General features: G+C 63.3%; 59 protein-coding genes and 1 pseudogene (1 of these 60 cut by a window edge). 33 read left to right on the top strand and 27 right to left on the bottom strand.

What is annotated here, in order from left to right; genetic code table 11:
• Positions 1 to 354: 354 nt before the first annotated feature.
• Together P9273_RS18020 and P9273_RS18015 are read left to right on the top strand one after the other, a co-directional pair.
• Positions 355 to 1,200 carry a hypothetical protein gene (locus P9273_RS18020; RefSeq protein ID WP_278050117.1) on the top strand — a complete coding sequence of 282 codons (846 nt, stop codon included), beginning with the start codon at positions 355 to 357 and terminating at the stop codon, positions 1,198 to 1,200.
• A 49-nt stretch (positions 1,201 to 1,249) separates the two neighbouring features.
• Positions 1,250 to 2,014 (top strand): hypothetical protein, encoded by a 765-nt coding sequence (locus P9273_RS18015; protein WP_278050116.1) that lies wholly within the window; start codon positions 1,250 to 1,252, stop codon positions 2,012 to 2,014.
• A gap of 66 nt (positions 2,015 to 2,080) precedes the next feature.
• On the opposite strand, the gene P9273_RS18010 is transcribed toward P9273_RS18015, so the two are convergent.
• Both P9273_RS18010 and P9273_RS18005 read right to left on the bottom strand, forming a co-directional pair.
• On the bottom strand, positions 2,081 to 3,061 hold the full coding sequence (locus tag P9273_RS18010) for a GlxA family transcriptional regulator (RefSeq protein ID WP_278050115.1): 981 nt from the start codon (positions 3,059 to 3,061) through the stop codon (positions 2,081 to 2,083).
• 216 nt (positions 3,062 to 3,277) lie between these two features.
• A complete protein-coding gene (locus P9273_RS18005; protein ID WP_278050114.1) occupies positions 3,278 to 3,625 on the bottom strand; it encodes a VanZ family protein in 348 nt (115 codons plus the stop codon).
• Between the two features lie 204 nt (positions 3,626 to 3,829).
• On the opposite strand from P9273_RS18005, the gene P9273_RS18000 reads away from it, so the two are divergent.
• The 5 genes from P9273_RS18000 to P9273_RS17980 all read left to right on the top strand — a co-directional run bounded on the left by P9273_RS18000 (position 3,830) and on the right by P9273_RS17980 (position 8,703).
• Positions 3,830 to 4,366, top strand: a complete 537-nt coding sequence (locus P9273_RS18000) for an imm11 family protein (protein WP_278050113.1) — start codon at positions 3,830 to 3,832, stop codon at positions 4,364 to 4,366.
• Positions 4,367 to 4,617: 251 nt separating this feature from the next.
• Complete coding sequence (locus P9273_RS17995) at positions 4,618 to 5,478, top strand: FAD binding domain-containing protein (protein WP_278050112.1); 861 nt, start codon at positions 4,618 to 4,620, stop codon at positions 5,476 to 5,478.
• Complete coding sequence (locus P9273_RS17990) at positions 5,478 to 5,954, top strand: (2Fe-2S)-binding protein (RefSeq protein WP_041001557.1); 477 nt, start codon at positions 5,478 to 5,480, stop codon at positions 5,952 to 5,954. The genes P9273_RS17995 and P9273_RS17990 overlap by 1 nt, the downstream gene beginning before the upstream one ends.
• 3 nt (positions 5,955 to 5,957) lie before the next feature.
• Positions 5,958 to 8,222, top strand: coding sequence for a xanthine dehydrogenase family protein molybdopterin-binding subunit (locus P9273_RS17985; RefSeq protein ID WP_278050111.1), 2,265 nt, complete (start codon positions 5,958 to 5,960; stop codon positions 8,220 to 8,222).
• Positions 8,223 to 8,457: 235 nt separating this feature from the next.
• Entirely contained in the window at positions 8,458 to 8,703 is a 246-nt protein-coding gene (locus P9273_RS17980; protein WP_041001561.1) for a MoaD/ThiS family protein, read from the top strand.
• A gap of 444 nt (positions 8,704 to 9,147) precedes the next feature.
• On the opposite strand, the gene P9273_RS17975 is transcribed toward P9273_RS17980, so the two are convergent.
• Together P9273_RS17975 and P9273_RS17970 are read right to left on the bottom strand one after the other, a co-directional pair.
• On the bottom strand, positions 9,148 to 9,372 hold the full coding sequence (locus tag P9273_RS17975) for a DUF768 domain-containing protein (protein WP_041001563.1): 225 nt from the start codon (positions 9,370 to 9,372) through the stop codon (positions 9,148 to 9,150).
• Positions 9,369 to 9,740 (bottom strand): DUF768 domain-containing protein, encoded by a 372-nt coding sequence (locus tag P9273_RS17970; protein WP_442920235.1) that lies wholly within the window; start codon positions 9,738 to 9,740, stop codon positions 9,369 to 9,371. The genes P9273_RS17975 and P9273_RS17970 overlap by 4 nt, the downstream gene beginning before the upstream one ends.
• 224 nt (positions 9,741 to 9,964) lie before the next feature.
• On the opposite strand from P9273_RS17970, the gene P9273_RS17965 reads away from it, so the two are divergent.
• Complete coding sequence (locus P9273_RS17965; RefSeq protein WP_278050109.1) at positions 9,965 to 10,168, top strand: hypothetical protein; 204 nt, start codon at positions 9,965 to 9,967, stop codon at positions 10,166 to 10,168.
• A 3-nt stretch (positions 10,169 to 10,171) separates the two neighbouring features.
• Positions 10,172 to 10,537, top strand: coding sequence for a hypothetical protein (locus P9273_RS17960; protein WP_278050108.1), 366 nt, complete (start codon positions 10,172 to 10,174; stop codon positions 10,535 to 10,537).
• 219 nt (positions 10,538 to 10,756) lie between these two features.
• Here the strand turns inward: P9273_RS17960 and P9273_RS17955 are convergent, their stop codons facing one another.
• On the bottom strand, positions 10,757 to 14,191 hold the full coding sequence (locus P9273_RS17955; protein WP_278050107.1) for a type ISP restriction/modification enzyme: 3,435 nt from the start codon (positions 14,189 to 14,191) through the stop codon (positions 10,757 to 10,759).
• A 127-nt stretch (positions 14,192 to 14,318) separates the two neighbouring features.
• On the opposite strand from P9273_RS17955, the gene P9273_RS17950 reads away from it, so the two are divergent.
• A complete protein-coding gene (locus P9273_RS17950) occupies positions 14,319 to 15,146 on the top strand; it encodes a DUF7946 domain-containing protein (protein WP_278050106.1) in 828 nt (275 codons plus the stop codon).
• A 160-nt stretch (positions 15,147 to 15,306) separates the two neighbouring features.
• Here P9273_RS17950 and P9273_RS17945 read toward each other — a convergent pair whose 3' ends face one another.
• The 5 genes from P9273_RS17945 to P9273_RS17925 all read right to left on the bottom strand — a co-directional run bounded on the left by P9273_RS17945 (position 15,307) and on the right by P9273_RS17925 (position 20,224).
• Positions 15,307 to 15,636, bottom strand: a complete 330-nt coding sequence (locus P9273_RS17945) for a DOPA 4,5-dioxygenase family protein (protein WP_278050105.1) — start codon at positions 15,634 to 15,636, stop codon at positions 15,307 to 15,309.
• A gap of 97 nt (positions 15,637 to 15,733) precedes the next feature.
• Complete coding sequence (locus P9273_RS17940) at positions 15,734 to 16,285, bottom strand: hypothetical protein (protein WP_278050104.1); 552 nt, start codon at positions 16,283 to 16,285, stop codon at positions 15,734 to 15,736.
• Positions 16,286 to 16,319: 34 nt separating this feature from the next.
• Complete coding sequence (locus P9273_RS17935; protein ID WP_278050103.1) at positions 16,320 to 18,359, bottom strand: hypothetical protein; 2,040 nt, start codon at positions 18,357 to 18,359, stop codon at positions 16,320 to 16,322.
• Between the two features lie 333 nt (positions 18,360 to 18,692).
• Positions 18,693 to 19,124 carry a DOPA 4,5-dioxygenase family protein gene (locus P9273_RS17930; protein WP_278050102.1) on the bottom strand — a complete coding sequence of 144 codons (432 nt, stop codon included), beginning with the start codon at positions 19,122 to 19,124 and terminating at the stop codon, positions 18,693 to 18,695.
• A 143-nt stretch (positions 19,125 to 19,267) separates the two neighbouring features.
• Entirely contained in the window at positions 19,268 to 20,224 is a 957-nt protein-coding gene (locus tag P9273_RS17925; RefSeq protein ID WP_278050101.1) for a homocysteine S-methyltransferase family protein, read from the bottom strand.
• Positions 20,225 to 20,449: 225 nt separating this feature from the next.
• Here P9273_RS17925 and P9273_RS17920 point away from each other — a divergent pair, with 225 nt between their 5' ends.
• Positions 20,450 to 21,118, top strand: coding sequence for a TetR/AcrR family transcriptional regulator (locus P9273_RS17920; RefSeq protein WP_278050100.1), 669 nt, complete (start codon positions 20,450 to 20,452; stop codon positions 21,116 to 21,118).
• Between the two features lie 88 nt (positions 21,119 to 21,206).
• On the opposite strand, the gene P9273_RS17915 is transcribed toward P9273_RS17920, so the two are convergent.
• Both P9273_RS17915 and P9273_RS17910 read right to left on the bottom strand, forming a co-directional pair.
• Positions 21,207 to 23,279, bottom strand: a complete 2,073-nt coding sequence (locus P9273_RS17915; RefSeq protein ID WP_278050099.1) for an ABC transporter ATP-binding protein/permease — start codon at positions 23,277 to 23,279, stop codon at positions 21,207 to 21,209.
• A gap of 185 nt (positions 23,280 to 23,464) precedes the next feature.
• Positions 23,465 to 25,438 (bottom strand): putative bifunctional diguanylate cyclase/phosphodiesterase, encoded by a 1,974-nt coding sequence (locus P9273_RS17910; protein WP_278050098.1) that lies wholly within the window; start codon positions 25,436 to 25,438, stop codon positions 23,465 to 23,467.
• Between the two features lie 369 nt (positions 25,439 to 25,807).
• On the opposite strand from P9273_RS17910, the gene P9273_RS17905 reads away from it, so the two are divergent.
• Both P9273_RS17905 and P9273_RS17900 read left to right on the top strand, forming a co-directional pair.
• Positions 25,808 to 26,956, top strand: a complete 1,149-nt coding sequence (locus P9273_RS17905) for an amidohydrolase (RefSeq protein WP_278050097.1) — start codon at positions 25,808 to 25,810, stop codon at positions 26,954 to 26,956.
• 41 nt (positions 26,957 to 26,997) lie between these two features.
• Entirely contained in the window at positions 26,998 to 27,555 is a 558-nt protein-coding gene (locus tag P9273_RS17900) for a DNA-3-methyladenine glycosylase (protein WP_052458897.1), read from the top strand.
• Between the two features lie 22 nt (positions 27,556 to 27,577).
• Here P9273_RS17900 and P9273_RS17895 read toward each other — a convergent pair whose 3' ends face one another.
• Positions 27,578 to 27,868: a DUF982 domain-containing protein gene (locus tag P9273_RS17895; RefSeq protein WP_278050096.1), complete on the bottom strand. Its 291-nt coding sequence runs from the start codon at positions 27,866 to 27,868 to the stop codon at positions 27,578 to 27,580.
• A 161-nt stretch (positions 27,869 to 28,029) separates the two neighbouring features.
• Here P9273_RS17895 and P9273_RS17890 point away from each other — a divergent pair, with 161 nt between their 5' ends.
• The gene (locus tag P9273_RS17890) at positions 28,030 to 28,377 is read left to right on the top strand and encodes a hypothetical protein (protein ID WP_278050095.1); all 348 of its coding nucleotides are present in this window, start codon (positions 28,030 to 28,032) and stop codon (positions 28,375 to 28,377) included.
• Positions 28,378 to 28,423: 46 nt separating this feature from the next.
• On the opposite strand, the gene P9273_RS17885 is transcribed toward P9273_RS17890, so the two are convergent.
• Positions 28,424 to 28,939, bottom strand: coding sequence for a cupin domain-containing protein (locus tag P9273_RS17885; protein WP_278050094.1), 516 nt, complete (start codon positions 28,937 to 28,939; stop codon positions 28,424 to 28,426).
• Here P9273_RS17885 and P9273_RS17880 point away from each other — a divergent pair.
• The gene (locus P9273_RS17880) at positions 28,883 to 29,770 is read left to right on the top strand and encodes a hypothetical protein (protein WP_278050093.1); all 888 of its coding nucleotides are present in this window, start codon (positions 28,883 to 28,885) and stop codon (positions 29,768 to 29,770) included. The two genes, P9273_RS17885 and P9273_RS17880, sit on opposite strands and share 57 nt — an antisense overlap.
• Here the strand turns inward: P9273_RS17880 and P9273_RS32295 are convergent.
• The 5 genes and pseudogenes from P9273_RS32295 to P9273_RS17855 form a co-directional block, all read right to left on the bottom strand.
• A complete protein-coding gene (locus P9273_RS32295; protein WP_336619393.1) occupies positions 29,668 to 30,387 on the bottom strand; it encodes an MFS transporter in 720 nt (239 codons plus the stop codon). The two genes, P9273_RS17880 and P9273_RS32295, sit on opposite strands and share 103 nt — an antisense overlap.
• Before the next feature lie 18 nt (positions 30,388 to 30,405).
• Positions 30,406 to 31,422: a zinc-dependent alcohol dehydrogenase family protein gene (locus P9273_RS17870; protein ID WP_278050092.1), complete on the bottom strand. Its 1,017-nt coding sequence runs from the start codon at positions 31,420 to 31,422 to the stop codon at positions 30,406 to 30,408.
• A gap of 26 nt (positions 31,423 to 31,448) precedes the next feature.
• On the bottom strand, positions 31,449 to 31,844 hold the full coding sequence (locus P9273_RS17865) for a (R)-mandelonitrile lyase (protein WP_278050091.1): 396 nt from the start codon (positions 31,842 to 31,844) through the stop codon (positions 31,449 to 31,451).
• Between the two features lie 66 nt (positions 31,845 to 31,910).
• Positions 31,911 to 32,066, bottom strand: coding sequence for a hypothetical protein (locus P9273_RS17860; protein WP_278050090.1), 156 nt, complete (start codon positions 32,064 to 32,066; stop codon positions 31,911 to 31,913).
• Positions 32,063 to 33,263: pseudogene (locus P9273_RS17855) on the bottom strand (MFS transporter). Before P9273_RS17855 ends, P9273_RS17860 begins: the two are co-directional and overlap by 4 nt.
• 166 nt (positions 33,264 to 33,429) lie before the next feature.
• Between P9273_RS17855 and P9273_RS17850 the strand changes: the two are divergent.
• The 4 genes from P9273_RS17850 to P9273_RS17835 all read left to right on the top strand — a co-directional run bounded on the left by P9273_RS17850 (position 33,430) and on the right by P9273_RS17835 (position 37,623).
• Positions 33,430 to 34,323 (top strand): LysR family transcriptional regulator, encoded by an 894-nt coding sequence (locus P9273_RS17850; protein ID WP_278050089.1) that lies wholly within the window; start codon positions 33,430 to 33,432, stop codon positions 34,321 to 34,323.
• Between the two features lie 150 nt (positions 34,324 to 34,473).
• Positions 34,474 to 35,301 (top strand): transporter substrate-binding domain-containing protein, encoded by an 828-nt coding sequence (locus P9273_RS17845; protein ID WP_278050088.1) that lies wholly within the window; start codon positions 34,474 to 34,476, stop codon positions 35,299 to 35,301.
• Positions 35,302 to 35,352: 51 nt separating this feature from the next.
• Positions 35,353 to 36,633, top strand: a complete 1,281-nt coding sequence (locus P9273_RS17840) for an NAD(P)/FAD-dependent oxidoreductase (RefSeq protein ID WP_278050087.1) — start codon at positions 35,353 to 35,355, stop codon at positions 36,631 to 36,633.
• An 18-nt stretch (positions 36,634 to 36,651) separates the two neighbouring features.
• Positions 36,652 to 37,623, top strand: coding sequence for an amino acid ABC transporter permease (locus tag P9273_RS17835; protein ID WP_278050086.1), 972 nt, complete (start codon positions 36,652 to 36,654; stop codon positions 37,621 to 37,623).
• Positions 37,624 to 37,626: 3 nt separating this feature from the next.
• Here P9273_RS17835 and P9273_RS17830 read toward each other — a convergent pair whose 3' ends face one another.
• A complete protein-coding gene (locus P9273_RS17830; RefSeq protein WP_278050085.1) occupies positions 37,627 to 38,439 on the bottom strand; it encodes a PfkB family carbohydrate kinase in 813 nt (270 codons plus the stop codon).
• 42 nt (positions 38,440 to 38,481) lie between these two features.
• Entirely contained in the window at positions 38,482 to 39,495 is a 1,014-nt protein-coding gene (locus P9273_RS17825; protein WP_278050084.1) for an SIS domain-containing protein, read from the bottom strand.
• A gap of 185 nt (positions 39,496 to 39,680) precedes the next feature.
• On the opposite strand from P9273_RS17825, the gene P9273_RS17820 reads away from it, so the two are divergent.
• Entirely contained in the window at positions 39,681 to 40,412 is a 732-nt protein-coding gene (locus tag P9273_RS17820) for a GntR family transcriptional regulator (RefSeq protein WP_336619394.1), read from the top strand.
• 247 nt (positions 40,413 to 40,659) lie between these two features.
• Complete coding sequence (locus P9273_RS17815) at positions 40,660 to 41,382, top strand: sulfotransferase family protein (protein WP_278050082.1); 723 nt, start codon at positions 40,660 to 40,662, stop codon at positions 41,380 to 41,382.
• A 64-nt stretch (positions 41,383 to 41,446) separates the two neighbouring features.
• Here the strand turns inward: P9273_RS17815 and P9273_RS17810 are convergent, their stop codons facing one another.
• The 3 genes from P9273_RS17810 to P9273_RS17800 form a co-directional block, all read right to left on the bottom strand.
• Complete coding sequence (locus tag P9273_RS17810) at positions 41,447 to 41,776, bottom strand: hypothetical protein (protein ID WP_278050081.1); 330 nt, start codon at positions 41,774 to 41,776, stop codon at positions 41,447 to 41,449.
• A gap of 161 nt (positions 41,777 to 41,937) precedes the next feature.
• Positions 41,938 to 42,669 (bottom strand): SDR family oxidoreductase, encoded by a 732-nt coding sequence (locus P9273_RS17805; protein ID WP_278050080.1) that lies wholly within the window; start codon positions 42,667 to 42,669, stop codon positions 41,938 to 41,940.
• Between the two features lie 33 nt (positions 42,670 to 42,702).
• A complete protein-coding gene (locus P9273_RS17800; protein WP_278050079.1) occupies positions 42,703 to 43,188 on the bottom strand; it encodes a VOC family protein in 486 nt (161 codons plus the stop codon).
• A 125-nt stretch (positions 43,189 to 43,313) separates the two neighbouring features.
• On the opposite strand from P9273_RS17800, the gene P9273_RS17795 reads away from it, so the two are divergent.
• On the top strand, positions 43,314 to 44,201 hold the full coding sequence (locus tag P9273_RS17795) for a transcriptional regulator GcvA (protein ID WP_278050078.1): 888 nt from the start codon (positions 43,314 to 43,316) through the stop codon (positions 44,199 to 44,201).
• A gap of 142 nt (positions 44,202 to 44,343) precedes the next feature.
• Complete coding sequence (locus P9273_RS17790; RefSeq protein WP_278050077.1) at positions 44,344 to 44,466, top strand: hypothetical protein; 123 nt, start codon at positions 44,344 to 44,346, stop codon at positions 44,464 to 44,466.
• Between the two features lie 68 nt (positions 44,467 to 44,534).
• On the opposite strand, the gene P9273_RS17785 is transcribed toward P9273_RS17790, so the two are convergent.
• Positions 44,535 to 44,819 carry a DUF6894 family protein gene (locus P9273_RS17785; RefSeq protein ID WP_278050076.1) on the bottom strand — a complete coding sequence of 95 codons (285 nt, stop codon included), beginning with the start codon at positions 44,817 to 44,819 and terminating at the stop codon, positions 44,535 to 44,537.
• The gene (locus P9273_RS17780; RefSeq protein WP_278050075.1) at positions 44,800 to 45,219 is read right to left on the bottom strand and encodes a hypothetical protein; all 420 of its coding nucleotides are present in this window, start codon (positions 45,217 to 45,219) and stop codon (positions 44,800 to 44,802) included. The genes P9273_RS17785 and P9273_RS17780 overlap by 20 nt, the downstream gene beginning before the upstream one ends.
• A gap of 131 nt (positions 45,220 to 45,350) precedes the next feature.
• Here P9273_RS17780 and P9273_RS17775 point away from each other — a divergent pair, with 131 nt between their 5' ends.
• The 10 genes from P9273_RS17775 to P9273_RS17730 all read left to right on the top strand — a co-directional run bounded on the left by P9273_RS17775 (position 45,351) and on the right by P9273_RS17730 (position 54,042).
• A complete protein-coding gene (locus P9273_RS17775) occupies positions 45,351 to 46,694 on the top strand; it encodes a phospholipase D-like domain-containing protein (protein WP_278050074.1) in 1,344 nt (447 codons plus the stop codon).
• A 158-nt stretch (positions 46,695 to 46,852) separates the two neighbouring features.
• Complete coding sequence (locus tag P9273_RS17770) at positions 46,853 to 47,056, top strand: hypothetical protein (protein WP_278050073.1); 204 nt, start codon at positions 46,853 to 46,855, stop codon at positions 47,054 to 47,056.
• Positions 47,057 to 47,144: 88 nt separating this feature from the next.
• Positions 47,145 to 47,345, top strand: a complete 201-nt coding sequence (locus P9273_RS17765) for a hypothetical protein (RefSeq protein WP_278050072.1) — start codon at positions 47,145 to 47,147, stop codon at positions 47,343 to 47,345.
• Positions 47,346 to 47,456: 111 nt separating this feature from the next.
• Entirely contained in the window at positions 47,457 to 47,720 is a 264-nt protein-coding gene (locus P9273_RS17760; protein ID WP_278050071.1) for a hypothetical protein, read from the top strand.
• A 201-nt stretch (positions 47,721 to 47,921) separates the two neighbouring features.
• Entirely contained in the window at positions 47,922 to 48,224 is a 303-nt protein-coding gene (locus tag P9273_RS17755) for a DUF982 domain-containing protein (RefSeq protein ID WP_278050070.1), read from the top strand.
• Positions 48,225 to 48,251: 27 nt separating this feature from the next.
• On the top strand, positions 48,252 to 48,524 hold the full coding sequence (locus P9273_RS17750) for a DUF982 domain-containing protein (RefSeq protein ID WP_278050069.1): 273 nt from the start codon (positions 48,252 to 48,254) through the stop codon (positions 48,522 to 48,524).
• A gap of 338 nt (positions 48,525 to 48,862) precedes the next feature.
• The gene (locus P9273_RS17745) at positions 48,863 to 49,861 is read left to right on the top strand and encodes a L,D-transpeptidase family protein (protein ID WP_278050068.1); all 999 of its coding nucleotides are present in this window, start codon (positions 48,863 to 48,865) and stop codon (positions 49,859 to 49,861) included.
• Between the two features lie 145 nt (positions 49,862 to 50,006).
• On the top strand, positions 50,007 to 52,445 hold the full coding sequence (locus P9273_RS17740; RefSeq protein ID WP_278050067.1) for a GcvT family protein: 2,439 nt from the start codon (positions 50,007 to 50,009) through the stop codon (positions 52,443 to 52,445).
• A gap of 53 nt (positions 52,446 to 52,498) precedes the next feature.
• The gene (locus P9273_RS17735; RefSeq protein ID WP_278050066.1) at positions 52,499 to 53,608 is read left to right on the top strand and encodes a mandelate racemase/muconate lactonizing enzyme family protein; all 1,110 of its coding nucleotides are present in this window, start codon (positions 52,499 to 52,501) and stop codon (positions 53,606 to 53,608) included.
• Between the two features lie 110 nt (positions 53,609 to 53,718).
• On the top strand, positions 53,719 to 54,042 hold the full coding sequence (locus P9273_RS17730; protein ID WP_278050065.1) for a DUF2934 domain-containing protein: 324 nt from the start codon (positions 53,719 to 53,721) through the stop codon (positions 54,040 to 54,042).
• 15 nt (positions 54,043 to 54,057) lie between these two features.
• Here P9273_RS17730 and P9273_RS17725 read toward each other — a convergent pair whose 3' ends face one another.
• A protein-coding gene (locus tag P9273_RS17725) for a phosphodiester glycosidase family protein (protein WP_278050064.1) crosses the window boundary here: on the bottom strand, positions 54,058 to 54,873 show its 3' portion. Its footprint extends 165 nt past the window's final position; the window shows 816 of its 981 coding nt (coding positions 166–981); the start codon falls outside the window, past its right edge; it ends in the stop codon at positions 54,058 to 54,060.

Raw genomic sequence — 54,873 nt, 5'->3', positions numbered from 1 at the left:
GATGATGCTTCCTACGCCTGAAGGCCTATCTTGTATGAGAGGTCAGAGAAATTCTGAAAAGATATAATTAGTCAGGGTTATTGGTTGACTTCAACATGGAGCTAACTACCACGGCGGACAAATCTTAATGCGCGCACGCAAAGCCGCTATGGCATATTTCTTGAGAATCGCGAGGAATGACCGGTAGACGGAGGACCGTTGCCAGTGACATTCACACATGGGTCTTACGACGAGTTCGAGGACGTGCCGCGTCCGGCATGGGTTCGCTTCAGCATGCGCCACTGGAGGTGGAGCGCCATTCCCGGATGCATTCTCCTCTTGGCGGCGATATCTCCGGCAGACGATGCCGCCGAAATGCAGCAACAGATCGTTGCAGCGCGGGGTGAGTTGGCGTCGACAAAAGCGCAGCTCGACCTGAGCCAGCACGCCGAGCGTGCAGCAAGCGCGCAGGCAAGGGTATTGGCCGGCACCTCCGCAGAGCAAGCAGAAGCCCTCAATGAGGCGAACCAAAGCAACGAGGCTCTCAAACTCGATCTGGAAGCGGCGCAGCGCGTCATCAAAGGCCTGCAGGCACAATTGATTTCTTCGAACGAAGCGCGCAACGCTGTCGGAGTATCCCTGGCCGAGGCAAATCAATCGCTGGCCGAAGAGCGGGATAAAGTCGAACAGGTCGAGCACGAACTCGCCATGGCCCGCCAGGCCGGCGACGCCAATGAGAAACGCGCAGATTTGGCTGCGGCCGAGCGGGCCACCGCCTTGAAGAATCTCCAGTTGGCGGTTGCTGCCGCAAGGCATGCCAACGAAGCATTGTATCTGGAACGTGCGCGCGCGATTTCTGCCGCAAGTGATCTCGACGGCGCTCGTCGGGAAAGAGACGCGGCGAGGCAGGCATCTGCCGACCTGAGCGCTGCGTTGGAGCAAGAGCGTCAAAAGCTGACCGACATGTCCGTTTTCCTTACCGCTGCGCGAAAGGCGATCGATCTTGTCAAAGCGCAAAGTGGGAGCCGCACAGCGCGGGTGGAACGCGCAGCCAAGGCGCGTTCCACCGCAGCTGCGCTTGCCAACCGGGATGGCCAATCCATCCGTCAAACAGGCTTGCAAGACAAAAATAAAGCGAAGAGTCCAAGATCACCGAAAAGGGTTCTCGTGGCGACGACGATTACACTCCCCGACGCGTTGCTTCCGACTCCGCCTCGATGACATCGCCGGGTGGCTTGGCACCAACGCATGCCGCAGGAGGGTTCCGGAAATGGGCAAATACGTGGCGGTCGCCTTGATGGTCGCAGCCGCCACCGGACCAGCGGTGGCCCTTGATATCGGTGGCGGCGGCAAGGTCGGTGGCCTTGGCGTTGGCGCTGGAGTGAGCGCAGGACCACAAGGCGTTTCCGCGGGGGTGGGGGCAAGTGTCGGCCGTTCGGGCGGCGCAAAGGTTGGGGCATCAGCCCGCGCAGGCGGCGTCGGCGTTGGCGTCAGCGCAGGTGGCGCGAGCATTGGCGCGTCCGCGAAGGCCGACAGGGGATCAGTCGGCGCGGGCGTTTCGGCTGGTGACGCTCCCGACAGCGAAAGCGCGAGCGTTTCGACAGGTACCAGCACAGCAACGTCCGGCGCCGAGGACGCTGCGCCCCCCGACGACCCGGCCGTTTTCTCTGCCAAAAACGCAAGGACCGCGATCGGCCTGCCGTCCGTCCTCAAGCCTTCCGGCACAGGTGGCGGGGAGTTTCGGCGATTTACGGCGGGCTATCCTTTTGCGCCCCCGGTATCGCTGAAAGCGAAGCCAGGCACGCCGGCCAAGGTCGTGAGCGCGTGCCGCGCGGCGATCATGTCGGCAGCAACGCCGCTTGGCGCTGTGCGTGTATACGCGGTCAGCGCCGGTCTGATGCGCCAACGCAGAGTCGGTCTGGCGGCGCCGATCGAGGTGCGAATAAGCTATGCGCTTCGAGGCGGCATCCAAGTGCGGCAAGCGAAAGTCCTATGTCGCCTCGGTGCGACGGGAAAGGTCATCGCGGTAACGTAGCAACCGGCTGTCACTGGGCTGGACACCGGCAGAGTTGCCGGCTTGCCGAGGCGTGCACAGGCATCGCTACCTGGCAACTTCATTCGCCGCTGCCCGATGCGGGTGCCGCAGCCGGGTCGGCGTGATCCCGGTCTGCTGGCGGAAAACGCGGCTGAAATGGCCGGCATTGGGAAAGCCGCAGCGATAGGCGATCTCGCCAATGGCGAGATCGCTGCTTTCGAGCAGCGACTTGGCGTAATGCACCCTCAGCGCCAGATAGGCGGCCATCGGGCCGATGCCGAGCTCGGCGCCGAACAGGCGCTCGAGCTGGCGGCGCGAGCAGTTCTGCCGGGCGGCGATTTCGGCGATCGAAAGCGTCTCCTGGAGATTGCTTTCCATCAGGAGCAGCGCCCGCTTCACCGCGCGGCTGGCGGCCGCGGGGAAAAGATCGCCGACCGGCTGCACGTCGCGGCTGGAGCGGATGCGGTCGAGCACCAGGATCTTGGCCGCCTTCTCCGCCGCCTTCTGGCCGATGAATTGCGAGACGAAATAGCCGGCGAGGTCGGCGGCGCCCGTGCCGCCGGCGCAGGTGGCGCGGCCGCGGTCGACGGAATAGAGGCTGTCGGCATGGGCGTTCACATCGGGGAACTCGGCGCGGAAATCCTTGATGTGGAACCAGCTGACCGCGGCGCTGTAGCCGTCGAGCAGGCCGTAGCGCGCGAGCACGAAGCTGCCGGTGCAGAGCGCGGTCAGCGGAACGCCCTTCTGTGCGGCGCGCAGCAGGAACGCCTCCTTTTCCGAGCTCAATTTGCGGTTGGTGTCGAGCAGGCCGCCGACAACCACGACATTGTCGAAATCCTCGGGGTTGCCCATCGCCCGAGTCGGCAGCAATTCGACGCCGCAGCTGGCGCGGATCGGCAGGCCGCGCTCGCCGACGATCTCCCAGTCGAACTCGATCCTGCGGCTGCGATCGCCCTCGTCGCCGGCCAGCCTGAGCGTGTCGATGAACAGCGACAGGGGCGACAGCGTGAAATCGCGCACTAAAAGAAATGCGAATTTTTTGGCCATCTACTTCGGGGATCGTCCATCGTTTGAACGCAGCTTATGCCGAAATCCTCGCGGCGAGCCCTCTGAATACGACGTGCCTTAGGTCGCAACACCACTCTGGCGCGAGCCGGCGCACTAGAGCAATTCCAGGAAAAGTGTGAGCGGTTTTTCCGTCCGGAATTGCGTAAAAACAAAGGGCTAGAGCGGTTCGCCGTTTCCATGAAACGGTGAACCGCTCTAGCGTCGCTCGGCGGCGCGGCTCACCAACGTGATGACGAAGCGCGCCAGGACAATCCCCACCACGCCCGCCGCCGCCTTGAGCAAGCCATCGGCAACCCGCGCATGCCGGCCAGGGTCGAACAACTGCAGAACCTCGAGAACGCCTGCTACCGCGCAAATGAACAGCACCGTCTGCGTCACGCGGGACGGAAACCCGAGCGCCAGGGCCAGCCCCAGCAGGATATAAGCCAAAGCGCGTTCCATGTTGGCATCGCTCAGGTGTGGCCGCAGCTCGATGGGCGACAGCGTTGCGAAGATGATGAGGGCCAGCAGGACGAGCGCGGCGAGACGGGAGATGGAGGTCATGCCCGCTCTTACAGGCCACTGGCTGTGATAACAATATTGCCGATGCCTGGCCGTGGATTGGTCCGCGCGGGGCCTGAAACCGACCTGCTCCGCAATCAGGCCTGAGCTTCCTTGAATGCCGCGCCGGGCCGGTGCATGCTCCCCGCGCGCTTTCGGCGAACCGCCTGGAGCCGCGATCCTCAGACGACGGCGGAGCATCTTGCGATGACGACCATCCATCAATTCGCTGTGTTGGAGGGGCAGGAATGGGTGCTGCCGGTCGACGACGATGCCTATGAGACCTTCTTCAGCCTCGATGGGCGATCGATCAACGGCCGGGAGCCGCCGGTGATGCGACGCGTCGAGGAAGGCGAGCGGCTCTATTCCGATTTCCCCTGGCTTGGCGCGTACGCGCCGCTTTTGCGCCGACCGGCCGTCGACGCGCTGGCGGCGGCGTTGCGTCCCTATGGCGAGCTCGTCGCGCTGCGCGGCGAGGAGGTCTGGCTGCTCAACGTGACCAATGTGACCGACGCGCTGGATGAGAAGCGGTCGCGGATCGTCCGGTTCGACGACGGCGACATTCTTGCCATCGAGCGCTACGCCTTCGACGCGGAGAAGATCGGGACGGCGGAAGTGTTCAAGCTGCCGACGCGGGCTTCCCCGGTCTTCGTCGATGACGTGTTCGTCGAGCGGGTGCGCAAGGCCCGGTTGCGCAACGTCTCGTTCGAGCCGGTATGGACATCGGGAAAGGCAATCGCTTGAGACGAATAACAGTTTTGCGGTTTTGGCGTAGACAGGCAATGACTAACGCCGGCGCCGCCCCTCATCCGCCCTTCGGGCACATTTTCCCCGTATAGTGAAGGCGAGAAGAGAAAGGCCGCGGCGCCCTGGCCCGCCCTCTGGGCGCATCTGGAACAGGGCTCTGGCCCAACCCGCACATGCACGAACGGGATGGCGATTATAACCAGACGCTTTATAACGGTCGGTGACAAAGCGATCACCAAGGGGAGACGATGCGTTACATACGTCCGCTTTCAATCGAAGATGCCGTTGGCGAGCTCGCCAAGGCGGTAGGACCGGCCGCGATCCTGGCCGGAGGCAGCGACCTGCTGGTCAGGATGAAGGGCGGCTTCATCGAGCCCGAGCTGATCGTCGACATCAAGCGCATAGGCGGCCTGGCCGACATCACCGAAACGGCCGACGGTTTTCGCATCGGCGCCGCCGTGCCCTGCGCGGTGCTGGGCGAGAACAAGGCGCTCAGGCAGGCCTGGCCGGGCGTGGTCGAGGCCGCGAACCTGATCGGCTCCAAGCAGGTGCAGGGCCGCTGCACAATCACCGGCAATCTCTGCAACGCCTCGCCCGCCGCCGACAGCGTGCCGGCGCTGGTGGCGGCGGGCGCCAAGGCTGTGGTCGCGGGGCCTTCGGGCAAGCGCACCATTGCCGTGGAGAGCGTGCCGACCGGACCGGGCCGCACATCGCTGGCCAAGGGTGAGATCATCGAGGCGATCCTGCTCGACAAGCGGCCTGAGCATGCGGGCGACGCCTATCTGCGCTTCATTCCGCGCACCGAGATGGACATTGCTGTGGTGAGCGCCGGCGTGAACCTGACGCTGGATGACAAGGGCGCGATCAAGACCGCGCGCGTGGCGCTGGGCGCCGCGGCACCCACCGTGCTTCTGGTCGAGGAAGCGGGGCAAGTGCTGGTCGGCTCCAAGCTCGACGAAGCAACGCTGGAGCGGCTGGCCAAGATCTGCTCCGGCGCCTGCCGGCCGATCGACGACAAGCGCGGCACCATCGAATTCAGACGGAAAGTGGCGGGCGTGCTGGCAAGGCGCGTCGCGGCAATCGCCTACAAGCGTGCGGGAGGCAAATAATGGCCGGTGTAGCTGTATCAACCACAATCAACGGCGATGCCGTCGAATATCTGTGCCAGCCCGACGAGACGCTGCTGGAAGTGCTGCGCGACCGGCTGGGCCTGACCGGCGCCAAGGAAGGCTGCGGCACCGGCGACTGCGGCGCCTGCAGCGTCATCGTCGACGGCAGGCTGGTCTGCTCCTGTCTGGTGCTGGGCGCGGAAGCCGAAGGCCGCGAGGTCGAAACCATCGAAGGCATGGCGCATGGCGACCAGCTGCACCCGCTGCAGCAGAAATTCCTGGAGCACGCGGCCTTGCAATGCGGCATCTGCACGCCAGGTTTCCTTATTGCGGCGAAGGACCTGCTGGCCAAGAACCCCTCGCCCACCGAGGAGGAAATCCGCTTCGGGCTGGCCGGCAATCTTTGCCGCTGCACCGGCTATGACAAGATCGTGCGCGCCGTCCAGGACGCGGCCAACGTGATGAAGGGAGCGTAATCCATGAATTTCGATCCGCGCTTTTCAGGACGCAAGTTCGCTTCCGTCGGCACACGCCCGATCCGCCCCGACGGCATCGACAAGGTGACCGGACGCGCCCGCTATGGCGCCGACTTCAACATGGCCGGCCAGCTGGTCGGCCGAATCCTGCGCAGCCCGCACGCGCATGCGGTGATCAAGAAGATCGACACCTCGAAGGCGGAAAAGCTCGCCGGCGTGAAGGCGGTGATCACGGCGAAGGACCTGCCCGACCTAACCGACGGCGACGCCGCCATGTACGACATCCTCGACAATTCGATGGCGCGCAAGAAGGCGCTCTATGACGGCCATGCGGTGGCCGCGGTGGCGGCGATCGACGCCCGCACCGCCCGCGAGGCGCTGAAGCTGATCGAGGTCGACTATGAGGTGCTGCCGCATGTGACCGATGTCGACGAGGCGGCGCAGCACCATGCGCCGCTGATCAATGATCAGGTCTTCACCGAAGGCCTCGAGGAGAAGCCCGCAAAGCCCTCCAACATCACCAAGCGCACGCAGTTCGGTCATGGCGACGTGCATGCCGGTTTCGCGCAGGCCGATTTCATCGTCGAGCGCTCGTTCAAGACCGAGCAGACGCATCAGGGCTATATCGAGCCGCATGCCTGCGTGGCGAGCGTCAACCCGGACGGCACGGCAGACCTTTGGGTCTGCACGCAAGGCCATTTCGTCTACCGCCAGCATTGCGCCCAGCTGCTGGGGCTCGAAGCCTCGAAGCTGCGCGTCACCTCGTCGGAAATCGGCGGCGGTTTCGGCGGCAAGACCCATGTCTGGGCCGAACCGGTGGCGCTTGCCTTGTCCAGAAAGGCCGGCCGCCCCGTAAAACTGGTGATGACCCGCGACGAGGTTTTCCGCGCGTCGGGCCCGACTAGCGCGACTTCGATCGACGTCAAGATCGGCGCCAGGAAGGACGGCACCATCACCGCCGCGGAAGCGACGCTGCGCTATAGCTGCGGCCCCTATGCCGGCTCCTGGGCCGAGATCGGCGCGATGACAGCGTTCGCCTGCTACAAGCTGGAGAACGTCAAGACCGTCGGCTATGAAGTGCTGGTCAACCGGCCGAAGACTGCGGCCTACCGCGCGCCCTCCGCCCCGATGGCCGCCTTCGCCGTGGAAAGCGTCGTCGACGAGCTCGCCAAGGAGCTCGGCATGGATGCGGTGGACTTCCGTATCAAGAACGCCGCGCAGGAAGGCACCCGCTCGTCCTACGGCCCGGTCTATGGGCCGATCGGCATCGGGCCGACGCTGGAGGCGGTGAAGAACCATCCGCATATGAAGGCGCCGCTGAAAGCCAACCAGGGACGCGGCATGGCCTGCGGCTTCTGGTTCAATTTCGGCGGCCAGACCTGCACGGATCTGAACATCGGCATGGACGGTACGGTGTCGCTGGCCGTGGGCACGGTGGATGTGGGCGGCTCCCGCGCCTCGCTGTCGCTGGTGGCGGCGGAGGAGCTCGGCATCGATTATTCCCAGGTCAAGGCTGTGGTCGCCGACACCTCTTCCCTCGGTTACAACGACATGACCGACGGCAGCCGCGGCACCTTCTCCTCCTCGATGGCGACGATCTCGGCCGCGCGCAACGCGATCAAGATCCTGCGCGAGCGCGCGGCGCAGACCTGGGACATCCCGGTGGAGGACGTGGTCTGGGAAAAGGGCCAAGCGATTGCCAAGGGCGAGAAATACGGCAACCTCTCGCCGCTGTCGCTCAAGGACATTGCGGCCGCCTCCGGCAAGACCGGCGGGCCGATCGCCGGCCATAGCGAGCTCGTCGCCGACGGCGCGGGTGTGTCCTTCGCCACCCATATCTGCGACGTCGAGGTCGACCCCGAGACCGGCTCGACACGCGTGATCCGCTATACGGTGGTGCAGGATGCCGGCAAGGCGGTGCACCCGACCTATGTCGAAGGCCAGTACCAGGGCGGTGCCGCGCAAGGCATCGGCTGGGCGCTCAACGAGGAGTATATATACGGCAAGGACGGGCGGCTGCAGAACCCCGGCTTCCTCGACTATCGCATCCCGGTCTGCTCCGACCTGCCGATGATCGACACGCAGATCCTGGAAATCCCCAACCCCAACCACCCCTATGGCGTGCGCGGCGTGGGCGAAACCTCGATCGTGCCGCCGCTGGCGGCGATCGCCAACGCGGTGTCGAACGCGGTCGGCGTGCGCATGACCCACATCCCGATGTCGCCGCCGCGCATTCTCGCGGCGCTGGAGGCGGAACGGGAAGGTTGAGAGGTATCCAAGCTAGGGCAAGGTGTGTTGAGATTCAGGTCAGGCCGAGCCGAGAATGATGGCTTCCGAGAACCGGAGCGGAGCGTGCTTCAAGCACGTGAGCACCGGCCTACGCCGGCCGTAGCCTCGGCTGCGCGGCGCCTCACGAGTGCTTCGGCCGGCGAAGGCCGGAAGCGCAGGAAGCCGTCCTTCGCAGGCCGGCCTCACCTCAATATCGACGCACCTTGAGGCGGTAATGGTCGAAGTCACCCTTTGGGGCTCGCTCAGCGCCGTCGCCGGAGGCAAGGCCAAGCACGACATCGAGGCCAAAGACATCAGGGAACTCTTCCGCAAACTGGCGGAACAGTATCCCGGCATCGAGCCCTGGATCGACCGCGGGATAGCGGTGGCGATCGACGGAACGATCTATCGGGATACGTGGAGCAAAGAGCTGCCGAAGGACGCGGAGATTTTTCTGCTGCCGCGGTTGGCTGGGGGATGATGGAACCGGCGGCTGTCTGCCAGGGAGACCAAAGCGTCCTTCGTTCGGATGGCGATTAATTTAGCATAGGCTGATATACGAGTATCGGCTGGCGCCCTGTATCTAGTCCGTGCCCCCGCCGGCCAGGCCCGGCTCGTGGGCACCCCCCGCTTTCGAGCCGGGCCACTCACGGATCGATCCTCTATCGGTTTGGGCTGCTATCGGTTTGGGCGGTCTTCGCGCACAACGTTGTAGAGAAGCAGCCCCGCCGTCAAAGCCACGACAGCGCCTAGCATGTCGTGGCCGGTCAGCCCTGAATGATACACGAAAGCAAATGCCAACTCAGCCATGATCCCACCTGGTGTGCGGTACTCGGTGAGAGAACCCTTAGGGCGCGCTAATGTTCCTATGGTCGGCGTGGATCCAGGCCCAGCGGCTCAGCTCGAATGGATAGCGGCCCGATCGTTACGGTTTGCCGGTGTCCTTGGGGCCGACTATCGCGGCCCGGATCGCCTCGTAGGCGCTTCCGACTTCCTCTTCGATCTCCTCCTCGGAGATACCTGCCGCCCTGGCGTCGGCGAACAGCTTGGTGGTCAGCTCGGCCACAGAGAGGATGTCCGCGCCCACATTGCCGCGCATCACATTATCGGTGATCCATCGGCCGAAGAACTCCGCGCCACGCTCGCTCATTCGCCCTGCTCTTTCAGAAAATGAGCCTCCCGAAGGAGCGTATCCCAGTCGGTCCCGATGGTCTTGATCAGCTCGCCGGCCTGATCCGGGGTGATGCCGGTTTCCCTTGCCAGGCGCCCTGAAAGCAATTCGAAGACAGCCTGGTCGCTCTCCCCCAAACTGCCTTCGCGATGCTGCAGCGCCTCGAAGATCACCTCGAAAACGCTGTCGACCTCTTCGTCGATCTCGCTTGCCGGGATGCCTTCGCGCCCCGCCGCCTTCACCATCTCGTCGGCCAGATCGCTCACCGCAACCGGATCGTCCGTCAGCACGTTCGGCAGATGCTCCGCCATCCATCGGTGGAAGAAATCGAGACCGCGCCTGCTCATTTGGCCATAAGCGCCCGAGGAACATTAGGTTCCGCTGATACGGACTGAGGTCCCATTCGTCGGCGCATTGGTCCATCGCGTGAAACATATGCGCTGCGATCTCATTAGGACTGGGCTGACGAACAATTAGTCCCTTCATCGTCAGTCGGCTGGATCGCCCGTCACCTGCGCGCAGATGACGGGCATCCGATGAAAAGAACAAGGGCTGGGGCCAGAGGTGAACAGTGTCTATTTCCGATCAGTTGCGGGACGTCAGTCTTCGCTATGAATGCCCCAACTGCCGCCGGCCGATCATCAGGAACGGCTCGTGGTTCAAGGCGGTAAGCACTTTCCACTGCGACGCCTGCAAGGCCAAGCTCCGGCTTGGCTACTCGGCCAAGCTGGCGCTTTTCGAACGCCACGCCAAGGCGGCGTTTGCGGGGGCGTGACCTGTGCGCATCAGCGCCCGCGAGCCCTTTGCCAAGGCGCGGCTTCCTTCCCGGGAGCGGCTCGCGATGTCCGCAAACGACAACAGCGCGCTGCACCAGCGCGATCTTTCCATGCTCGATCTCATCCCGGCCGATGAGAGACCCGCAAAGATTGCCACGAAATCAGAGCGGATGAGCATTGCCGCGGCTCTTTGCATAGCGATCAGCCTTTTCATCGGGCCGGTGGTGTTCTCATGCCTGATGCTGGGCGTGTGGAACGCGGCGCTGGACAGCAACGGAGACAACGATGATCGAAACGTCCACGACGTTGGAAACCAGGGTGGCGGGTCTGCAAGACAGGCTGAGAGCAGCCAAGCTCAGCACGGATGACATGCTGGCCTTCCAAAAGGTCGCGGACGTGCTGGACAACGGCCATGGCGGCATCGACGTCGACGACCTGATCGCGCTGTCGTTTGTGGTGGAGGATGAGGATTGAGGGGTGGGACGGGACGCGCCCGGCTTGGTCGAAGTCCGGGCGCTCAGCGCCCTCGCCGGAGCGCGAGTGAACAACAGTTAAATTCGATAAAACTCGGACGGTGTGCGGGGCGCCTACTCGGCAGCTTGGACTACAGGCGCCTCGTTGCTGAGGCACAACGCATTTTCAGAAGCGATCGAGTACAGCTCGTCCATTCGAGCTTCAAGTGCGGCTAGCGCGGTGAGCCGCAAGATCATATTACGAAGCCACCGTTGCTCCTCCAGCATCATCGCCCTTCCGTCAAGACGAGTGAGATGGCGATAGCCCAACCACTTCCGGATGGTCTGGTAACCTCCGAATTCGTATCGCCACGCCACCACAGGAACATTGGCGATGTACACATCGTTGTTTATCCAAAGATCGCCCATGGTATCATCAACTTGGACAAAGCGACCCGGCGCAGCCCCAAAATAGGAGATAGTGACGCGGAGGTCGTCGGAGCTGATAGGTTGACCATCGGAACGACGGACTGTCGCAATACTTGCAATAGCGTCACGATCTAACACCTTTCGAAGCACAGATAACGTGTCGCTGGAACAATCCAAAAGGTCTGCCACCAGCCCACCCAGTTCATCCAGACGCTGAGCGACAATTGGATCTTTTGGTATCGGCACTCGGGCCCAGTCAGCCCCAAGAGCGCTAGCGTGCTCCATCCGGTAGGCAGGCGAGTTCATTACCGCAAGACAGATGTGAACCAGCTTTCTGGCGCACTGGTGGGCATAGGACGTTTCAAGTCCTTGCGGATTGCCCCAAGCTTCTTGGAGAGCGGTCCAGATTTCAGGTGATAAGTTGGCTAACTTACCGCCGGTTAGAGGGTCTACGTTTATGACAGCAGGTATGGCCACAGACCCACGATCGTGAACGTGCAAGTCTAACAGGGTCCGAGAAAAAAGCGGTCTTGCCTCGGATACTTTACGCGGCTCCGGCACCGCGATCAGAAAACATTCACAATCAAGGTTCGCACTTAACGCCTCTCGCGCCCTGTTGAGTAGATTAATTCTGTCTTCGTAATAAATCCACCGCTGATCAAATGGAAATAATAAATATGGTTTAACTCTCTCTTCATGGAACCCAATCTCACGAAGCCCATTCCAGACTTTCTCAGGCGTGTAATTTGCTCTCGGCAAGGCCAACTCCGGACAGATGCGCGCCGCAATGGCGAAGTTTTCAGCTCCAATATAGGCGACCATGCGATCTGCTAGGCCCTTTTTGTCAACGTCCAGGATACTGCCGGTTATGCCTCTATTGGGATTGACTCCTTGTATGCGGACCGGGAAAATTTCTTCGACACTTGGCCAAGCCTCATATCCTGTGGTTTGCGCATACGGCGTCAACCGCCAACGATTTTGCTTCGTCGGCTTTAGCGGCGCATAAGGTACCGTGCTCTCTGCCGAGAGTAACTGCTGACGTTTCGAGGCGGCCCTGCCCCAAAAGTCGCGATAGTGAACCACGGTTTCTTCAGGCTTAGTCCGCTCTGCTCCCCGCTTGAGAAATGTCGCGATGGCGACACCTGTCTGAATGCCCCTAGGATCGCTTTCGGTCGTGAAAACACTTTGGTCAGCCGAACCGGCGCCTGGAATACCCGCCGGGATTACTTTCCCGGTCCGGTATTTGTCGCCGTTCAAATTGTCGATCCAAATCTCATGAAAATTCCCGAGCAATGACTCGCGCATGATTGGGTGAGAGCGCCCCGTGAGCCAAGATGAGTTGGTTATTAAAGAGACCAATCCAAAGTCACGCTCCTCTGCGATCTCACGCTCAGCGAGTCTGTAGAACCTAACATACAGGTCATTGAGCAGTTGTTTACGCACGCCCCAATGACGAAACAGTAGGGTTGCGCGCTCTGGAACTAGATCCGTGCCGCCGTCGCGTCGCCTTCGCTCGACATAGGTGACACCCTTGTAGTGATCGACCAATCCGGCTTCTTCTTCCATCCGTACAGAGGCCTGGCGGTCATAAGGTGGATTACCAAGTATGACGACGATGTCCGCATCCTGCTTAATTGACTGCGCCGCCTCGAATTCTTGCTGAAGTTCAGGGAAATTGAGCTGAAGCTGCCGTCGATCGCTCCAACCGGTTAGGGCGTTCGTAAGGAAGATTCCCAGCCTTTGATCGTTTGGCGGGGGCGCTCTAAGGTCGCTCAACATCACATATAGTTGAAGCTGAGCTATCGCGAATGGAGCCGTGAGCACCTCAAAACCAAAAATCCGGCTTGTCAGCGCCCGAAGCAGCGACAAACCGAGCAGTCCTTCCTCGCCGGTTGTCCGTAATTCCTCCGCTATGCAGCGGGCCGCTTCAAGAATGTAAGCCCCTGTCCCGCAGCAAGGATCGAGGAGCACAACGTTTTCATCCGCCAGTCCAAGCGGGCGACCTAGCTGCTGTTTAAGGAGGTCGTGAGCACGCCTTACTTGATAGCGCACGACCTCGGGCGGAGTGTACCAAACGCCCATTGTCTTCTTGAGTTCAGGATCAAAGGCTTCGAGGAATGGTTCATAGAAGTACGTCATCGCCGCGCTAGCGACGTCCCCATCCGACAGTGATGGAAAAGTCATTTCCTGCCGGAAAAGGGTGAGATTCACACGGTTTAACGTGTCAGTGGCACGGTCTAGATGGCGCTCCAGATCTAGATGCCTCAACCGACTTGGATTTCGGAACTCATGAAAGAGCCCAGCCAAGAATGGGATACGCAGATACCGATTGATGCGGTCCCAACTGAAGGTGACACCATCGCGTTCGCGCTGCCACAGCGCCCATGCAGCAAACAGTCCATAGAAGGCGGTTTGGATTAGCGTAGACCTGAAAAACTCACGGCCTTGGTCATCGTCCAGGTCGAAACTGAGGCCCAGCGCGTCCCTATAGTCTTCCAACAGAGTCTCAAGACCGTGGAGATCCCGTGGGAGAGACGCTTTGGCTGCTTTAGCTTGCAATGCTAGGACGCGAGCTAGTGTCGCCGGCTCACCGATAGGAGCGCTGTCTAGCAAAGTGGTTTGGAGCAATTCGTATAGATGGCTTGCCGAGCGAGGACCGGATTGCTCCGTCGGCCACAAAGCAGCAACCCGTACTAACTCTCTATCGCTCGGTGCCACTCGCTCTAAACCAGTTCGGCTAAGACCGGTGCGGCACAACAGCAGTCCAATCTCGCGAACATTGCAGATCAAAACGACCCCTGTACGAGCAAGGTAGCGCCCGATCTGGTCGTCTCTTTCCGTGGACTGGGCGAGTTGGTGGAGCTCTGCGGTGGGTGTTTTCGCCTCACCATATGCGGCGATCAACGACCCATCCGCAATCACAAAGTCCGGTCGATCACGTCCTTTCCCCGGACGACTCTCAGTGGTGCCGGTTCGAACTTCAAATGGCAGCTTGGCATGCAACAACACCGCGGCAATAAGCTGGCGTATGCACGGATAATAACTTTCCTCTGTCACTCCAGGCTGCGTCGATAGAGCGGTGGTCTCAGCGCTATAAGCCTCAAGCGCTACTTGAATAGCTTGCAACTTTTTCCGCCCCATTTGTTACCACGCGAATCTAACCACGGCCTTGGTAAAATAATCCTTTCGTTTTGACGAATTTCGATTTCCTAGGTGTTGTCATTTCTTACCGATTCTGATCAATGTCACGGATCATGCGGAGAGGGCGATGGCGGAAGAAATAAAATACAAACTGGTCTATGAAGGTGAGGAAGCAGAGCGGAATCGGCTCCCTGCCCATCAGGGCGCAACCTCGATCGAAGGAGTAACTTGGTCGATTTCTCTTTTGGCGCACTACGCTGCAACAGGAGAAATTAGAACAAGGGGAAGCTTGTCTCCAAAAATTAAAGTTTACCTTAGACCATCTCGGCAAGGTAGCTTTATAAATGAACTCTTTGTATTTATTACTGAACCAAACAACTTATTTATCACCTCCGTGGCTGGAGCATATGCCGCCGGATCTGCCGGGCAAATTGTAAATACGCTGATTGTTAAAACTCTGAAAGAGGTTTGCGGCCTGATTTATAAACATACGCGACATGACGAAAAATGGTTGAAGAAACTACCTTCCGGTGACACCGAAGCCTTAGTGGATAAGGTTGAGCCGTCAATGCGGCGTGCACACGATGTCATCGATGATGGAGCGAGCACGCTGGACATTAAGAAGGGTCAGACATCCCTAATTACCTTTGACCGCGCCACGAAGGCGTATGTAAACGCAGACAACCTGGGCGACGAATCCACCAGGACTGTGAGTGTAGGGGCTTTCAATGCTAATTCTGGTAACGGTCGCGTTTACCTGCCCGATGTTGGGAAAACTGTGCCTTTTTTTGCGCCGAAGGGACTCGACACCGCTACCTATGCGGCTTTGACTTACAGCCTCGATCAATACGTCAATGGTCGACCGAGCCAGATTAAAATTACTAGTCAAGAGATACTAGCTGGAGATAACCGGGTTAAAAAGCTGATAGTGAGCCAAGCGATGAAACTGCTTTAGAAAACTTGCACCTATCGCTCTTCTCGGCGCATGGCCTCGGGCAAGGGTGAGGTTGCTTTGCGGCCGGAGTGGTCTCGCTCTACAACGATGCCTATGCGCCGCCCATCGGCGACAAGCATCCGTGCGCGGTCGGCCGGCCGGCGCGGGAGAACCGCCCCCCTCACACCCCCAGCGTCGGCGCTGTATTCACCTCCAGCGCCTCTTCCGCCTCGTCCTCCTCGCCAAGCACCTCGCCCTTCACCGGCAGCGCTCGGCCGATCCAGATCGGGTCGATCAGGTGGTCGCGCTCGGGGTTGGTGGTGTTGGGGTGGATGAGGATACTCAGGCCCCCGTGGTTCAGCATCAGCCAGGGGACCAGCGTGGCGAAGATTTCGGTCGCGAAGGAGACCTGGTACATGGCCTGCTCATGCGGGCCGACCGGCTCGTCGCGCCAGTTGCCGAGACGTACGCGAAAACGCTCGCCGATGCGCTCGCGCAGCCGGGGCATCATGCTGGTTTCCATCTTCTAGTTTTTACGCAATTCCGGACGGAAAACCGCTCACACTTTCCTGGAATTGCTCTAGATCACGACCGCCCTTGCCCGCGCTCTACTTCGCCACCTTATCCCCACCCTCCTGCCCTTTCGGCGCCGGGGCGGTCGTCACGCCGATTGCGGAGATGCGCCAGCGGTTGTCGACGTTTTCGAAGGACAGGTCGAAGTCGATCTCCAGCGGTTGCGTGGGAAAAAGGCCGACAAGGTGCAGCTGCTTCTGCGGATCGAGAAAGGGCGGCGTGGACAGCTGCGGGGCGACCACGGCAACCGCGGTCAGGTCGGCGCCCGAGTGGCGCAGCGCCTGGAACCTGATCGCGAGATCGGCGGCGGTGTTCTGGGCGCGAAAGCCTGGCGAGCCCACGTCCCGCAGCACCGTGAAGTTGCCTGTTTCCACCGCCTGCTGGAGTGCCATTATCGTGCTGCGGGCGAGATAGATCGCCTGCGCGGCGTTTGCCGGCCAGGCGGGCGCGGCCGGCGCCGCCGGTGCTGTCGGCGCCGCCACCTTCTTCTTGCCCGGCGCCGGCGCCTGGGTCTGCGTCTGGGCAAGGCCAGGTCCGGCGGCGCATACGGCAAGCATCGCCGCCAGGAGAATTGTGACTGTTCGCATCGGAATCATCATGGCGCGCCGGCGGGACCGCTTCCTACCAGCTCATCCTCAGGCCCAGCCGTCCGCCGGCCATATGCTGGTTGGGATCGAAGGCGACGCCGCCATTGAGCTGGAGCTGCGAGCCGAGCCGGGCGCCGGCGCTGAGCGCAAAGGCATTGGCGCCCTCGAACGTGCCCCAGTTCAAGGTGGTGACGAGTTTTTCGTCCGGCAGCACGGTCGGCGCGCCGGCCAACGCCATCGCCATGGCGACGCCGGAATAGGCACGGCTGCCGACGCTGTCGATACGGGAGCTGAGGCTGTTGAATTGCGCGGGATCGGAAAGGCCGAGCGCGCCCGGCGTCACGGAGGCGAGATGGCCGCTGGCATCCGTGGTGACGATCTCAATCGCGCCGGTCTGGGCCGATGAGCTCGCCGCCGACGTCAGGCCGGGCATCGAATAGGTGTTGCTCGCCGTTCCGAACACCTGCTCGTTTTGCCTTGTTGCGACCGCACCCGAGCCGTAGGCGGCCGAGCCTGCATAGCCGGCGCTGGCGCCGGAGCCGATCGCAACGGCATTCAGGCCGGCCGAGGATGCGCCCGATCCCATGGCGATCGCATTGGCGCCGGTCACCGTCGTGCCATTGCCGAACGCGATTGCATTGGTGGCGTTGACCGTGCTGCCCGATCCGACCACCACCGATCCTGACGAATTGGCGGTGCTCGCGACGGTGTTGTTCGAGCCGAAGACCTGGATGCCGTTGCCGTTGCTGGCAACGTTCGGGGCGTTGACGGCATTGTCGTCGCCGTAGACCAAGGATTTGTCGCCATTGACGACATTGGGGTCGCCGATCGCGTAGCTGCCATTGCCCTTGACGGTGTTGCCGGTGCCGAAAGCGCCGCTGTCGTCGCCGGTGACACTGTTGTTCGAGCCGATGACGGTGGTGTTGTCTCCCTGCGACTGGTTGTTGGTGCCGCCGGCCAGCGCATTGGTGCCGTTGGCATTGCTGCCGGAGCCGGCCGCGGTGGAGTTGGTGCCGCTGGCGTTCGGCTGCGTGCCGGAGGCGGTCGTATCGTAATAGGGAGGATTTCCGGGGCCGCCGGTGATGCAGGCCAGGTCGCCCGCGGCATTGGTGCCGATGCCGGAGGTGCAACCCGCAAGCGATGCAAAACGAACGGTGCCCACGACATCGAGGCCCGCGGCCGGCGTGTTCGTGCCGATACCCACATTCCCGTTTGCGTCGATGGTCATGCGGGTCACGCCATCGGTGGCAAGCAGAAGCCGGCCGCTCGAGCCGGTGGCCGAATGCGCATTGATCAGCGAGGTCCCGACGCCGAAGCTCGCGCCGGCGTAGCCGAAGGTCAGCGCATCCGCATTGGCCGCCGAGGACACGCCGATCGTCTCAAACGTATCCTGTGTGGCCGCTCCATAGAGATGCAGCTTGCTGGTGGGGGAAGCGGTGCCGAGACCGACATTGCCGTTCGAGGCGATGTCGAGGCTGCTCGTGGGCGCCCCCGGCCGGATGCGGAAAGGCAGCAAGCTGCCGTTCGTCGAGTCGCGTATGAAGAAATTCGCCTCGTTGCCGCCGACATCCCAGGTCTGCGCCGTGAAGCCGCCGGCGTTTGTCTGCTCCAGGCGGATCGCCGGCGTGTCGCCTCGGGTTATCTGCAGCCCGAGAGCTGGGTTGGACGTGCCGAGGCCCAAATTGCCAAAGCTGTTGACATAGAGCGCATTCTCGGGAGCGCCCGCGTCGACGCGGAACACCATCTTGTTGCTCGTCGCATCCTGGATGCCGAAGTAATTGGCGCCACCAGAGCCGGAATCATTCGCGATCAGTGCCCAGTCATTGGCGGCAAATCCGGCGTTCGTGCTCGTGTCGTCGAAGTAGATGCGCGTGTTGTTTTCCTTCACAACGATGGTGTTGAACCCGAAGGACTCGTTGTTGACGCAGTCGAACCCGACGCAGAGGCTTCCTTGCACGATCTGGTCGTCCGCAACGACATTGTCGGCAAGCGCGTCGGCGACCGGCATGGCGAGGACCGCGGCCCCGAGGCGCAACGCCACGCATTTCGTCGCGAGCTGTTTTGGTTTCGCCACAAGCCCCTCCCCCGAGGATCGATGATCGCAGATGTGCAGGCTTATGTGCTGGCCGCCGGTTTGGCAAGCAGTAGAACCGCTCGCCGACTTCTTTATCGCGGGTGTGTTTCCAGCACATCACCAGTAACGCAGGGGCTGTGTTCAGAGTCTTTTCCAGCCTGGATTATGCCGCCCGTTGCGCGGTCCGAATGTGAACTGTGCAGACACGCTTTGTCGCGCATTCTAATTTAGTGGTTCTGCATATATCTAGCTGGTCCGGTTGACGCGATGCAGTTCGCCGCAGCTCTCCGGCGCTGCTGTCCGGCGTGCATCGCTTCGTTAAAGCGTGCCCCTTCACACCCGCAGCGTCGGCTCGGTATTCACCTCCAGCGCCTCTTCCGCCTCGTCCTCCTCGCCAAGCACCTCGCCCTTCACCGGGAGCGCGCGGCCGATCCAGATCGGGTCGATCAGGTGGTCGCGCTTGGGGTTGGTGGTGTTGGGGTGGATGAGGATGCTCAGGCCCCCGTGGTTCAGCATCAGCCAGGGAACCAGCGTGGCGAAGATCTCGGTGGCGAAGGAGACCTGGTACATGGCCTGCTCATGCGGGCCGACCGGCTCGTCGCGCCAATTGCCGAGGCGCACGCGAAACCGCTCGCCGATGCGCTCGCGCAGCCATTCGGCTTGCCGGCGCTCGGCCGCGTCGCCGTAATAGATGTGGGCGTGATAGCTGGCGATCTCGGCGATGGGCCTCGGATTGGGCGGCTCGGGACTGGTGTTTTCGTTCACCGCGATGCTCCCCTTCGATGATTGTCGCGCCGGCAGGAACTCTACCCGAAGCACGGGCACTTTGTCTGCAGCCGGCGCGGCATTCATGGGGAGCCCGAGGGTCGCGGCCCGCGGCAGAGGAGAGCTCCGTCCGATGCTCGATGTCACTTGGCCGCGGCGGGCGCCGGCGTCACCGCTTCGCAGATCTCGGCTATATGCCGGTGGTCGGTGCCGCAGCAGCCGCCGAGAATACGCATCGACGGGAAGCTCCGCGTCAGCGCTCCGTAGCGGCGGCCCAGATCCGCGATGTCGCCGATGTCCAGCGTATCGGACTCGTCGAGCTCGGCATGGCTCTTCGCCGATGCATTGGCGCGCACGCCATGGATGCGTTTCACCCACGCCTCGCCGCGCGCCAACGCCTGCTCGAAATGGGTCGGATGCGCGCAGTTGACCATGTAATAGGCCGGCGAGCCGTCGGTCGCTTCCTCGGTCGCCTCGATCGCCGCACGCAGCGTCGTCCCGTCGACCAGCCTGCCGTCGGTTTCGACGGTAAAGGAGACGACGCAGGGCATTCCGGCCGCCTTGGCGGCGAGCGCGATCCCCACGCCTTCACCGACCGTGTTCATGGTGATGGCCGAAACCATGTCGGCTTGCGTGCGCGCGAAGATGTCGACCTGGAACGCGTGATAGTCCCGCGCTTCCTCCGCCTCCATGCGGCCGGCCTTGTATCCGTCGCCGCGCGGGCCGATCACGCCGTTGAGGACGATCGGCGTGGTTGGCGTCTCCCACTTGTCGCGAAGGGTGGCAACGAGGTCCACCGAGGCAAGGTTGATCGCCGTCAGCCGGTCGGCGTCGAAGCCGATCGCCCGGCCCCAGTCGAGACTGGCGCGCCAGGTGGCCGTGTCGAGCAGGAAGCCGAGGCCCCTGCTGCGAGCGATCGGCAGGAAACGCTCATAATACTTCACCAGCTCGGCGCGCCCTTTTTCGTTTTCGAGGAGAACGAACGAAGCGAAATGCGGCAGTTCGATCCCCTGCAGGAAGATGAGCGCGGTCTCCATGCCGCCGTCGCTCAGAAAAAGTCCGCCGGCGACCTGCGGCAATGCGTGACGATATTTCGCCATGGGTCAAACCTCCAGAGTTGGTGGACGGCAGAGCCGCCCGGGACGGAGCGGTTTTCCCAGATCGAATGCATGCAAACTAGTGAACGCGCGGTACGGAGAATGAGAGAACCGATTTCGTGCATGTTCTTCAACGGTTTAGCGATCAACTGGCGATGTGCTGGCGGGATATGGTATTGTCGCGCGGCGACATTTCCGTACCGCGGGTACAGTTTGGAGGGGCCTCCCATGCGCAAGGGTGAGGCAACGCGCGAACGCATTCTGGAAGTGGCCGAGGCCTCTGTGCTCGCCAAGGGCTTTGGCGCGACCTCCATCGAGGAGGTGATCACAGAAGCCGGCATCACCAAGAGCGGGTTCTTCTATCATTTCCGTGACAAGAACGAGCTTGCCCACGAGTTGCTGCGCCGCTACATCGCCGAAGACCATCGCATTCTCGACGAACTGTTCGGCCGTGCCGCCAATCTCTCGGACGAACCGCTGCAGGCGTTCCTTATCGCGCTGAAGATGCTGGCTGATTTGATGGGCGACCTGCCGGGAGGCCACCCCGGCTGCATGATCGCCTCGATCTGCTACCAGGAGCGATTGTTCGACCGGCGCGTCGTCAACCTCAACCGCGAGGCGATAGAGAGTGTCAACGCCCGCGTCCTCGCCCATCTCAAGACCATCGCCGCTGTCAGCCCGCCGCGCGAGCCCGTCGACCTGACCGTGGTTGCCGAAATGCTGTCCTGCATCATCGATGGCGGCATCATCATGGCCAAGGTCACCGGCGATCCGGCGCGGCTCGCATACCAGATCCTGGCCTATCGCGCCTTCATCAAGATGCTGTTCGCCGCGCCTGTCCGCGATATTCCATCCGGCGGCGTGCCATCCCGGCAGAGCAGCCCGGCGGCCGGGTAAGAGGCCGCCCGCCATTCGGCGCGGCGCGCCTCGCCGATGAGGCTGCATCCCCATGAAATGGAACCGAGGGACGGGCGAGACCCGTGGCTTACCGCGCGGCCCCTCCTCTCGCCCCACCGCCCCACAGCGCCCGCTGCAGCAGGCCGCGCTTCTTTCTGCGTGACACCAGCTCCACATCGCTCACCAGCCGCGCCCCGCCCTCGCGCCGCTCCAGCGTGATCTTTCGCGTGTGGAACGCTTCCAGCTCGGCGCGGTGGGCGACGCTGATGATGGTGACCTTGGGCAGTTCCTGGACCACCGTCTGCATCATCCTGTCCTGGCTTTTCTCGTCCAGCGCCGAGGTCGCCTCGTCGAGCACGACGATGTCGGGCGCGTGCAGCAACAGGCGCGCGAAGGCCAGGCGCTGCTTCTCGCCGCCCGACAGCGTCTGATCCCAGGGCGCCTCCTCCTCGAGCCGCTCCTTCAAATAGCCGAGGCCGACCTTGTCGAGGGCGGCGTCGATCTCTTTCGTCTTCCAGTTGTCGGCGGCGGCGGGATAGGCGGTGGCGCGGCGCAGCGTGCCGGACGGTATATAGGGGCGCTGCGGCAGCATGAAGAGGCGCTTGCCCGGGTGGAAATCGACGCTGCCGCTGCCCCAGGGCCACAGCCCGGCGATGGCGCGCACCAGCGTCGACTTGCCGGTGCCGGATTCGCCCGAGACCAGCACGCGCTCGCCGGGCTGGATCTCCACCTCGGTTTCCTTCACCACCGAGGTGCCGTCGTCGAGCGTCACGGAAACATTGTTGAGGCTCAGCATCGCGCTGCCCTTGGCATCGCCGCGCTGGATGCGGCCCAGCCTATCGTTCGTTTCCGCCCGCTCCAGCCCGTCGAGCGACATCATCAGCGATGCGATGCGGCGGGCGGACGCGTTCCAATCGGCGAGGCGCGGGTAATTGTCGACCAGCCAGCCGAAAGCGCCCTGCACCAGGGCGAAGGCGGAAGCGGCCTGCATGACCTGGCCGAGTGTCATGGAACCGTCGAGGAATTTCGGCGCGCATAAAAGCACCGGCACGACCGGCGCGAACAGGCTGGAGCCTTGCGAGACCAGAGTGGTGCGCATGTGCTGGCCGGTGAGCCGCGCCCAGCGGCCGAGCACGCCGGCGAAGCTGCGGTCGATGCCGGCATTCTCTTCCTCCTCGCCGCCGAGCAGCGCGATGCTCTCGCCGTTTTCGCGCACACGCGTCAGCACATAGCGAAACTCGGCCTCGGCCTGGTTCTTGTCCTCCGAGAGCTGGACGAAATGGCGGCCGATGAAGAACATCGAGGTCGAGGTGATCACCGCATAAATGACCGCGGTGACGACGAGGAAACCGGGCACGGTGATGGTTGTGCCGCCCAGGGAAAAACTCAGCGCGCCGCCGATGGTCCACAAGACGACGATGAAGGTCGAGGCCGCCAGGAAGGCGTTGAGGACCCCGGCGAGGAAGTCGACCGGCGATTCCGTCGCGATGCGCAGATCCTCCGTCAGGCGGGCCTCGGGATTGGCATGGTCGCCCTTGACGAGGTTGAGCTGGTAATAGCGGCCGCTGGCCAGCCAGCGCTGGACGACCGCCGTGGTCAGCCAGGAGCGCCAGCGGCGCTGCATGGTCATGCGTACATAGACCTGGGTGACCACCAGGCTGATGCTGCCGGCGACCAGCGGCAGGAAGATGGCGCTGAGCCAATAGACGGTGCGGGCGTCGCGCTGCTCGATGGCGTCGAAGATCGCGCGATTCCAGCGGTTGATGCCATATTGGAAGCCGACATTGACGCAGATCAGCATGATCAGGCCGATCGTCAGCGGCCAGGCGAGCCTGTCGCCATGCAAACCCCAATAGCCGCGCCCGCTGATCCAGAAGCGCCGCAGCAGATATTTCTTGCGCGCCCGCTCGGCTTCTTCGGGCGAAAGCGCCGGACCGGGCTCGGCGGCCTCGGGCGGCGGCGCCCCTGCATGGCCGATGGCCTCCGGCGCGGCATCGGCGGGCGCTTTCTGCTCGGACGCCTTGGGCTCGGCTTCGCTTGGCTTGGGCGGCTTCTCCTGCCGCGGCTTCGGCTTCGCTGCCCGCTCCTGCGGGCGGGATTGGCGGACCGCAAGCGGAGCGGTGGCGCCTGCGGGCGTGGGTTTGACTTTGGCCTTGGGCATCGCGCGACAACGGCCTAAAAATCAAAAGGTTTCATGCGGGCTGGCCACGCCCATCGCATAGGGCGTTCCGCGATTGCGCAAGGCCTCGGAGCGCTCCCGCCGCGCCCGGCGCTCTATGTCTCGGCTACCCTGCCCTTTCGCGGCCGCTTCCAGGCCGGATTACAGTGAATGCCCGCGCAGGCAAGTCACGCGGCGTTGCCGCTGCGGGGATTGCGCAGCGGCTCGAAAATGACCTCGGCGCCGACCGCGTCGAAGGCGAGCGCGTCGCGCATCGGAAGCGCCGCCGAAAACAGATAACCCTGCCCGATCATGCAGCCCAGCGAGCGCAGGATCATGCGGTCGGCGTCGGTCTCGACGCCCTCGGCCATCACCTCGATGCCCAGCGTCTGGCCGAGGCCGATCACCGCCTCGACCACGGCCTGGTCCTCGACGCATTTCGCCAGGTCGCGCACGAAATCCTTGTCGATCTTGATCTTGCGGATGCGCCTGTCCTTGAGCGACACAAGGGTCGAGAAGCCGGTGCCGAAATCGTCGAGCACGATCGATATGCCCGCATCCGCCAGGCGCCCGACCTTTTCGTCGACCCGGTCGCGGTCGACCGGCGCCTCCTCGGTGATCTCGATCTCGAGCATCGCGGCGGGCACATTCCTCGCCTTCAGGCCGGTAAGGATCATGTCGTCGACATTGCCGGCCTCGAGCTCGCGCGGCGAAAGGTTCATCGCGACGCGGACATCGCGGCGCCCGTGTTTCACGAGCTCTGCGATCATGGCGCAGCAATTGAGGAACACCGTCTCGGTCAAAAGCGAAAGCAGCCCGGTTTCGCGCGCAGCGGTGACGATCTCGGGCGGCGAGATGGCGCCGTGGACATCGTGATGCCAGCGCAGCAGCGCCTCGAAACCGACGACCGCGTTGGTGTCGAGCCGCACCAGCGGCTGGAACCAGGAGCAGAGGGCGCCGGCTTCGATGGCGCCGCGCAGGTCGCGCTCGATGCAGTTCTTGCGTTCGAGCGCAGCGTCCAGCCCGGCGTCGAACAGGTAATATTCGTTCCGGCCGCCGCGCTTGGCCGCGTAGAGGGCGAAATCCGCCTTGAGCAGCATCTCGGTCAATCGCGGCTTTTCCGATTGGTAGATGCCGATCGAGGCGCCGACGCGCACCGAATTCAACTCCGGATCCGGATTGGCGATGGCTGCTATGATGACGGAGGCGAGCGCGCCGGCCGCTTGCTGCGACTTGGCGGCGGAGAAAAGCAGCACGAATTCGTCGCCGCCGATGCGCGCGATCGTGGCACCCGGCGGGGCATGGTCCTCTATCCGGCGCGCCACCTTGACCAGAAGGTTGTCGCCGATGGTGTGGCCATAGGTGTCGTTGACGGATTTGAAGCCGTCGAGGTCGATCAGCATGGCCACGAACGGGCCCTCGGAGAGCCCGAGTTCGGCGATCGCCTGCTCAAGCCCATGGCGGTTGAGCAGATTCGTCAGCGGGTCGCGCCTGGAGTTGCGCTCCATCTCGGCGGCGAATTCGCGCGCCTCGTATTTGAGACGGCTCGTCTCGCGGAAGCGGGATTGCCCGAGCAGCGCGCTCCTGATCATACCGCCGAGGAAAAGCAAGATGGTGAAGGCGAGCACGTAATTTTCGACGCCGCCCTTGGCCAGAACGCAGCCGCCGGCGATGAGGAGCGGCAGGAGGATGAAATTGATCGAAGCCGGCGCGTAGCAGGTGCCGTAGGTGACCGAACCGGCCGAAATGCCGGCAAGCACGATGAGATAGAGCGGTGCCTGGCTGGTCGTGTATCCGTCGCTCAGCAGCGCCAAGAAAGACCAGGCGACGCCCGAGGCAAGCGCCAGCAGGCCATAGCGGTAAAGCCGGGCGCCCACCGCCTGAGGCCTGTCATCGGCCGCGCCCGGTTGGGTGACGGCAAGCACCATGCGCGCGCCGTTGATCAAGGCGATCGCGAGAAACCACAGCACCGCGGCAAGGCCGCCGCCCGACAAGAGCTGCACCGCCAGGATCAAGGCCGAGAGCACCGTGCCTATCGGCATCGAGATGAAGACGCCCTTGCTCAGATCCGCAAGCTGGTCGCGCAGGATGCCTGCGTCCACGGCTTCGCTGCGCCCCTCGGAAGAGGGACCCGCCGCCAGCCGCTCCTGATGCCTGTTCATGTCCCTAGTGGGTAGGCAAGCGGGATGAAAATCGTGTTAAGGATTTCAGCGGTTTACGTCGCATTTCCCGATTAAGTCCGCCCGACGCGGGCGAGCTGGGAGAAAACCGGGTGGCTGCTCCGTATCGAGACGGACCGTCGGACAACGGTTCTGGACGTTTTGCGGAGCGCTGCGGTCTGGACAGGACGACCGCTCGCGCAAAAAAAGCCGACATTGGAACTCCTGGCCCAGCCATGACCTGCCGCAGGTGAAGGTGGTCAGATAGCGCATTGATTTTGCGGAGGCCGATGGCCTATCCGAATTGACCTCCATGGCACGGCACGAGAAAAGTGTTGTGTGACCGGAAAAGCCTAACCGGAGTCTCAGTCCATGACCCTGACCAATCGCGACCTCATCGAGCTCACCGAATGGCGCCGCAAGCTGCACCGGCAGCCGGAAATCTCCAATGAGGAGGAGAAGACGGCGAGTGAAGTCGTAAACTTCCTCGCCGATACCGGGCCGGACAAGGTGCTGACGGGGCTCGGCGGCCATGGTGTGGCGGCGGTTTATGACAGCGGACAGGCCGGGCCGACGGTGCTGTTCCGCTCGGAGCTCGACGCGCTGCCGATCGAAGAGCTGTCGGGCGTCGAGCATAGCTCTCAGGTGCCTGGCAAGTCGCATATGTGCGGCCATGACGGCCACACCGCGATCCTGGCGGCACTCGGCCGCCAGTTCGGACGCGAACGGCCGGCGCGCGGGCGCGTCGTCTTGATGTTCCAGCCGGCGGAGGAAACCGGCAATGGCGCGGCCGGCGTCGTCGCCGACCCGCGCTTCGACGAGATCCAGCCGGACTTTGCCTTCTCGCTGCACAATCTGCCGGGGGTGCCGTTCGGCGAGGTGCGGCTCAAGGCCGGCACCGTCAACTGCGCCTCGCGCGGCATGCGCATCGTCCTCGAAGGCAAGACCGCGCATTCCTCGATGCCGGAAACCGGCATCTCGCCGATGCCGGCGGTGAGCGAGCTGATGCCGGCGCTGCCCGCGCTCGGGCGCGGGACCTTCACCGATGAGGATTTCGGCATGGTGACCGTCACCCATTGCGCGATGGGCGAAGCCGTGTTCGGCATCGCGCCCGGCTATGCGGAAGTGTGGGCAACGCTGCGCACCCGCCGCGACGAGCGCATGGCCGAGCAGGTCGCCGCCGCGGAAGCGCTTGCCGCGAAGATCGCCGCCAAGCACGGTCTCTCGGTGCGCTTCGACTATCACGAGATCTTCGTCGCCAGCGTCAACGCCCCGGAGGCGGTCCAGCATCTCAACCGCGCGCTCGACGAGGAAGGTGTTGCGCGTAGCGAAGAGGCGCTGCCGATGCGCGCCTCGGAGGATTTCGGCATTTTCGGCCACAATGCCAAATCGGCGATGTTCTTCCTCGGCGCCGGCGAGCGCACGCCCTCGCTGCACAACCCCGACTATGATTTCCCCGACGACCTGATCCCGATCGGTTCGCGGATCTTCATGCGCACGGCACGCAACCTTCTGGGCTGAGCGGACACCGACAATTGCCTGTCCGATCGACGCCAATCGCCATGCCGCTTAGCGGCGGGCCTGATTTCTTCGCCCGCGACGCGCTCGTGGTGGCTCGCGCGCTGATTGGCGCGAGGCTTGGGCTCGCCGGTGTCGGCGGCATCATCGTCGAGACCGAGGCATATCGTCCCGACGACCCCGCATCGCACAGCTTTCGCGGCCGCACGCCGCGCAACGCGCCGATGTATGGCGCGCCCGGCACGGCCTATGTGTACCGTTCCTACGGCCTGCATTGGTGCCTGAACGCGGTGTGCCTGCCGGGCAGCGCGGTGCTGATCCGGGCGATCCAGCCGCAATCCGGCATCGCCGCGATGCGCGGCCGCCGCGGAACGGATGACGACAGGCTGCTCTGCTCCGGCCCCGGCAAGCTTTGCCAGGCGCTCGGCATCGACGCCTCGCATAACGGGCTCTCGCTCACCGCGCCCCCCTTCGAATTTGCGCGCTCGCAGACCGATCCGGCCGCTATTGTCAGCGGCCGCCGGATCGGCCTCACAAAAGGCGTGGAAGCCGAGTGGCGCTTCGGCCTCGGCGGATCGGCCTATCTCAGCCGCAAGTTTTGAGCGATGAAATGGCGGCGATCGACTAAGCCGCCACCCATTCCTGCGCGGCACGCGCTCCGGCGAGTTCCATCGCTTCCGGAGCGAGAATGCCGCGCGACCTGACGAACGCCTCGAAAGCGACGCGTGCGGGCTCGGCATCCTGGTCGCCGGAGAGCGCCGCCTGGCAGAGAGCGAGTGTCGTCGCGTAGCTCGGGCTGCGACTGCCCGTCCATTCCTCGAGAAACTGATAGGCTTCGAAGACCGTGTTTATCTCGCGCGGAAAGCCGAGCCCGACGAAGATTGCGACGGGCTGAGAGAAATGCTTGGCGGGCATTGGTGTGGGCTCCATGAGGGTAAGCTGCATGACAACGCGCGTCCGACAGGCCGGTTGCAGCCGGAAAGCGATTTTGGTTTTCGCCGACGGATGCTTGCCCAAGGCCTCCTTCTGTGTTTTCTCGCCGGCACATTAGGAAAGGCTTGTGAATGAGAAACACAGTGGTCCTCGCGCTGAGTGCGGCGTTGGTTGGATGCGCGACCTCTCCGGTCGCCGACCAAGCCAAGCTTTCGCAGCAGGATCCGAAATGGACCTCGCCGGAATGCCAGCAGGCTCGCATTGCGGCCTCCGACTACGACAGCCGCGAAAAGGACCACCCCGGTTGGGGCTTTGGCGTCCTGCTCGGTCCCTACAGCATGGGGATGGTGGCAGCGGTAAAGCAGCATGAGCAGCAGCAGCGACGGCTTCTCGCCCGCCAGGTCCACCTGCAGTGCTCAAGCCAGCCCCTGCCGAAGGAACTGGATTTCGATCCGGCAACCTACGCGCCGAAGAAGACGCATTATCCGTAGGCGCGGCGCCGTCGCTACGCCTGAATCAGCCCATCGCTGTTGACATTCAGCTTTCGCCCCATGCCTTGAGCAACGGTCCGTCGCTGCCGTAGACCGGGTCCTTGCGCGGCCGGCTCACCTTCGGGATCATGCGTAGCGCTTCCGCGTGCTGCTCCGGCTTGGTGCATTCGTCATAGGTGCCGGTGGGCGGGTAGGCGCCGACGACGAGGAAATCGTCGGAAGCCGAGAGCCGCTGGTGACCCGTGCCAGCCGGCAGGACCGCCACGTCGCCGGGCTTGACCGTGAGCGCGCGGCCCTTGTCGCCGCCGAAGCGCACCTTGGCCGTGCCGCGCGCAATGCCCAGCACCTCATGGATGCGCGAATGGTAGTGGACGTAGTCGTAGATGCCGTTGCGCCAGCTGTCGCCCCAGCCGTTCGCCTTGAACAGCTCCTCGAAGACGGCTGCCGGATCGAGATCGTCCGGCAATGTCACAGCGCCGCGGTAAACGACCAGCGGCCAAGACGGATGGTTCGGCACAAGGCCGTCGTCCTTGAAGCGGAAGGCATTGGCTTTCCTCTGCATTACCAGATCCGCGAGCCCGGACGTGTCAGGTCTTGCGATCCCGGTCAGCTTTTCCGCCGCTTTCTTGATACTCTGGACAATGCTCAAGGCCAGATCCTCCATAAGCGCCGCTTGCAACGCCGTGCGACCTCGGCCGACCGAATTCAACCCTGGGCGACACCCTTGGTTCCAGAGCTTGCCGACGCCCGCGCGCGGCCCCAGCAACCCGGATTGCTTCCGGGCGTCACAGCGGTCAAGCTGCGAGAGGTTGCCGGCCTCTCATCCGTGACGCCGGCAAAAGCCGCGGGCCTTCCTGAGGAGTTCAAAATGCATGCATTCCGGCTTCCGACCATCGGCGTTTTCATCTCTGGGCTGCTTTCGGCATCCGCCTTCCCAGTCCTCGCGTCAGGCAGCGTGGCTACGGCCCAAACCCTCTATCAACTCTGCCGCCAGGTGAAGAACGACGATACGATCCGTCCCTACTCGCACGAGCTTTACGGCGGCACCGTCAAGGCGTTCAAGAAGCTGTTTCCGAACGCCAATGGCACGCCGGCGGAATCGGAACTGCAGACGCAGGCCAATTATCGCTGCATGGACGGCAAGGTGCTGGCCTGTTTCGTGGGGGCCAACCTGCCCTGCGCGAAAATGAACGCGGCCCGCGACAACCCCGGCGCGAACGAGTTCTGCAAGACCAACCCCGATAACGACGTCGTGCCGGCTTTCGCGACCGGTCACGACGCCGTCTATTCCTACAAATGCGCGAGTGGCAAGGCGGTGGTCACCGGTAATTCGTGGGCTCTCGACAAGCGCGGCTTTGCCAAAGAACTATGGACCGAAGTGCCCCCGCACTGAGGGGGGCCTGGCAGGCGACCCGACGACTCCCAAGAACCGTCGCGCGTAGCGCATTTGCCGTTTAAATCCTTCTGGCCGAGGATCGCCTGCAGGCAAGCAGGAGCGCGATGGCCAAGGCCGGAAGCGCCGCCGCGGCGACGGCAAGGAAAACAAATTGCAGCGGTGCCGACCCAGGCGATGACCTTGCCGGAGTGCTGCCCGCCGGCAAGAGCCAGACCCCAGGCCACGCCGCCCGTGATGATGAAGCTTTCCGCCGCCCCCAACACGGCCCGGCCGACGAACAGCATGGACGCGGACGCCGTCGGCCGGTCGAGCAATGCGAGCGATCCGAGATAGATGAACCCCGCCAAGGCGGCGGCGACCAGGCCGATGACGACGGCCCGTTTGCCGCCGCGCGCATCGGCATAGTTTCCCGCGCCGATCCGCGACAAAAGCGAGGCGACGAACTGGCTGCCCGTCACCAGCCCGACGGCGAACGGCCCGAAGCCCAACCCCTTGTGAAGATGCAGCGGCAGGACCCGCAGCGCCAGGCCGATCAGCAGGAAGCCGGCAAACACAGAAGCCATGATCGGCAACAGCCTCGCCATGGTGCCGCTTCCTTCGGGTGCCGTGTCCATCGCGACCATCGCCGGCGCCTAAACCTCGAGCATGACCTTGATGGCGCGGCGCTCGTCCATGGCGCGGTAGCCCTCGGCGACCTCCGCCAGCGGCAGCTTGAGGTCGAACACCTTGCCGGGCTTGATGCGGCCTTGCAGCACGCGCTCCATCAGGTCGGGCAGGAAGCGGCGCACCGGCGCCGGGCCGCCTAGCATGCGCTTCTGGCCAAAGAACAATTTTTGGCCGTCGAAGCTTACGCCATGCGGCACGCCGACATAGCCGATGGTGCCGCCGGGCCGCGAGCAGGCCAGCGCCTGGTCGAAGGATTCTCCCGTGCCGACGCATTCCAGCACCGAATCCGCGCCGACGCCCTTGGTCAATTCCTTGATGCGCGCAATGCCTTCCTCGCCGCGTTCGGCGACGATGTCGGTCGCGCCGAACTCACGGGCGAGCTTCTGGCGGCTCGCGTGGCGGCTCATGGCTATGATGCGTTCGGCGCCCATCTCCTTGGCCGCGAGCACGCCCATCAGGCCGACCGCGCCATCGCCGACGACGACCACCGTCGATCCCTCGCGAACCTCGGCGGCATCGGCGGCGTACCATCCGGTGCCGAGCACGTCCGACACGGCCAGCAGGTCAGGGACAAGCTCGGCCGGCGGAACCTCGGAGGTCGTCACCAGCGTCCCGTCGGCCAGCGGCACGCGGGCGTAAGGCGCCTGGGCGCCGCTCATGAACTCGCGCTGCTCGCAGGACGACTGGAAGCCGAAGCGGCAATGCGGGCAGGTGTTGTCGGAGAGGCAGAAGGAGCCGACGACGAACTGTCCGGGGCGGACATTGCGCACCTCAGCGCCCACCTCGACGACGATGCCGCAATATTCATGACCCATATGCTGCGGGCCGTTCACTGGCTGCAGTCCGCGATAAGGCCACAAGTCCGAGCCGCAGATGCAGCTTGCCGAGAGCTTGATGATGGCGTCCGTCGGCCGCAGGATCTTCGGATCGGCGACTTCCTCGCAGCGGATGTCGCCGGGCTTGCGAAGAATGGTTGCGAGCATTTCTTGCTTTCCTTTTGTCGATCGGGTCAGGCGCCGTAATCGGCGTCGCTGACATGTTCCAGCCAGTCCACGACCTTGCCGTCCTTGACCTCCTGGAGGGCAATGTGGGTCATGGCGGTTTCGGGAGACGCGCCGTGCCAGTGTTTTTCGCCGGGCGCGAACCAGACGACGTCGCCGGGCCGGATCTCCTCGACCGGGCCGCCCGCGCGCTGCACGCGCCCGCGCCCGGAGACGACGATCAGCGTCTGCCCCAGCGGATGCGTGTGCCAGGCGGTGCGGGCGCCGGGCTCGAAGGTGACCTGCGCGCCCTGCACGCGCTCCGCGTCGAAGGGATTGAAGAGCGGATCGATCCGCACCGTCCCGGTGAACCAACTTGCCGGACCTTTGCCGGAAGGCCTCGAGCCTGCGCGAAGAATGTCCATGATGATCTCCTGTGCGTCCTCAGATGCGTTCCATGGGAAGGGGAACTCGCCGCGCATTTGCAGCGCCTATTCGCCCTCGTCGAAGCAGCCGAGCCTGATCGGTCCGCGATGGCGATAGTCCTGGTTGGCCCTGCCCTGTTGGCTGTTGGCCGGCCGCGGCGAGGCCACGGTTGCAAGCGCGGCGCAGAGCAGCGCTCGCCGGCCGATCGGTTGTCGTCTCATCGATGGCTGCTTCCGCGTGCAGTCGCCGCGATGGCAAACAGCGCCGACCCCAGAAGCAGCACCGCGCCGAGGGCGAACGGGCTCCACCAGCCGGCGGCATCGAACAGCAGCCCGCCCGCGAAGGCGCCAAAGGTAATGGCGAACTGGATCAGCGCGACCTGCAGCCCGCCGCCCGCCTCGAGATCGTTGGGGATTACTTTGGTCATCCAGGTGTTCCAGGCGACCGGGATCGGCGTGGTGAACAGGCCCCAGGCGATCAGCAGGGTCGCGGTCGCGATGGCGAACGGAGCGAGCGCGATCAGTAACAACGCGACGAGCGCCAGAACCGCCGGCAGGCCGATGAGCACCGCGCCGAGATGCGTGCGAAGGACGAATCCAACCGCCAACGTGCCGACCAGGCCGGCAAGCCCCAGCCCGAGCAGGACCATCGACAGCGTGTTGACGTCGAGGCCGGTGACGCCTTCGAGGAAGGGCGCAGATAGGTGGAGAGCGCGAACTGACCCATGAAGGCAAGCGTGGTGGCCGCCATGCCGATGGCGAAGACGCGCTTGCCGAGCAAGCCAAACATGTTGCCGACCGAGGTCTGTTCGCCGGCAGGCATTTTCGGCAGGACGGCGAGCTGCCAGACGATCGCAAGAAGGCCGATCGGAACGACGATGAAGAAGGCGCCGCGCCAGCCGATGAGGCCGCCGAGGAAGCTGCCGAGCGGCGCCGCGATGACCGAGGCGAAGGCCGTCCCGCCCTGCAGCATGGCGATTGCCTTGGGCAGGTCGGCGCCAGGCGCGATGCGGGCCAGGATGGCGGTTGACAAAGACCAGAAGCCGCCGATTGAACCCCGATCAGGGCCCGGCCGAGCATGAAGACCAGGTATTTCGGCGCGAGGGTGATCGCCAGGCCGGAGATGACGAGGACGGCGGTGTAGAAAAGCACGACGATACGCCGGTCCAGCCGCGACAGAAACGCGTTGCCGAACAGGCTGGTGAGGACCGCGAAGAAACCCGAGACGGAAATCGCCTGGCCGGCCTGCCCCTCCGAAATGGCGAGCTCATTGGCGATGGGGGTCAGCAGGCTGACTGGCATGAACTCCGAGGCCACCAGCACGAAGGTAAGCAGCGACAGGCATGCCACTGCTCCCCAGGCGCTTGGTTCTTTCACCATTTGGGCTTTCGCCAATTGGCTGTCGTAGGTCGTGTCCATGTGTTGCGCCCGCCGCCGAGCCCTCCAGTCATTTCGCTGGCGGCTATATAAATCACCTCCACTATCCAGATTAGCCGTTGCAATCTGCATGGACTTATCCATCCTTGATATGAATTGACGAGTGAGGCTACGAACCGCGCGAGCGGCCGAGCCAGGGTGGTGCTCCATGCAGCGCGAGGATCTGAAGGATTTGCTGTGGTTCCTGACGGTGGCCAGGGAGCGTAGCTTCACCAGGGCGGCGGCCGAGCTCGGCACGTCGCAATCGACGCTCAGCCATACGATCAAGCAATTGGAGGCCCGGCTGGGCGTGCGGCTGCTCACGCGTACGACACGAAGCGTGGCGCCGACGGAAGCGGGCGAGCGGCTCTACCGGTCGCTTGTTCCGCGCTTCGAAGGCATAGAATCCGACCTTTCGAGCCTTGTGGCCTTCCGCGACAGGCCCGCGGGTACGGTGCGCATCACGCTGTCCGACCATGCGCTGCGCATCATCGTCTGGCCGAAGCTCGAGCCGGTGCTGCGCGACTATCCGGACCTGCGCGTCGAGCTCTACAGCGACAACGGCATGCGCAATATCGTCGAGGAACGCTTCGACGCCGGCGTGCGCCTCGGCGAGAGCGTCGACAAGGACATGATCGCGGTGCGCATCGGCCCGGATTGGCGGCTGGTGGCCGTCGCTTCGCCGCACTATTTTTCGCGCCGTCCGGTTCCGAAAGTTCCGCAGGACCTCGTCGGACATGATTGCATCTGCCTGCGGCAGACCACATTCGGCGGGCTTTATGCCTGGGAGTTCGAGAAGAAGGGCCGCGAGCTCAGGGTCCGGGTGGATGGTCAGCTGACCTTCAACACCACCATTCCCATGGTCGACGCAGCGCTGAACGGCTACGGCATCGCCTACGTCCCGGAAGACCTCGTCAGCCAACACGTGGCCGAGGGCCGGCTCAGGCTCGTGCTCGACGACTGGAGCCTGCCCTTCCCGGGCTACCACCTCTACTACCCGAGCCGGCGGCAGCTCTCGCCGGCGATGGCCGTGATCGTCGAGGCGCTGCGGCATCGAAATTGAGGCCAGCACGGTGGCGAGGCCGATCCGCCAACGCCGGGAACATATATCCGGGCCGAAACCCGACGAGACGCGGATAAAGACGCTTGACTCACCCTCTCCCTTGCGGACAAGTTGCGTTGTCAGACATCTTACATACGAAAGGGAGGTTTCGTGAGGAGATTTATCGCTTGCTTCGCGCTGGCTGCCGGCGCGCTCGCATTTGCGTCGGCAGCGTGGGCGGGGGAAATCCTGGATCGCGTCACATCAAAGAAGGCCATGGTGGTCGCGACCAACAGCGGCTGGCCGCCGCAAAGCTTTCTCGACGAGAGCAACCAGTTGGTCGGCTTCGACATCGACGTGTCGAAAGAAATCGCCAAGCGCCTGGGCGTCGAAGTCAGCTTCGAGACGCCCGATTGGGCCACCATGACCGGCGGCCACTGGCAAGGCCGTTATGATCTCGGCGTCGGCTCGGTTACGCCGACCAAGGCCCGGGCCAAGGTGATCGATTTCGCCGGCATCTATTATTACAGCCCTTACGTCTATGTGGTCCACAAGGACAGCAAGGCGAAATCCGTGGACGATCTCAACGGCAAGGTGATCGGCGTCGAGACCGCCACCACGTCGGAAGATTTCATCCGCCGCCAGTTGGAGATCGACGCTCCCGACCTTCCGCCAATCGAATACAAGCTACAGCCTGGCGAGATCCGAACTTTCGCCGATTCCATGCTGCCCTTCGACGATCTCAGACTGGGAGACGGCGTGCGACTGGACGCAGTCATCGCGCCCGAGCAGACCGCTCAAAACGCCATCAAGAACGGTTATCCGCTGCGCATCATCGAGGGCGAATACGCCTTTCGCGAGCCGCTGGTGGTGATCGCGGACAAGGGCGACGCCGAGTGGACCACCAAGGTCGGCGGTATCATCGACCAGATGAAAAAAGACGGCACGCTCGCCACGCTGACCACCAAGTGGTACGGCAAGAACTATAGCGCCGATTGACGCTCGTCGCGGGCGGCCCCTCAAGGCCGCCTGCTTCGATCAGAACCCACCATGACCTATCCCGACACTTATTATCGCCGCACGCTTGCCGACGAAAAGGTCAGACCACCGCTCGCGGGTCCGGCCGAATGCGACACGGTCATCGTCGGCGGCGGACTGGCCGGTCTGACGACGGCGCTGCAGTTGGCGCGCGCCGGGCAACAGGTCGTGCTGCTCGAAGCCGAGAGCATCGGCTTCGGCGCCTCGGGCCGCAACGGAGGCTTCGTCAGCCCCGGCTTCGCGACCGGCAGCGACAAGATCGCCGCGATGGCCGGAGCGGCAGGGGCACGAGAGCTGCATAGGCTGTCGATCGAAGGCGTCGATTTCGTGCGGCAGACGATCAAGGACCTCGACATCACGGCAGCGAAGCCTCGGCCCGGGATCATGGGCGTGCTGCGTCACGACGGCGGCGCCGAACTGAAGGGTCATGCGGAGAGGCTGGCACGGGATTTCGATTATCCGCTCGAATATCTCGAGCGTGACCAGGTGCGCGCTGTGCTGCATTCCGAGCGCTACTACCAGGGCTTGCGCGACGCCAAGGCCTTCCACATGCATCCGCTCAACTATCTGCGCACCGTCGGCACGGAGATCGAGCGGCTGGGCGGCAGGATTCACGAGGGCTCCAGCGCGATCGGGGCCAAGCTCGACGGCCCGCGCAAGACCATACGCACCGCAAGGGGCGAAGTGCGCGCGCGTCACGCGGTGTTTGCTACCGGCGGCTATACAGGACCGCTGGTCGGCCGGCTGAAGCGGGCCATCCTGCCGATCGCCACCTATGTGATGCTCAGCGAGGAGGCCCCCGATCTCATCGCCAGCGCCATCGCGACGACGGACGCCGTCGGCGACAACCGCCGGGCCGGCGACTACTACCGCGTCGTGGAGGATGGAAAGCGGCTGCTCTGGGGTGGGCGCATCACCACGCGGGCCGCTTCGCCCGCGGCGCTGGCGAGGGAATTGCGCCGGGAAATGGTTGGAACCTACCCTCAACTCGCCACGCTCAAGACCGAACTCGCATGGTCGGGACTGATGGCCTACGCCCGCCACCTGATGCCCCAGATCGGGGAGCTGCAGCCAGGCGTCTGGTATCTGACGGCGTTTGGCGGCCACGGCATCAACACGACAGCCGTGGCCGGCAAGGTGATCGCCGAGGCGATACTCCGCCAGTCGGACCGCTACCTTCTGTTCGCGCCGTTCGGACTGGCCTGGGCGGGCGGACCGGCGGGACTTGCCGCGGCCCAACTCACCTATTGGAAGCTGCAGGCGCAAGATTGGTGGCGTGAACGCCGCCGCTGACCAGAGGGAGATCGACAGGTGATCGGCAGACTGCTGCTCAACTATCCGGACGCCGCGCGCCGCATCGGCGCATGCCTGGCGCTCGCCGCTTTCGCCGCGGGTCTCTACGGTCTCGGCATCAAGGCAGACTGGATCGGCAAGCTTGTCCCAGGCTCGATAGAATGGCTTGCGGCCAATCCCGTGGCGGCGCGAAGCGTCTCGGCGGTGCTGATCGCCCTGATCGTGGCCGCGAACTGGAAAGCGCTGCAGCAACTCGGGCGCAAGCAGCAGATCGTAGCCGTATGGATCGAGCTGTTCGTGCTGCTGATGCTGTTCTTCTACTCCTTCGACCTGTCCTTTTCCTTCATCGCCAGGAAGATCGGTTTCCTCATTTCGCAGGGCGTGGTGACCACGCTCTACATTTCCGCCATTTCTATCGCCATCGCGACAGTCATCGCCTTCATCGGCGCCATAGCCAAGCTTTCCAAGAATGGCGCGATCTACGGCCTGGCCACCTTTTACACCTCGCTGTTTCGCGGGCTGCCATTGCTGATGCAGATCTACATCATCTATCTCGGTCTGCCGCAGGTCGGGTATGTGATCGGCGCGGTGCCGGCGGGGATCATGGCGCTGTCGCTTTGCTACGGCGCCTATATGACCGAGATTTTCCGTGCCGGCATCGAAAGCATCCCGCGCGGCCAAACGGAAGGCGCCACCGCACTTGGACTCAGCCCCAATCAGACGATGTTCCTGGTGATCCTGCCGCAGGCGATGCGCGTCATCGTGCCGCCGACGGGCAATCAGTTCATCGCGATGCTGAAGGATTCCTCCCTGGTCTCGGTGGTCGGGGTCTGGGAGATCATGTATCTGGCGCGCACGCAGGGCCAGACCGAGTTCCGTCATATCGAGATGCTGATCACCGCCTCGATGATCTACTGGTTGCTGTCGATCGGCCTCGAATTCCTGCAGTCCCGCATCGAGGAACGGTTCGGCCGCTCGCTCAAGCGCTGAGCTTCAATACGGCATCCCCTTCTGGGGGAAGCCGCCGAGATGACAGCAGGCCAAAGCAGCATGGTCGCGGCCCCTTTCGAGGCATTGCAACAGCGGCTTCCTGGCCAGCCAGGCATGCAGGAAGCCGGCGATGAAACTGTCGCCAGCGCCAGTCGTATCGACGACGTCGACCGGGCGGATGCCGGTTTCGGTGCGCTCGCGGGCCGTCAGCGCGATCGACCCCTCGGCACCGCGCATGATGACGGCACAGCCTGCGCCGCGCGACAGGAGATCCGCGGCCATCGCTTCCGCCGCATCGCGAGGTTGGTCGGTCGAGCAGAAAACTATGCTCAAACCCTCCACACCGAGGTCGGCGGGATCGGCGTTGACCGAGATATCCTGCGAGACGCTGACGCCTGCCCGCGACAGGCGCCTGCGCAAGGCGCCGCCATCATCCAGCCAGCCGATATGAACATGATCCATTGCCTCCAGGACCGCCAGTTCCGCCTGGTCCGGCGCATATCCGGCACAGGCACCGAAATCCTCGGCGGCAATCAAACGCTCGCCGGACGGCAAGACCTTGATGTCGGTCCAGCCGGTGTTGCGCTGGCCTATGCGCAGGTGCTCGACTCCTACCCGATTGGCGTCCAGTTCGGCGCGGGTGCGTTCTCCCTCGGCATCGCGGCCCACAGCGCCGAAATAGAAGCTGTCGTGGCCAAGCCGGGCGAGTTGGACGGCGACATTGAGCGCGTTGCCGCCGACCAGCGAGCGGCCGATCGGCGCTCCGAGGCGATCGATGCAGTTGTCGCCGACGGCGGCAAATCGAAAACTGCTCATATCCTGCGTTACGCGATCAAGCGCTGATGTCGAGGGCCAAGCTCAATAGGCAACGCGCTTGTAGTAGCGGCGCGTGGTCAGCGGGTGGTTGCGGATCACCTCAAGATGAGCGCTGACCCGTTCCAGCGCGGTTGCGAGCACGATCGGCGAAATCAGCGCGCGTACGTCGGGCGAAATACCGGGCAGTTCAAAATCGGCCGTGTCGAGCACCGTCAACTTGTCCGTATAGGTAGGCGCGAATTTCTCGACGCGATCGGCCAGCGGCCGGGCGCTGTCCTCGCCCTTGAGGAGCACCACGCTGACGTCTTTTTCCACCAGCTCCAGCGTGCCGTGGAAAAAGTCGGAAGCATGCACGGGGCGGGTCCGGATCCACTGCATCTCTTCCAGGATGCACATGCCGTAATACCAGGCCTGCGGCCAGACATTCCCGGCGCCGGTTATGATGTGATAGTCGGAGGCGGCCAGTTTCCGCGCGAAACCGGCGGCCTCCTTTTCATAGCCCCGCTTCACTTCCAGCAGCAGCCGCGGCAACTGCGCTAATTCAGCGATTATCCGTTCGGATTCGACGAGCTCACCGCGATGCTTCAGCACCGCAAGCGCGATGAACAGCGACTGGAGATAGAAGGACTCGCAGGACGTGTCGTCCTCGGCGAAGTTGACGAAGACATGATCCCCACCCTTTCCGAGTGGCGTCTCCTCATGTCCGACCAAGGTGATCACCGTCGCCCCGATTTCTTTGATCCTGGACAGAAGCGCCACGCTTTCCTTGGTGGTGCCGGAGAGCGAAGGCAACACTACGATCGACTTGTCGGTCAGGTGAACGGATTGGGCGAGTTGCAGCTCGGCGGTGATGTCGACGAAAGCCGGAAAGCCGGACCGGCGCTGCAGCAGTTGCGCGGCCGGATGCATCAGGATCGCCGCACCGCCGGTGCCGAGAAAGAAGATGTTCTGCGCCCCGGTGGCGAGGCATTGCGCCACGACGGCGTCAATGCGCTCGCGCAAGGCCACCGCCCCCGATTGGATGCGCACAAACCGGGCTTCGTCGAAATTGAGCATCGTTCCCTCGATCAGTTAAGTTGTAAGACAACTGACATCTGCGGAGGCACATTTCAAGAGAAATTTTGACGATCGGCCTGCAAGCCTTCCCATATGCCCGCGCGATCGCCACGGCAGGCCTCCGCTTGACCTTGGCGCGATTGTCCGACAACAAAGGGAGAGTTGGCACAATGGGGAAGAGGGACTTGGACGAGCCGCTTCGGGATGCGCGCACATTGGCGGTCCAACTCCGCGACCGGCTGGCCGACCTCATCAGGACCGAAGGGCTCAAACCCGGCGACCGGCTGCCAACGGAATCACAGCTGACGCAGCGCTTCCGCATCTCGCGCCCTGCCCTGCGCGAAGCGTTGAAGCTGCTCGAACAGGACGGCATCATTTCCGTCACCCATGGACTCGGCCGATTCGTCACCGCGAACTCCGCCGTCCAGGTCGACCGTCCAATCACCGTGTTTGAAAGCGTGACCGACATGTCGCGCCACTATGGCTACGACACCGTGAACAAGGTCCTTTCCATCGCGGAGGAAGCGCCCGAACCGCTGATCCAGCAGCAATTGCGCCTGGCCGACGGAGAGCGCGTCATCCGGCTTGAACGGTTGCGGTTGCACAACGATCTGCCCCTCATCTATTCGCTGGACTACGTGCCGCGCAGCCTTTTGCCGGGCCGCCTTTTCGACATCGAATGGAGCGGCTCGCTGCTCGCGCTGCTGGAAAAGCACCACCACCAGCCGCGTATGTCGGCTGCCTCGGTTGCAGCCGTGACGCTGCCGGACGAAATCGTGCGGCGCAACGACCTGCGCGACTTCGGACCGGCCTTGCTCATTACCGAAACCTGTTTCGACGGGACCGGAACCCCGGTGGTCCATGCCGCCGTCTATCATCGCGGCAGCCATTTCGCCTTCAGCTTCGCACGAAAATGAAGGCTCGACCGGAGGCGATGACGATGACCATCGAGGCTCCGACACCGCCTTTGACTTAGCGGCAAAACTTGTGGCCATTCCGCCGACTTGAACGGCCCGGCGCCCGGCGTTGGAATCCGGGGCGGCTCGCGCTCCAAGGCACCGTCAGCAGCAATTATCTGTTCGTCATCGACGGCATATAAGCATTTCCTATTGCAATCCCCGGAAGAAAAGGATTGGTTAAAATCCCTCGGGGGAGATCGAGACCGTGAATAGGAGTGTTGTGCGGCTTCTTCCGAAGCCCAAGGTTTCAATATTCATTTGTGGATGCGGGCATACGGGGTCCACATTGCTCGCACGGATACTGGCCGCGCATCCGGAAATTTTCTCCATCCGCCGCGAGACAAGCGCGTTTGTCTCAGACAATGGGGCGCGTTGGACCAAACTGAGCGTGGTTTTGTTGCAGGCAGCCATTTCACGCCGCAGCGTCTGGGTCGAAAAGACACCGAACCATATCCACTATACGAGGCAGATCGCCGAGACGATTCCGGGCGCGCGCTTTATCGTCGTCACGCGCGACGGCAGGGACGTCGTGGCCTCGCTCGGGCAGCGTTACGAAGGCGATTTCGACAAGGCTTTCCAGAGATGGATTGCCGACAGCAAAGCCTCCATGGCGCGTATCGAAAAGGGCGAAAGCATCCTGTGGCGTTACGAGGACTTCATCGAATCGCCTGCGCCTTCCATCGAGCGACTATGCCGCTTCATCGGCGTGACCTTCGACCCGGGCATTCTCAACTATCACCAGCAGCCCATCGTGTGGGGGCGGGAAAAGGCAGTGCGCACGCCGCATTCGGCTCGCCGGCTCGCCCAGGTGAACCAGCCGATCACCGACTATAGGGGCGGCTGGCGATCCAGGCTGCCAGCCAACGTGGCCCGCCGCTTCGACGCAGGCGAAGCGCGGGAAATCATGGACTATTTCGGATACGCATAGGCCGAGCATCGGCCTACGCGTAGTCGAGAAGCGACCGTTTGCGCGGACACGGATCGTTGAGAGGCTAATGCGAAAGCAGCCGCGAGACCTTGAGCCGCGGCGCGAAAAAGCAGCGCAGATAAGGCTGGTTGGTTATGACGTAGTTGTTCTCGCAGATGTGGTATCGGCCATCCGGGGATTCCTGCACGCGCTCTCGCGGGATGTTGAAACCATCGGGCAGGTAAACGTAGCCGCCATCGGCCCTGGATTGCACCTCGGCGTCCGGTATGGGACGGCAATCCGTGCCACCGCAACATTTGAAGTTCGTAACCGGATCGACCTTGTTTTGGTACCAGTCATGGGCGTCGGCGCCTGTCGCGGCGAGGCAGATGGCGGTGAAGATGACCTTTCGCATGGCATTCCTCGACGAGGCGGAGGCACTGCTCATTCGAGCGTCATGTATATTAGCGTTCCGCCGGAAACGCCATTGCCGGGGAAGGCCCGGAAAGCGAGGCCCAGCCTTGTGGCAGCTATGGGCGGAGCGGGATCCTCAGACCGAGGTCCGGCCCTTTCCCATCACACCAGCCGTTGCCCGCCGTCGATGTGGATGGTCTCGCCGGTCATGAACTCGTTCTGCATGAGATAGAGATAGGCCGGTGCGATTTCGGCGGGCGTGGCGATCCGGCCCGCCGGAATACGGGTGCCCATCTGCTCGAAATAACCGGTCTTGGCCGCGCCGACGATCTCATCCCACATTTCGGTGTCGACCCAACCGGGCGAGACGATGTTGACGCGGACCGGCGCGAGCTCCAGCGCGAGCGCGCGGGCGAAATAGGTGAAGGAACCGGCGACCGCCGAAACCACCGAGCCGCCGGGGACCGGCGGACGGTCCTTGTTGATGCCCGAGGTGAAGATCATCGAGCCACCCTTGTTCAGCGTGCGCACGGCATGCTTGGCGAGCATCACCGCGCCGATCAGCTTGCCGTCGACGAACTGGCGCACGAAATCCATGTCGGTCTCGCCGACCGGATCATTGGGCGGCGGCGTGCCGGCCGTCGCCACCAGATGGTCGAAAGCTCCAGCTTCCTCGAACAGGCGGGAGACGTCCGCCTCGTTGGCCATGTCGGCCACGATGCCCGTCACGCGCCCTGCCCCGTCGAGCCGCTTTTCGGCGACCTTCACCTTGTCGGCCGAACGGCCGGCGATCACCACCTCAGCGCCGTTTTCGAGCGCGGCCGCCGCGACGCCGAAACCGATGCCAGAGCTGCCGCCGACGACGATGATCTTCTTTCCCGCGAGATAAGCCATGGGTCTTCTCCGACTTTCGTGATGGGTTCAAATTTAGGCGCGGCCGGCATGGGCCGCTTCGATGTCGGCGAGGACGATCTTCTTCATCGAATACATCGCCTGGCGGGCCCGGTCGGCTTTTTCGCGGTCCGGATCGTTCATCAGGCGCAGGGCCTCGCTCGGGATGACCTGCCAATAGACGCCGAACTTGTCCTTCAGCCAGCCGCAGGGCTGTTCGGAGCCGCCGCCGGCGGTGAGCGCGTTCCAGAAATAGTCGGTCTCCGCCTGGTCTTTCGTCTCGATGTAAAGCGAGATCCGCTCGTTGAAGGGCGGCACGCCGCCGGCGTTGAGCGCTGTAAACCGCTGGCCTTCCAGCTCGAAGTCGAAAATCGCGTGCGGAACGGTTTTATTGGTGCCGCCGACGAAGTCGGTGAACTCGATCGCGCCGAGCGCGCGGCTGTTCTTGAAAACCAAGAGATAGAAATCCCGCGCGGCTTCGGCATCGAGATTGAACCAGAGGAAGGGATGAACGGTAGCCATGGTGTCCTCGCAGGTCGAGTGAGCGTTGATCACAAATTCTGTGAGGATTTTTGGTTGGAAAAAGCTCGACGGACAAACCAAAGTTTGGCAATTATTTGTTACCATAACTCACAAATGGCTTCGCCATGACCCGCAGACTGCCGCCGCTCAACGCCTTGCCTGCTTTCGAGGCCGCCGCACGGCATTTGAATTTTTCCAGGGCCGCAGACGAGCTCAACCTCACGCATGGCGCTATCAGCCGGGCGGTGAAGCATCTGGAGGATCAGCTCGGCGTGCAGCTCTTCGAGCGCGCGACGCGTTCGGTGCGGCTCACCCCGGTCGGCGAGCCTTATGCGCTGGCCGTGCGCGAGGCGCTCGACCAAGTCGCGCTGGCGACGCAGACCGCGACCTCGCGCCATTCGGGCTCGACCCTCAACGTCAGCACGTCGGATGGGTTTGCCGGAAAATGGCTGGTGCCTAGGCTCTATCGCTTTCACCGCGCGCATAGCGACATCGACGTGCGCGTCTCGACCACCGGCAGGCTGACTAACTTCCGCGGCGACGGCATCGATGTCGCGATCCGCTACGGCGCCGGCCACTATCACGGGCTGACGTCGGAATTCCTGACCGGCGAGGAGGTGTTTCCCGTCTGCAGCCCGAAGCTGCTGGAAGGCCCGCATCCGCTCAAGCACCCGCAGGATCTCAAGCACCACACGCTGATCCGCGACGGCTACCGCATCGACTGGGCGGCGTGGCTGGCCAGCGCCGGCGTCGAAGGCGTCGACCCGAACAGCGGCCTCACTTTCGATTCCGCCACGTTCGCGGTGGAATCTGCCGTGCAGGGCGAAGGCGTGGTGCTCGGCCGCACCATGCTGGTTTCAGCCGACCTCGCCACCGGCAGGCTGGTGCGGCCGTTCAATCATGCGTTGAAGGCGGTGTCGAGCTTCTATCTGGTCTACCCGCCGGAAGCGATCCGCCAGCGCAAGGTGAAGGCGTTTCGCGACTGGCTGTTTTCGGAGATCGAGCCGCTTTAGCGAATGGCTTCAGGAAACCTTCCTTCGGCTCGGCGGTTGATTCCAATCCGAGAGAGGACCATTCATGGCGAGACGAGATGCAGCGACGGCCAAACACACAAAGCGTCCGCGTTCGCGTCCGCTGAAAGGCGAAGAGACGGAAGTGAAGCATATCGTCGAAACGCAGGATCTGTCGCCGGCGCAGGCGCGGGAGCTTGTGCGACGCTACGGAAACGATTGGCGCAAGATCGACGACGTCGCCAAATCCTATAAGGGCGACGACTAGGCCAGCGTGGCGGCCAGAAGCAAACCGTCATCATAGGATGCAAGCAGTGCCGCAGGCTGGCTCAGGACTCAGCCTGAGCGCATCACACCAGGCTCGCCGGTCTCGTCCGCCTGAGCGAGACGCTGGGGTTCGGACACCAGATCCCGGAATTCGATGGTGGTCACCAAATAGCCGGCCTCGTCATAGATCTTGGTCACCCAGGAGGTCGGATCCGAACCTGCGGCAATCCCGTCGAGCATAGCTTCCTTGGCAGCCCGTTTGGCCTCGGCTTTCGCGGTTTCGAGGTCGTCCATCTCGACCTGGATCGGCGGCTGCGCCGCGGATTCGATGAATTCAAAGCGGAATTTCGGCATTCGGCTCTCCGTTTGCAACCGCGGACGGCACAGGCGCAATCGTGTCCCGAGCGCCACTGTCGCCATCGCGTCGCTCCTCCAGCACGGTCTCGGCGATATACTCCTTGAGGTCGCCGACTTCCTCGCTGATCTGGTCAGGCCCTATGCCCTCGCTTTCAGCGTCAGCGATACATTGATCCGCCAACTCAGCGGCAACGATTTCCGCCGGCAGCGCGGGCGGAGCTTCAGCCTTGTGTTCCTCGATCCATTCGCCGACGAAATGCGCCGTCTTGTTCACGAGGATGTCGGCCTCCTGCGAGGCTTCGGCTACGGGCCGTTCCAGCTTGATAACCATGCGAAACCATCCTGAATGATCTTCTTCAACGCCGATTGCTCGCAAAGGATGCAGCGTTCGGTCCATGGTGCGGCTGGCCAAGAACCGGCTGACGAAGCGTCGATCCGGACTCGCCGCACACCCGGCCGGGAACCGGGATTAGGGTCGAACATTCTTGCTGTTGGAAAATCACCAGAACTGACCGGGGAACGGAATAGGTGAAATCTCAGGGCTTTGGAGCGTCACTGGCCGTCAAAAAAGCGATCGCGGCCGGACGCAAGGCCGGCTTTTGGCTCGACATTCTCAAATATCTTGCCGTTGCGATCCTGGCCGGCGTGGTCACTCTGGCCGCGGTAAACGTGACCCCGGAGCCCCGCGCCATCCGCACGATCGTTCCGCATCGTTTCGACGCGGCCGACCCGCAATTCGTGCGAAGCATGAGCAGCTATTCGCAAGGGCAGATGTTCGAGCGGAACGCAGTGCGAACCCTGGTCAATGGCGACGAGATCTTTCCGGCGATGCTGCAAGCGATCGGCGCGGCTCAGGCCAGCGTCGACATGGAAACCTACATCTATTGGTCGGGGTCGGTCGGCTACGCATTCGCCACGGCCTTGGCCGCGAAAGCCCGGGAGGGCGTCGAGGTTCGAGTGCTGGTCGACTGGCTCGGCAGCCTGCCTTTCGACGAGAAGCTGATCCACATCATGACGGGCGCCGGGGTGCGGTTCCAGCGCTACCGCCCCATCTACTGGTACACGCTTGACCGCGTGAACAACCGGACGCACCGCAAGCTGCTCATCGTGGACGGGCGGGTCGCGTTCACCGGCGGGGTCGGTATCGCTGACAACTGGCTGGGCAATGCGCGCAATCCGAACGAGTGGCGCGACACGCACTATCAAATCCAGGGGCCTTCGGTGGCCGCGTTCCAGGCGGCCTTCGCCGAGAACTGGCTGGAGACCGTGGGCGAAACGTTGCAGGGAGAAATGTTCTACCCGCCGCCTGAACCCGCAGGCGCGCTCGGCGCTCAGTTGATCCTTTCATCGCAGCCGAACGGCTCCGAGGACATGGAACTGATGATGCTGGCCGCGATCGCCGCGGCCAAGGACCACCTGCGCATCGGCATGGCCTATTTCGTGCCCGACGAAATCGCGCTCCAGCAGATACTCGACGCCAGGAAGAGAGGCGTGATCGTCGACGTCATCGTGCCCAATTGGCTGACCGATGTGCCCATCGTGCGGAAAGGCTCGCGATACTTCTGGGGCCAGTTGCTCGAAGCGGGCGTTCGCATCTACGAGTTTCAGCCGACGATGTATCATCCTAAGCTGCTGATCGTCGACGACGTCTGGGCGAGCTTCGGTTCCGCAAACCTGGACGAGCGCTCGTTGCGGCTGAACGACGAAGCGACCCTCAACGTCTACGGCAGGGATTTTGCGCAGACGCAAATCGATTTGTTCAACGAGGACCTCAAGCGATCGAGGCAGATCAGCCTGGCGGAGTGGCAGGCGCGCCCCATGAGCGAGAAGGTTACCGACTGGCTGGCCAGCAGGCTTCACACGCAGCTGTAGCGCATCGTTGCGGGTAAGGATCCCCATGGGTTAGAGCAGGCGGTCTACAAACATGCCGGATGGTCGTGCCAACGTTGGGGTTGGCCGAGCCGGCCACCGGTCGTTGTGTCACCAACATGTCCGCTGGCCGGGCTTCCTTTGGGCCACCGGAGGCGGCAATGCCGATCACGAGACTGTCGAAAGGCGCGTTCACGCCCGATGAGGTGAGCTTTCTGGGCCGCGTCCTCGAACTCAGCGCGAGCGCCAATGAAACCGAGGAGCAGCGCGAGCGGCGGGCCTTGCGCATCATCGCGAACTACATGGCGGGGATTGCCGACGGGCGCGAGCTGACGGAGCTCTCGCGGCGGCCACTGGGCAGATAGGCTCCACTGCGAAGCAGTGAGGCAATGCTGGGCCGACGATGAAACTTTCGACGGTCTTTCCAGTTCGGTTGGAAGGAGGATTCTTGTCATGACTGAACCCGGTGAAGGCAGTTCCCATGGTCGAATTGACGACAAGCAGCTGGTCATTCTGCTTAAAGAGAAAACCGGCATCTCGGACGCTCAAGCCAGGAGGCTGATAAAGGCCGTCGGGCGCGACCGACCGTCGCTTCTTCGAGAAGCACGGATCATAAAGGCGCGTGTTCAGACGTCCACCTCAAGCCGCGTTTGACCGGCTGAATGCGGCGGATGCTCTGCCGGACTCCGCGGCAATGAAGGCGTTTCGCGACTGGCGGTTTCGCAGATCGAGCCCACTGAAGCAAAGCTCGTCGGAAATCCCTGCTTGCGAAGACGTGCCGATTGCGCGATGCTCCGCAAAATGGCTGGCGAATATCTGGACCACAAGCTGGAATGCCCGTTTTGCGGCACCATCCGTCTGCAGATTCCGGCCGATGCCCTACCCACAACGCCGATCCATTGCGCCGAGTGCGGCGCATATCTCGGCACGTGGGATGAGCTTCAAACCGACTTCGAGCAGCAAGGCGGTACGGACGGCGTGTTCCGGCTGGATAAGGGGCGTATCCAGAAGCTCAATTCCAGTCGCTGACGAGGCCGCCGCCGGCGGCTTGGATGCGGTCTGATCGACCAAACAGCGCGCGGGACATTGGGCTTGCGAAATGGGACATGACCGCGCCCGCCAAGTCCTTGACGGCTCGAATTCATAAACCCATATCGCATGCAGGCGCGGGCCGCTGCGATCCCCGCCCCCTTTCAAAACTCTCACTGTTCGTTCGACTTGGAGGATCTTATGAACGATCGGATGTTCGACAGCCCTGTTTTCGTCAAGAGCGGAAACAGCCTCATCCAGGAAATCGCCTGCCTCGAAGACGCCCTGGAATTTCTCTATGAATGGCCCAAGAACCGGCGTGGGCCGATCTATGAAACGGCGCTGCGCGCCTGCCAACGCGCATTCGACAGCGGCTTTCCGCTGGCCGCCGCCAGAGAGGCATTTTGCGGTTTTGCGAAGTCCGCCAGAATCCAGGAAGACGTAAGCACCACCTTGCCTTGGATGATCAACAAGGGCGGCAAGGGCGGCGGCCTGACCGTCTAACGTCATCGCGGATAGAGGACGTTCGCGATGCTCGCCAAATCATTCGAAAAGCCAATCCGCGTCTGGGTAGGACTGGGGTTTCCGCGTCAGTTGAACACCGTCGTGGACGCCTATCGATTCGTTATCGACTGGTGCGGCAACAGCCCCGAGCAGAAGGCGGCCATCCGTGCCTGCCGGGCCGCCCTGGCCGGGGATGTGGATGCGGAAACAGCGAGGGGCGTTTTCGTCGCCTTTGCGCGCAAGAAGGAGGATGGCGCCATTCCCCCCATCCTGGGAAGTGTCCAGCCGAAGCATGTCTGATGTGGCCGAGGCGGCGGACAACGCCGCCTCCTTCTTCCGGACAAGAAGCCAGCTTGGATAGTTAGTTCCCAAATGGAGGCAACCGACGGCATGGGCGGGGGGCGTTGGGGAGCCGCCGGTTACCAGGACGGGGGGCCATATAATCGGACAATGCATAGGCCCTTATGCGATAATGCCACTTATGCGCGTTCTTGGGAACTGCTTTCCGGCTTAAAATTCAAATATATATAGGGGAAAGCGCATATTCATGATGACCTTCGTGCCACCCGCGACAGGAACCAGATCGGACGTGCCGCGTCATAGAGGCAGGCCCTTGTCGTGGTTGCGGAGTGATGTCGATGGTCAGGTTCCTTGTCGTCGTCTCGGTGGCGCTCGCACTCGTATGCGGCGGCGCGCTAGCAGCGAGGCTGGAGCCCGACGCCGTCAATCAGGCGCAATTCAGCGAGGGCGAACCGAACGGCATCAGCCCGATGCTGCTCAAGGCGCAGGTGTTGCTGGATCGCGCCCGCTTCTCGCCCGGCCTGATCGACGGCCGCGTTTCGCAGAACTTCACCAAGGCCGTCGCGGCCTTCCAGGCGGCGAACGGACTGCCTTCCGACGGCAAGCTTACGCGGGAGACCTGGGATAAGCTCGCGGCGACTTTCGCCGGCCCTGTGCTGACGACATACGAGGTCACGGCCAAGGATGTGCGCGGTCCCTTCACCAGGCGCATTCCGGCCCGCATGGAGAGTATGGCGCAGCTCAAGCGCCTCGGCTACCGCAACGCGCGGGAGAAGCTGGCGGAGCGGTTCCATATCAGCGAACAATTGCTGAGGACGCTCAACGTCCGCGCGGGATTCAGCAAGGCCGGCACGACCCTGGTGGTGCCCGATGTCGGCCGTGGTGGTCCTCCTTCACAGATTGGCAGCGTGGAAGTCGACAAGGCATCCCGCCAGGTGCGCGCCCTCGATGCGTCGGGCAAGGCGATTGCGGTCTATCCGGCTTCGATCGGCAGCGAGGAAAAGCCGGCGCCGAGCGGCCAGGCCGAGGTCAAGCGCGTGGTGCACGATCCGACTTATCACTACGATCCGAAATTCGCCTTCAAGGGGGTGAAGGCCAAGCGCCCCTTCACCATCGCCAAGGGGCCCAACAATCCCGTCGGGTCGGTGTGGATCGACCTCTCGATCGAGAGCTATGGCATTCACGGCACGCCGGACCCCGGCAAGATCGGCACCACCTTCTCGCATGGCTGCATCCGGATGACCAACTGGGACGCCGAAGACCTCGCCGCCATGGTCAAGCCGGGCACGAAGGTCGACTTCAAGGACGAGGCCGCGCAAGAGGGGCAAGCCAGGTGAGTACCGCGGGCCCGCGCCGGGCCGCGGACAGAGCTGCATAAGTTCAGTTTATCACCACCCCCAATTTTTGAAGACGTTACAGCGCCAATCACCGCCTGTAGCTTTCAGCGGCACTTTTGCTCTGAACAGCCGGACTGGTGATTTGATGCAGACACATGCGCGGGTGGTGATCGTTGGCGGAGGATGTGTCGGCGCGGGTATCCTCTATGGGCTCGCCAAGCGCGGCTGGACCGACGTGGCGCTGTTGGAACGTACGCAGCTCACCGCCGGCTCTACCTGGCATGCGGCGGGGCTGATCCCTTCCTATGCCCGCAACATCAATGTCGGGCGGATGATCAACAAGACCATCGAGATCTATGAGGGGCTCGAGGCCGAGACGGGGCAGCCCGTGGGCTGGCACAAATGCGGGCAGCTGCGCATCGCCAATTCCAGGGACCGGCTCGACGAGTTCAAGAGCTATATGAGTGTGGCCGAGGTGCAGGGCATGCGGGCGCAATTGCTGACCCCGGATGAGGCGCGAAAACTCTGGCCGCTGCTCGACAACAAGGGCATGCTCGGCGCGCTCTACCATCCCGACGACGGCCATATCGCGCCGGCCGATGTGACGCATGCCATGGCCAAGGGCGCGCGGGATCTCGGCGCCAAGGTCTATCTCGACACCGAGGTCACCGGCTTCAAGCGGACGCCGGGCGGCGAGTGGCTGGTTGAGACCAACAAGGGCAACATCACCTGCGAGCATGTGATCTGCGCCACCGGCAATTACGCGCGCCAGACCGGCGCGCTGCTCGGGCTCGACATCCCGGCGATCCCGATCCTGCACCAGTACTGGATCACCGAAGCGGTGCCGGAAGTGGTGGAGCGCAAGCGCGCCGGCCGACCCGAAATGCCGATCCTGCGCGACGAAGGGTTCGAAGGATACCTGCGCGAGGAAGGCGACGGGCTGATGTTCGGACCTTATGAGCGCACGGCGAACCTGAAGCTGTTTGCCGAGGACGGCGTCCCATCCTGGTTCGGCGCCGACCTGCTGGAAGAGGATTTCGAAGCGGTGTCGTGGAACTGGGAACAGGCGCTGCAACTGGTGCCGGCCTTGGGACGCGTCGGCATCAAGGCCAATGTGCGCGGCCCTTTCCAAATGACGGCGGACGAGCTGCCGCTGATGGGACCGGCCTGGGGCCTGCCCAATGTCTGGCTCGCCGAAGGCGTCCCAGGCGGCATCCTGTGGGGCGGCACGATCGGCTATTACCTGTCCGAGCGCATCGTCGAGGGCGGCAACAGCCTCGACACCTCCGATCTCGATCCGCGCCGCTTCGGCGATTACGCCAACAAGGCCTGGACGCGCGAGAAGGTGCGCGAGGCCTGGGGCACGCATGCGGAGCAGAAATATCCCGGGCAGGACATACCCGCCGCGCGGCCGCAGAAGACCGCGCCCTCCTATGACAGGCTGACCGAGCTGGGCGCCGTCTGGGGCGTGCTCAATGGCTGGGAGATGCCCAATTGGTTCGCGCGCAACGGCGTCGAGGCCAAGGACCAGTATAGCTGGCGCTGGACGCCCAAGGGCAACCTCGTCGGCGAGGAGGTGCTGGCGGTGCGCAACGCCGTCGGCCTGGTCGAAATGACGCCGATGACCAAGTTCGAGGTCTCGGGCTCGGGCGCGGCTGCCTGGCTGGACCGGATCATCGCCAACCGAATGCCTTCAGTCGGCAAGGTGACGCTGGCGCATCATCTGACGGCCAATGGCGGCGTGCAGGCCGAATACATGGTGGCGCGGCTTGGCGAGGACCTGTTCTATCTGATCTCGACGCCACGCGCCGAGCGCTGGAACTTCGATGACCTGTCCAGACTGCTTCCCACCGACGGCAGCGTGTCCTTAAAGAACGTCACCAACGATCGCGGCTGCTTCACGGTGGTGGGGCCGAAGGCGCGGGCCGTGTTGCAACCCCTCACGGAGATCGATCTTTCCAACGAAAGCTTCCCATGGTTCGGCGTGAAGACCGGCAACGTGGCTCTGGCCAGCGACGTGCGGCTGCTGCGCGTCAACTATGAAGGCGAGCTGGGCTGGGAACTCTACCATCCCCTGCCCTACCAGCGGCAATTGCTCGACGCGATCCTGAGAGAAGGCGAGAAGCACGGCATGCGGCTGGTCGGGCTGCATGCGCTGGAATCGCTCCGGCTCGAAAAATCCTATCGCGCCATGTATCGCGACATGAACCCGGAGCTCAATGCGCTGGAGAGCGGGCTGGAGCGCTTCATTCGCCTCGACAAGGGCGACTTCATCGGACGCGACGCGGTTCTGACATACAAGGAGCGCAACGACCGGCGCCGCTCGGTGACGCTCAGGATCGACACCGACGGTGCAAGTACGCTTGCCAATGAAGGGCTCTATAGCGACGGCAAGCTGGTCGGGCGCATCACCTCGGGAGGCTATGGCTACGCGCTCGGCCATGACGTGGCGCTGGCGCTGCTGCCCGAACGCTTTGCCACGCCCGGCACGAAGCTCGACGTGGCGATCCTGGGCGAATGGAAGGTCGCGGAGGTGGTTCCCGATTCGCCTTACGATCCGACCTCCGCCAGAGCGCGGATGTAAGACGGGCCGCTTGAGGCCTCGTTGTCCATGCATTTCCTCGAGGGGAGCCGGGTATGCGCATCGATCGGATCACCGTCTATTCGGCGCAATTGCCGGTCAAGAGCGGCGTCTACCGGATGGCCAGCGCCGATGTGGAGGCGCTGGACTCGACACTTGTCGAGATCGTGACCGATGACGGCTTTGCCGGATGGGGCGAGACCTGCCCGATCGGCCCGGTCTACCAGCCGCATCATGCGCTGGGCGCCCGCGCCGCGATCGCCGAGATCGCCCCCGGGCTGATCGGGCAGGACATCGCCTCGATCAGGCTGCTGGCCAAACGCATGGACGAACGCCTGAACGGGCACGGCTACGCCAAGGCCGCCTTCGACATGGCCTTTCTCGACCTGCTCGGTCAAAAGCTCGGCGTGCCGGTCTCGACGCTTTTGGGCGGGGCGCTGACCGATCGCGTGCCGGCCTATTATTCGCTGATTGTCGGGGCGCCGGACGAGACGGCCAGAATCGCAGCCGACAAGGTCAAGGCCGGCTATCCGCGCCTGCAGGTGAAGATCGGCGGGCGCAACCTCGAAGAAGACGTCGCCGTTGTCCACAAGGTCTGGGAAGCGGTCGGCTACAGGGCGCGCATCGCGGTCGACGGCAATCGCGGCCTGACGGTCGCCGCCGCGATCCAGCTCGACCGGCTCTGCCAGGCGATCCCCTTCGTCTTCGAACAGCCCTGCAACACGATGGACGAGATCGCGACGCTGAAGGGCCGCGTGACGCATCCGGTCTATCTCGACGAGAGCACCGAGGACCAGAACGCGGTGCTGAGGGCAATTGCCATGGGCATCGCCGACGGCTTCGGCTTCAAGGTGACGCGGCTCGGCGGCCTCACCAAAATGACCACGGTGCGCGACCTTTGCGCGATCCGCTCGCTGCCGCATAGTTGCGACGACGCCTGGGGCGGCGACGTCATCGCGGCGGCCTGCGTGCATCTGGCGGCAACCGTCGAGCCGCGCCGCATGGAAGGCGCCTGGATCGCCCAGGAATACATCAAGGGTCATTTCGACCAGAGGCACCCGGTGGTCATCAAGCAAGGCCACATCGCCGTGCCGCAGCGACCGGGGCTGGGTGTAAAGCCGGAGCCGGGAATGTTCGGCAAGCCGGTGGCGATATACGGGCCCTGACCCGACGGGCGAACCCGCGCGGTGCCCGATAGTGCCGGCGATCACTTCGCGAACCACGCGGATCGTTCCGCCCTGTCCTGCGTTCTTACGACACGCAAGGAGGAACGGCGATGGACGACGATCGGACCGAGAAGATCAGGCAGCGCGCCTATGAGATCTTTCAACGCGAGGGCGGCATCCTCGGCAATCACGAACGGCACTGGCATCAGGCCGAACTGGAGATCGACCGCGAGGCGGCCCTGCCGCTGACGGCGGACGACGCGCTACCCGAAACGCGCGAGATCGACAGCGCGGATGTGCAGACGGTGGAGGCGCTTGCCGTGCGCACCGGCATTTCGGGCGATGAGGCGCAGGAACTGCTCGATCGTCTGGGCAACGACCGCGCGGCGATCGAAGAGGCGGCGCGCAGTCTCAAGGCGAAGCGGCGCAGTTGACAAGCCCAAGACGCTCTATTTGCGTTCCACGGTGAGAACGACGGGCATGCCCCAGGGCACGTCCCTCGGCGCCTGCAGCAGCGAGACCTTGCCCTCCGACACCTGGGCTTCCCACTTCGCATAATGCTTCAGGCGGTAGCTGTCCGAGCGCACGCTGAGACCGGCGATGGGGCCGCCGTCGAGATTGAGCGCGGTCTTGATGTCGAGGTCGGTTTTCAGCAGGAAGGTCGCCAGCCTGTCCAACGAGAAGAAGGCGTCCTTGGTCGAGCCCACGATGATGCGGCCCTGACGGTCTTCGGCGATGAAGGTGCGGTTGGCCAGCCAGTTGCTCTTTGCGCGTACTGCGTTGCCGCCATCCTCGCCGATCAGCAGCGGATAGGACACCATTGCATTTTCGGCGCCGTCCAGAACCGCCCGCCAGTCGCGCCCGGCAAGATCTACGACATGCGTGCCTGACGCGTTGGCGACCCAGGCGCCGGCTTTGGCATCATAGTCGCTCGGGCCGAGCCTTTCGCCCATGCTGACCAGGGGCGTGTCGGCTTCGCCTTTCAGCCCGAAATAGCTGCCATTGACGATCAGCACCGTGCCGCCCTGGCCACCTGCGTGAAGTGCGGCTTCCCATTGGTCGATGTCTTTCGTACCGCCCGGCTCGTTGCGGGCAATGAAGCGGAATCTGGCCGGATCGAAGCGGTTGAGATAAAGGCGGTCGACCTCCTGCCCGCCCGCGACAACAGGTACCTCCCTGGCTTCAAACCCAAGTTCCACTTGCTTCCATGCGCCGGCGCCGGCGGTGGCGTCAGGGATTGCCGGCTGCAAGGCAAGCCGCATCGA

Source organism: Mesorhizobium sp. WSM4935 (assembly GCF_029625735.1).
In the GTDB taxonomy this organism is placed as follows: Bacteria; Pseudomonadota; Alphaproteobacteria; order Rhizobiales; family Rhizobiaceae; genus Mesorhizobium.
The sequence above is the reverse complement of the archived record's forward strand: the minus strand, read 5'-3'. Positions and strand labels throughout refer to the sequence as shown.

What these genes read in the sequence shown, in the direction of transcription:
- P9273_RS17975 (WP_041001563.1), bottom strand. Translation starts at nt 9,372, where the DNA reads ATGAGCGAGCGTGGCGCGGAGTTCTTCGGCCGATGGATCACCGATAAT.
- P9273_RS17830 (WP_278050085.1), bottom strand. Translation starts at nt 38,439, where the DNA reads ATGAGCAGTTTTCGATTTGCCGCCGTCGGCGACAACTGCATCGATCGC.
- P9273_RS17825 (WP_278050084.1), bottom strand. Translation starts at nt 39,495, where the DNA reads ATGCTCAATTTCGACGAAGCCCGGTTTGTGCGCATCCAATCGGGGGCG.
- P9273_RS17850 (WP_278050089.1), top strand. Translation starts at nt 33,430, where the DNA reads ATGCAGCGCGAGGATCTGAAGGATTTGCTGTGGTTCCTGACGGTGGCC.
- P9273_RS17895 (WP_278050096.1), bottom strand. Translation starts at nt 27,868, where the DNA reads ATGCCCGCCAAGCATTTCTCTCAGCCCGTCGCAATCTTCGTCGGGCTC.
- P9273_RS17920 (WP_278050100.1), top strand. Translation starts at nt 20,450, where the DNA reads ATGCGCAAGGGTGAGGCAACGCGCGAACGCATTCTGGAAGTGGCCGAG.
- P9273_RS32295 (WP_336619393.1), bottom strand. Translation starts at nt 30,387, where the DNA reads ATGGACACGGCACCCGAAGGAAGCGGCACCATGGCGAGGCTGTTGCCG.
- P9273_RS17750 (WP_278050069.1), top strand. Translation starts at nt 48,252, where the DNA reads ATGCTCGCCAAATCATTCGAAAAGCCAATCCGCGTCTGGGTAGGACTG.
- P9273_RS17810 (WP_278050081.1), bottom strand. Translation starts at nt 41,776, where the DNA reads ATGCGAAAGGTCATCTTCACCGCCATCTGCCTCGCCGCGACAGGCGCC.
- P9273_RS17880 (WP_278050093.1), top strand. Translation starts at nt 28,883, where the DNA reads ATGGTTCGGCACAAGGCCGTCGTCCTTGAAGCGGAAGGCATTGGCTTT.
- P9273_RS17900 (WP_052458897.1), top strand. Translation starts at nt 26,998, where the DNA reads ATGCCGCTTAGCGGCGGGCCTGATTTCTTCGCCCGCGACGCGCTCGTG.
- P9273_RS17990 (WP_041001557.1), top strand. Translation starts at nt 5,478, where the DNA reads ATGGCCGGTGTAGCTGTATCAACCACAATCAACGGCGATGCCGTCGAA.
- P9273_RS18020 (WP_278050117.1), top strand. Translation starts at nt 355, where the DNA reads ATGCAGCAACAGATCGTTGCAGCGCGGGGTGAGTTGGCGTCGACAAAA.
- P9273_RS17985 (WP_278050111.1), top strand. Translation starts at nt 5,958, where the DNA reads ATGAATTTCGATCCGCGCTTTTCAGGACGCAAGTTCGCTTCCGTCGGC.
- P9273_RS17840 (WP_278050087.1), top strand. Translation starts at nt 35,353, where the DNA reads ATGACCTATCCCGACACTTATTATCGCCGCACGCTTGCCGACGAAAAG.
- P9273_RS17870 (WP_278050092.1), bottom strand. Translation starts at nt 31,422, where the DNA reads ATGCTCGCAACCATTCTTCGCAAGCCCGGCGACATCCGCTGCGAGGAA.
- P9273_RS17905 (WP_278050097.1), top strand. Translation starts at nt 25,808, where the DNA reads ATGACCCTGACCAATCGCGACCTCATCGAGCTCACCGAATGGCGCCGC.
- P9273_RS17885 (WP_278050094.1), bottom strand. Translation starts at nt 28,939, where the DNA reads ATGCAGAGGAAAGCCAATGCCTTCCGCTTCAAGGACGACGGCCTTGTG.
- P9273_RS17765 (WP_278050072.1), top strand. Translation starts at nt 47,145, where the DNA reads ATGACTGAACCCGGTGAAGGCAGTTCCCATGGTCGAATTGACGACAAG.
- P9273_RS17785 (WP_278050076.1), bottom strand. Translation starts at nt 44,819, where the DNA reads ATGCCGAAATTCCGCTTTGAATTCATCGAATCCGCGGCGCAGCCGCCG.
- P9273_RS17910 (WP_278050098.1), bottom strand. Translation starts at nt 25,438, where the DNA reads ATGAACAGGCATCAGGAGCGGCTGGCGGCGGGTCCCTCTTCCGAGGGG.
- P9273_RS17915 (WP_278050099.1), bottom strand. Translation starts at nt 23,279, where the DNA reads ATGCCCAAGGCCAAAGTCAAACCCACGCCCGCAGGCGCCACCGCTCCG.
- P9273_RS17940 (WP_278050104.1), bottom strand. Translation starts at nt 16,285, where the DNA reads ATGCGAACAGTCACAATTCTCCTGGCGGCGATGCTTGCCGTATGCGCC.
- P9273_RS18000 (WP_278050113.1), top strand. Translation starts at nt 3,830, where the DNA reads ATGACGACCATCCATCAATTCGCTGTGTTGGAGGGGCAGGAATGGGTG.
- P9273_RS17740 (WP_278050067.1), top strand. Translation starts at nt 50,007, where the DNA reads ATGCAGACACATGCGCGGGTGGTGATCGTTGGCGGAGGATGTGTCGGC.
- P9273_RS17730 (WP_278050065.1), top strand. Translation starts at nt 53,719, where the DNA reads ATGGACGACGATCGGACCGAGAAGATCAGGCAGCGCGCCTATGAGATC.
- P9273_RS17950 (WP_278050106.1), top strand. Translation starts at nt 14,319, where the DNA reads ATGGCGGAAGAAATAAAATACAAACTGGTCTATGAAGGTGAGGAAGCA.
- P9273_RS17805 (WP_278050080.1), bottom strand. Translation starts at nt 42,669, where the DNA reads ATGGCTTATCTCGCGGGAAAGAAGATCATCGTCGTCGGCGGCAGCTCT.
- P9273_RS17770 (WP_278050073.1), top strand. Translation starts at nt 46,853, where the DNA reads ATGCCGATCACGAGACTGTCGAAAGGCGCGTTCACGCCCGATGAGGTG.
- P9273_RS17925 (WP_278050101.1), bottom strand. Translation starts at nt 20,224, where the DNA reads ATGGCGAAATATCGTCACGCATTGCCGCAGGTCGCCGGCGGACTTTTT.
- P9273_RS18010 (WP_278050115.1), bottom strand. Translation starts at nt 3,061, where the DNA reads ATGGCCAAAAAATTCGCATTTCTTTTAGTGCGCGATTTCACGCTGTCG.
- P9273_RS17980 (WP_041001561.1), top strand. Translation starts at nt 8,458, where the DNA reads ATGGTCGAAGTCACCCTTTGGGGCTCGCTCAGCGCCGTCGCCGGAGGC.
- P9273_RS17995 (WP_278050112.1), top strand. Translation starts at nt 4,618, where the DNA reads ATGCGTTACATACGTCCGCTTTCAATCGAAGATGCCGTTGGCGAGCTC.
- P9273_RS17955 (WP_278050107.1), bottom strand. Translation starts at nt 14,191, where the DNA reads ATGGGGCGGAAAAAGTTGCAAGCTATTCAAGTAGCGCTTGAGGCTTAT.
- P9273_RS18015 (WP_278050116.1), top strand. Translation starts at nt 1,250, where the DNA reads ATGGGCAAATACGTGGCGGTCGCCTTGATGGTCGCAGCCGCCACCGGA.
- P9273_RS17800 (WP_278050079.1), bottom strand. Translation starts at nt 43,188, where the DNA reads ATGGCTACCGTTCATCCCTTCCTCTGGTTCAATCTCGATGCCGAAGCC.
- P9273_RS17945 (WP_278050105.1), bottom strand. Translation starts at nt 15,636, where the DNA reads ATGATGCCCCGGCTGCGCGAGCGCATCGGCGAGCGTTTTCGCGTACGT.
- P9273_RS17860 (WP_278050090.1), bottom strand. Translation starts at nt 32,066, where the DNA reads ATGAGACGACAACCGATCGGCCGGCGAGCGCTGCTCTGCGCCGCGCTT.
- P9273_RS17970 (WP_442920235.1), bottom strand. Translation starts at nt 9,740, where the DNA reads ATGAGCAGGCGCGGTCTCGATTTCTTCCACCGATGGATGGCGGAGCAT.
- P9273_RS17735 (WP_278050066.1), top strand. Translation starts at nt 52,499, where the DNA reads ATGCGCATCGATCGGATCACCGTCTATTCGGCGCAATTGCCGGTCAAG.
- P9273_RS17865 (WP_278050091.1), bottom strand. Translation starts at nt 31,844, where the DNA reads ATGGACATTCTTCGCGCAGGCTCGAGGCCTTCCGGCAAAGGTCCGGCA.
- P9273_RS17745 (WP_278050068.1), top strand. Translation starts at nt 48,863, where the DNA reads ATGGTCAGGTTCCTTGTCGTCGTCTCGGTGGCGCTCGCACTCGTATGC.
- P9273_RS17795 (WP_278050078.1), top strand. Translation starts at nt 43,314, where the DNA reads ATGACCCGCAGACTGCCGCCGCTCAACGCCTTGCCTGCTTTCGAGGCC.
- P9273_RS17780 (WP_278050075.1), bottom strand. Translation starts at nt 45,219, where the DNA reads ATGGACCGAACGCTGCATCCTTTGCGAGCAATCGGCGTTGAAGAAGAT.
- P9273_RS18005 (WP_278050114.1), bottom strand. Translation starts at nt 3,625, where the DNA reads ATGACCTCCATCTCCCGTCTCGCCGCGCTCGTCCTGCTGGCCCTCATC.
- P9273_RS17755 (WP_278050070.1), top strand. Translation starts at nt 47,922, where the DNA reads ATGAACGATCGGATGTTCGACAGCCCTGTTTTCGTCAAGAGCGGAAAC.